A 57,671-nucleotide genomic window follows, 5' to 3' on the forward strand; every position below is an offset into this window, starting at 1 on the left:
AGCAAAACGAGGCGGCCTACGGGCCGACCTGTTTGCTCAACGCTTGCGCGTAGTGGTTACGTGATCGTTCCCATGCTCTGCGTGGGAATGCATCCCGTGACGCTCCGCGTCACCCTTGCGCAAGACTCGAGTCTGGTGTCGACAGCGGAACGCAGAGCGTCCCCGCCGGCATTCCCACGCGGAGCATGGGAACGATCAACAACGGCAACGGCAACGGCAACGCGATCAGGCTCACTCGCACCTAAAGCGGACCGGCTACTGATCGTTCCCACGCTCTGCGTGGGAATGCATCCCGTGACGCTCCGCGTCACCCTTGCGCAAGACTCGAGTCTGGTGTCGACAGCGGAACGCAGAGCGTCCCCGCCGGCATTCCCACGCGGAGCATGGGAACGATCAAACATCACAGCCGACTGACAGGGCCTCATCGCGAGCAAGCTAGCTCCCACATTTAACGGTGTACACCCGTGACTCCTCACCACTCTTCAGGTCGAGCGTTAGCTCGCCTTCAGCTTTTGATCTTGATCTTGATCTTGATCTTGATCTGCCCCATCGGAAGGCCGAACGCAGGTTCTGCGCAGTGGGCAACCCGGCATGGATGCCGGGTTAGCCGCCCCCGGCCATGGATGGCCCATGGCGGCGGGCCCACGGAGCAGGACCGGAGTGAGGGTATGCCGAGCCACAGCGAGGCACCGGACGTCAGGGGCGCAAGCGCTTGGTTACTTGGCGCTTCTCCAAGTGACCCGCCGTCAGGGCGGAACCAATAGCCGCCGTTACCCAAGTAACGGATATGTACCCAACCCCAACCCCAACCCCAAAACATTCTTAAACGAACCACATTACAGCCCAATCCACCGAACTTTTTTTTCAGCTATGTTTAGTCCCTGCACACAATCGCCAGTGCTGCCTAACGACCCAATCGATGCCTCGCGCCAAACAACAGGAGTTGAAAATGTCTGAACCGAAACTGCATCCCAATGCCGCCCAATCCCTGAAACAGTGGCACGACATGATCCGCAAGGGCGACTTGAGCGACCTGCCCGGTTTGCTTGACCCGCAAGCGATATTTCGCTCACCAATGGCGCACAAGCCTTATTCGGGAGCCGCCGTGGTATCGATGATTCTCAACACCGTCGTCAACGTATTCGAAGACTTTGCCTACCACCGGGAATTGTCGACAGCAGACGGCTTGAACGTGGTCCTGGAATTCAGCGCCAAAGTCGGAGAGAAAGAGTTGAAAGGCATCGACATGATCCGATTCAACGAACAGGGGAAAATCGTCGAGTTCGAGGTCATGGTCCGCCCGTTCAGTGCCCTGCAAGCCTTGGGCGAGCAAATGGGACAACGCTTGGGCGCTTACCTGGCGGCCAGCAAAACCTGATGTCCTGCCAGCGTCCTGGGCTGCTAATACCAGTGCCGGACAACAACATCAGGCACCGTCGGCTGTGTATCACAGTGTGTCTGGCTATCCCCTTGATACATGAGTTTTCACCTGGCCTGCGATTCGACACAGGCCAGATACGTCACCGGGTTCAAATGCATGCAAGGTTTCAAGGGGCTCAGCCGGAACCCCTGGCCAATGGCATGCGACGGAGACATCACGATGAAGATGGCATTGCACAACAAAAACACCAAAACCCAAGGCCGTCTGATCGGCTCGTCGGTCCTCGCGCTCGCCCTGTTCGGCGTTCTCGGTGCGGCCCACGCACAAACGTCCGCCGCCGCACAGCCAACTGCGATCAAGGCCGGCACCGTCCAAGCAGAACCTTCCCCATTCGGCCCGTTGAAGCACGTCAACGCAGGTTTGCTCACCGTGGCGTATGCCGAAACAGGCCCGGCCAATGGGCCTGTGGTGATTCTTCTGCACGGCTGGCCGTACGATATCCATAGCTATGACGAGGTTGCGCCGCTGCTGGCCGCCAAAGGCTATCGCGTGCTGATGCCGTATGCGCGGGGTTATGGCGACACGCATTTTCTCTCGGAGAAAACCGTTCGCAATGGCCAGCCTGCCGCGCTGGCCAGTGACGTCATTGACTTCATGGACGCGCTGAAGATCAAACAAGCCGTGCTCGGTGGCTACGACTGGGGCGCGCGTTCGGCCGACATCGTTTCGGCACTGTGGCCAGAACGAGTGAAAGCGCTGGTCTCGGTCAGCGGCTATCTGATCGGCAACCAGGCCGCCGGCAAGAACCCGCTCCCGCCCAAGGCTGAATTGCAGTGGTGGTATCAGTTCTACTTCGCCACCGACCGTGGCCGCGCCGGTTACGAGAAAAACACCCACGACTTTGCCAAGTTGATCTGGCAACTGGCTTCGCCGAAATGGGCGTTCGATGACGCCACGTTTGACCGCAGCGCCAAGGCGCTGGAAAACCCCGACCACGTCGACATCACGGTATTCAACTACCGCTGGCGCCTGGGCATGGTCCAGGGTGAGCCTCAGTACGAAGCGCTCGAACAGAAACTGGCCACGGCGCCGTCCATCAGCGTGCCGACCATCACCCTGGAAGGCGATGCCAACGGTGCTCCACACCCCGCTCCTGAGGATTACGCCAAGCGCTTCACCGGCAAATACGAGTTCCGGCTGATCAACGGCGGCATCGGCCACAACCTGCCCCAAGAAGATCCGCAGGCGTTCGCCAAGGCGATCATTGATGCGGACCACCTCTGAAGCGCGCACAAAAAAAAGCCCCGCAACCAACTGGGCTGCGGGGCAAAAAATTGGTTGGTTGCGGCCAACCAAAGGAGCTCGATAAAAAAGTGCAGCCGGCCTGTGTCAGATGCAATCCTGTGCGGCGCGTTCAAAACTCGAAGGCAGGAAGTTGGAAGCCAGCAAATGCCGCTCGTAGATGAACACCTTGCCACCGCTGCCGGCCTTGTAAGCTTCCAGCACGTTGTCCGCCGAGACTTTGCTCGGCACCACGATGCGGTAGCTGCGTTGAGTCTGTGAGACCGTCGGGGTCAACGCGCTGCCCTGCAATTTCGGCACGACGCAGTCGGCGTACTGGGCAGGCGTCTTGCGAGTCTGCAAGGTCAGGGTCGGATCGTTCGGTGCAGAGGCGCAACCGGCGAGCAACAAAGAGGCAACCGCCGTGGCAGGGACGAATAAAGCGCGCATCGGTCTCATCCTGAAATTAAAAGTTCGGTTCTTTCAGCTAATGGAGGCGATTTTCCGACGATTGCCGGCAAAGCAGAACTTGCGTTTAGTAATGGTCACTATTACTTCTAACGATAGTTGTGCGCCGCGCGCGAGAATGCACACTCCATCACCACTGGAAATGACCTTAGTGAGGATCTCACCTTGAGAACTTTTGACCTGATCCGCGACGCCGTTCTGCCCGACTTCCGTGAGCGGGTGGCCGACTACCTGACCCAATATGAAAGTGTGCTGTTGGGCGAAACAGCGGCCGAACCGGAGCTCGTGCGCGATACCGCCAATCAATTGCGTGGTTATTTGCGCGGATTGAACACCACGCGGGTGTTGGGCATGGCGGATTGGGAGGAGTTGGATCGACGGGTGACTAATACGTGGCTGCATAAGCTGTCGGAAAACAGCCAGGATTAGCTCTCAGAGGTATTGTCTGCGTCCTGAGTGGTTTCAGCAGCCAGCTTCAGTCGGTCAGCTTTACTGATGTATTTCGATTTGCTGGCGGGTGCCAATTTGGCGCTGGCTTTTTTCGCGTGAGCCTTTAATAGCTGCGTTATCTTTTTACGACGGTTCATGTCTTTTGCTCGGCGTGTAAGTGCTCGAATGATATCAGCTTACGAAATCGGACCAAATCCCTGTGGCGCGCACTCGGCGGCAAAAAGAAACGGGCGATGATTGCTTCATCGCCCGTTTCGCTGTCAGTTAGATGGAACCGTCAGACACCCTGCCCCCCTTGGGTCAAGAGTGCTTATTCGGTAACCCCGACGAGGTGCTCGGGACCGGGCTCTGCACTGCCGATCGGCGCGTTGAGCAGCAGGAAGTACGCCAGCGCGGAACACAGCGCCACTACCGCGCTGATCATGAACGCCGTGTTGAACGAGCCTGAGTACTGGATGCTGAAACCGGTGACGATCGGCGCGACCGAACCTGCAATATAACCGCCGAAGTTCTGGATTGAACCAAACGAGGCGACCCGGCGACTGTCGACGATGGTGTTGACGATCATCCAGGCCGTGGCGCTGGCCATGTTGATGCTGAACAAGGCCAGGCATAGCAGGATGATGCAACCGGTCAGGCCTGTGACGTACGACAGCGGCAAGGTGAACAGCGCCGCCAGTACCAGGCCTGTGATCACACCGAACTTGCGGCTGGCCAGGATGCTCATGCCACGGCGCACCAACATATCGCAGAAGCGCCCGGCGACAATGGTGCCCACCGCGCCGAAGCCATAAGCCAGCGACACCAGCCACGCCGTCTTGTACAGGTTCATGCCATGCTCGCGCTCGAAGTAACCGGGCAACCAGGTCAGGTGCAGCCACAGCATGTAGATCACGCCCATGAAGCCCAGCACCGCGCCCCACGTGCTGCGGTGCTTGAACAGGTCCAGCCAGCCGGCAAAGTAAGACACCTTCGGTGCCTGTGGATCGGCCGCTTGAACGAGCGGTTTTTTCTCGGATGGCAACGGCTTGCCTTCAGCCGCGAGTTCGGCCAGGTACTGCGCCTTGCTCTTGTAGAAGGTCAACCAGCACAAGGCCAGGACGATACCGAGTGCGCCGGTAATGATGAACATGCCGCGCCAGCCGAAGTTGACCATGAACAGCGTCAGCAACGGTGGCGCCAGGCATGGGCCCAGGCAGGTCGACGACCAGACGATCCCGGTTGGCGTACCGCGTTCGCTGGCATCGAACCATTCGGACAGGGCTTTGGCCGCCGAAGGGAACATCGGTGCCTCGCCAATGCCCAACAGCACCCGCAGGCCCATGAAACCGGCGAAGCTGTTGACCATGCCGAAGGTTGACTGAGCCACCGACCAGGCCAACAACGAGGCGCCCAGAGCGATTTTGCTGCCCAGCCGGTCAATGATCAGCCCCATCGGCAACTGCGCAAACGCGTAGGCGATGGAAAAGGCCGACAACAGGATGCCCATCTGCGAGGGGCTGATCATCATGTCCTTCTGGATCGAGGTATTGGCGATCGACAACGCACTACGGTCCAGGTAGTTGACCATGCCGATCAACAGCAGGAAGACAACGGTGATGCTTTGATACTTCTTCAGTGGCTTCATCTGATGGCCTTTATTATTGTTATTACAGCGGTTCAATGCCGGACGATCCTTCAATGGGTGACGCCTTCATCCCTGCGGTAGACAAAAAAAATCAGGGCTGACGCGCAGTCACCGCCGCCTCGAGCAGGCCACGCCGACTCAGGCTCTCAATCAACGAACGAATACCGAAATCCCACTGCGGCGCCAGATCACTGGTGGTCACGCGGTTGCTCAGCGTGCCCAGTTGCGCGCTGCTGATGGTGACCACGTCGCCCGGCTTATGGGTGAAACCGTTGCCCGGCTGGTCGCGATCCTGCTTGGGGGCGAACAGAGTACCCAGAAACAGCACCAGGCCATCGGGATACTGGTGATTTTCGTTAAGCGTCTGCTGGACCAGGTCGAGGGGGTCACGGCTGATCTGGCGCATGGAACTGTGACCTTCAAGAATGAAACCGTCCTGGCCTTCGACACGCAAGTCCACCTCGGCGTTACGCACGTCATCCAGGCCGAAGGTTTCGTCGAACAGACGCAGCAATGGGCCCAGCGAAGTGGAGGCGTTGTTGTCCTTGGCTTTACCCAGCAGCAAGGCGCTGCGCCCTTCGAAGTCACGCAGGTTGACATCATTGCCCAGCATGGCGCCCTGCACCGTGCCGTGGCTCGACACCGCCAGCACCACTTCCGGTTCCGGGTTGTTCCAGCTCGACTTGGGGTGAATGCCGATGTCGGCGCCATGGCCGACGGCCGACAACGGCTGGGCCTTGGTGAAGATTTCGGCATCCGGGCCGATGCCCACTTCCAGATACTGCGACCACAGGCCCTGCTCCACCAGCACCTTGCGCAAGGCTTCGGCCTGGATCGAGCCCGGGACAATGTGCGACAGGTCGGCGCCGATGCTGCGGGTCAGTGTGTCGCGGATCGCATCGGCCTTGGCCGGATCACCTTTTGCCTGTTCTTCGACCACGCGCTCCAGCAGGCTGGCGGCGAAGGTCACGCCAGCCGCCTTGACCGCCTGCAGGTCAATCGGCGCCAGCAGCCACGGCAGGCTTTCGTCACGCTTGGCAGGGTCGCTGTTTTCCAGCAAGCCGGGCAACTCGATCAAGGCTTCGGCCAAGGTTAGCGACCGCAGATAGGTCACCGGGTCAGCGACTTCAAGCAACGCCGAGACCGTCGCCACGTGAGCGCTGATATCGTGCACGGCGCCGGCCTTGACCAGCACCACTGCCGGCCCCTGGCCGGGCAACCAGACGCGTCCCACCCAGCTGCCGGTATTGAACACGGCGGCATTGCTGCTCAAATGCTGTGCTGCGGGTGCTCTCGATTCGTTTGTCATGTCTGGACTCTTATTGTCGTTGTCAGTCAGTGAGAAAGTGCGGGCAGTTGTAGCTGTCCGGCCGTCTGGTTGAGGTCGTCGATCACCTTTTGCGACAGACTCACACCTTCGCTTAGTGCCTGTTCACGCAGCTTCAGGCCAGCCTGGCCCGGCAAGCGCACCGGGCGCTCGGGGTCTACCGAACGGCTTCCCAGGATCAGGTTGCTCAGGAACGAACTTTCGTCGGTGAAGGCTTCCAGCCCGCCAAAGAAACGCGGATCAATCACCACGGCCGTGGCCGAGGCGCCCCACTGGTCCGGGGCGTCCTTGCGCCCATGACCGGCCAACCCCGAGGTCAATGCCTCGACCAGAATGGCCAGGGCAAAGCCCTTGTGCCCGAAGGCCTGGCCACCCAGTGGCAAGATGCTGCCCGGTGGAGTGGTGAAGAAATCGGCCGGGGCGTCGCTCACGCGGCCGTCGTTGCTCATCAGCACCGGGTGCGGCAGTTGGGTGCCAGCGTCACGGCACTGGCCGACCAGGGCCAGGGTCACGGTGGACATGCTGACATCCAGCAGGATCGGTTCGCCCCGGGTCGGGATGCCGGCGGCAATCGGGTTCGGCGTGTAGATCGGGTCGATCCCGCCATGGGCGCACACCACCCCGACTGACGGGTCCGAGGAATACACCATGGCGACCAGGCCACGGTCGGTGAAGGGCTTCAGATACGCGGCCAGGCAACCAATGTGCGAGGCACGACGCACCACGGCGATACCGATGCCCTGCTCCGTGGCGCCCTTGGCCGCACTCTCCAGCGCTCGGTTCACGCAATAAGGACCGAGCACATAGTGGCCGTCGAACAGGGATGAAATGCCACTGTCCGAGACTTGCTCAAGCGACCCGGCGCGGGCCTTGGCCTGCCCGGTCAACATGCCACCGATGTAGCGGCTCACCAGGTTCAGGCCATGGGTGCGATGGCCCAGCAGTTCACCTTCGAGCAGCACCCGGGTCACCACTTGGGCGACCTCGGCATCGGCCCCGGCTTTTTCAAAGAGTTGCTCGACGAATGCGCTCAGCATTTTCGCGTCGTATCGTTTGGCTTCAGTCATGCAGGCTTCTCCGTCATCAATTCAAGGCCGCGGCGCTATGCTGGCCATCGACCAAACGCCGTAGGCCCAGCGGGTTGGCGTTCTTCAAGGCATCGGGCAGAAACGCATCGGGCACGTTCTGGTAGCACACCGGGCGCAGGAAACGATCGATGGCCAGTGTGCCGACGGAAGTGCCACGGGCATCGGACGTGGCCGGGTACGGGCCGCCATGGACCATCGCATCGCACACCTCCACGCCGGTCGGGTAGCCATTGAGCAGCACTCGGCCGACCTTCACCTCCAACGCGCCGAACAGGTGCCCGAACGCGGTCAGATCATCGTTATCGGCCAGCAGCGTGGCCGTAAGCTGGCCATGCAAGGCATCGACCGCGCGTAACAGCTCGGATTCATCCGCCACCTGGACCACCACCGTGCATGGGCCGAAGACCTCCTCCTGCAGCAGTTCGTCCTGTTCAAGCAGCAGGCTGATGTCGGCCTCGAACAGCTGCGGCTGCGCCTGGTTGCCCTTTTGTGCTTGGCCGCTCAAGTGTTTGATGCGCGAGTGAGCCAGCAAGGCCTGCACGCCTTCGCCGTAGCTGTTCAGGGTGCCGGGGTTGAGCATGGTCTGCGACGATTGCTCGGCCATGTGCCCGGTCAGTTGCTCGATAAAGGTGCTGAACGCCGGTGAGCGAATACCAATGAGCAGCCCAGGGTTGGTGCAGAACTGGCCACAGCCCTGTACCACCGAGGCGGTCAATTCCTTGGCCATCTGCGCGCTGCGGTTGGCCAGGGCCTGTGGCAGGACCACCACGGGGTTGATGCTCGACATTTCGGCAAACACCGGGATCGGTTGCGGTCTGGCGGCCGCCATGTCGCACAGGGCACGACCGCCCTTGAGCGAGCCGGTAAAGCCCACCGCCTGAATGCCCGGGTGCTTGACCAACGCCTCGCCGACGCCGGCACCGAAGATCAAGTTGAACACGCCGGCCGGCATGCCGGTACGTTCGGCGGCGCGGATCAGTGCCTGAGCCACCCGCTCAGCCGTGGCCATATGGCCGCTATGGGCCTTGAACACCACCGGGCATCCGGCGGCCAGGGCGGCGGCGGTATCACCACCCGCCGTGGAGAACGCCAGCGGGAAGTTGCTGGCACCGAACACCGCTACCGGGCCGACACCGATGCGGTACTGACGCAAGTCCGGGCGTGGCAAAGGTGTGCGCGCCGGCAGCGCCTGATCGATGCGCGCACCATAGAAATCGCCACGGCGCAGCACTTGGGCAAACAGGCGCATCTGGCCACTGGTGCGACCGCGCTCACCCTGGATACGGGCGCTCGGCAGCGCTGTTTCCTGGCAGGTCAAGGCGATGAAGTCCTCGCCCAGAGCGTCGAGCTCTTCAGCGATGGCTTCAAGGAATTCGGCACGACGAACCGCTGGCAGATTTCGAAATGGCGCGAACGCTGCGCTCGCCGCCGTCACCGCCGCATCGACTTCCGCCAGGGTTGCTTGGTGGAAAGCACTCGGCAGGCGTTCGCCGGTGTGCGCGTCGATGCTGTAGACCAGGGTGTCGCCCAGGGCGCTGCGCTGGCCGGCAATAAAGTTGTATCCGGGAAATTGCATGGTTTTCGCCTTGTGAAAGTTGCAGGGCTGTCAGTCAGGTCACGGCACCGATCTGCCAGGGCACGAACTCGTTCTGCCCATAACCGTGTTGTTCGCTCTTGCTGCGCTCGCCGGAAGCGATACGCAGCATCTGTTCGAAGATGTAGGCGCCGCGCTCTTCAATACTGGTGGAACCCTCGGCGATACCGCCGCAGTTCACGTCCATGTCTTCTTCCTGGTGCTCGAACACCCGGTTGTTGGTTGCCAGCTTGATCGAAGGGGCCGGCGCGCAGCCGTAGGCCGATCCACGGCCCGTGGTGAAGGCAATCAGGTTGGCGCCGCCGGCGACCTGGCCGGTGGCCGAGACCGGGTCGTAGCCCGGGGTGTCCATGAACACCAGGCCCTTGGCGCGAACCGATTCGGCGTACTGGTACACATCCACCAGATTGCTGGAGCCGGCTTTGGCCACCGCCCCCAGGGATTTCTCGAGAATGGTGGTCAGCCCCCCGGCCTTGTTGCCGGCCGACGGATTGTTGTTCAGTTCAGCGTTCATGCGCCGGCAGTAGTCCTCCCACCAGTGGATGCGCGCGATGAGTTTTTCGCCCACCTCGCGGCTCACGGCGCGACGCGTCAGCAAATGTTCGGCGCCATAAATTTCCGGTGTTTCCGAGAGAATCGCGGTGCCACCGGCGGCCACCAAACGGTCAACGGCATTGCCCAAGGCAGGGTTTGCAGTGATGCCCGAATAACCGTCCGAGCCACCGCATTGCAGGCCGACGATCAGGTGCCGCGCGCTGACTGGCTCGCGCTGTACTTGATTGGCCTGGGGCAGCAAGGCCTTGACCTGCTCGATGCCACTGGCGATGGTTTTGGAAGTGCCGCCGATGCCTTGAATAGTGAACGCGCGCAACTGGTCGCTGGCCTTGAGGCCCTGGGTTTCGAGCAGGCTTTCGATCTGGTTGGTTTCACAGCCCAGGCCGATGATCAGCACGGCGGCAAAGTTCGGGTGCACGGCATAGCCGCCGAGGGTGCGGCGCAACAAGCCCAAGGCCTCGCCGTTGGGGTCCACTGCGCAACCGCCGCTGTGCGTCAGCGCAACGACGCCATCAATGTTCGGGAAGTCGGCCAACGCGTGGGGATGAATATCGCGGCGAAAGTAATCGGCGACGGCACGGGCCACGGTCGCCGAGCAGTTCACTGACGTGAGAATGCCGACGTAGTTGCGGGTGGCGACGCGGCCATCGGCACGCACGATTCCTTGGAACACGGCTTCGGTGCGCGGCGTTTCGTGTGCATCGACGCCGAAGGCATAGTCACGAGCAAAGTCGCCCATCTCGACATTGTGCACATGCACGTGGTCGCCAGCTTCGATGGGTTGGGACGCGAATCCGATGATTTGTCCGTAGCGACGCAGCGGCTGGCCCTGCTCCACACGCTGGGTGGCAACTTTGTGCCCGGACGGAATCGGCTGGCGCACGGTGATCGCTTCGACGTCCAGGTCCAGGCCTTCAGGCAGGGCCTGCCGTGCAATCACTACGTTGTCCAGGGGGTTGAGGCGAATCACGGCAGGGTCGCCGGTCCGGGTTCTGGCAATCAGTTGCATGGGACCTCTCAGGGCAGTACGGCTGTCTTCTTGTTATGGCGTCGCCCGTTCTGTGACAGGCGAATCTGCGATAACTGTAGGGAGCCGGCCTGAACATTCCCAATGAGATGATCCGATCAACTGATAACCTGAAGTTATCGAATCGACCTATTCAACTTGGTTAATCAATCGCTCGCAGCGTCCTCCTCCCGTCGTATCCGGGCGAAATCGAGCAGGATTTCGACGAACTCCCGGGCCGATCCCGTCGGCGGTTCGTCCTTTCGGGTGATGATGCCGTACTCAAGCGGTGCCAGGCGCAGCGGCGTCTGCAGCTCTTTGAACTGGCCGCTGTCCAGCTGCGTCGCCACCATGGACCTGGGCAGCATGGCGATCATGGGGCCCGAGTGCAGCAATTGCTGGAACATCGGCATGGAAATGGTATCGACGGTGTCCGACGGGGATGCAATGCCTGAGGCCTTGAACGCCAGTTCGAGGCGATCGCGGATCGGCGTACCGACCGGGTACAGCACCCACGGCCACTGGCCCAGCGCTTCAAGCGGCGTGCATTCCAGTTCGTTGAGCGGATGACTGCTGTTGACCACCAGGCAGAAAGGCTCAGGCTCCAGTGGCTGGAAGTCGAAGACCTGGCTGTAACGTTCTTCGGTGAAGCGGCCAATGATCAGGTCGAGCTTGTTTTGCTCCAGCATGGCCAGCAGGTGGTCGCTGGATTGCTCGACCACTTCGATCGACAACATGGGGCTGCGCGCCTTGATCGCGGCGATGGCCTGGGGCAACACCACCGAGGTGGCCGCAAAAATCCCGCCGACCTTGAGAAAGCCGTGGCCGCCTTTGCGCAGGCGGTTGACCTGGTCGACGAACTTGTGTGAGTCGGCCAGCGCCCCCTGGGCATAGCGTACGACGTGCTCGCCAAGCTCGGTGGGCGGCATGCTGCGAGGCAGACGTTCAAACAGGGCAAAGCCGAACTGCTCCTCCAGATCCCGCAGCATCTTGCTCAAAGCGGGTTGGCTGAGGTTCATGCGGATGGCGGTGGCGTGCATGTTGCGGGTGCGTGCCAGGGTGTCGATCAGCACCAGGTGTTTGAAGCGCACCCAGTTGCAGAAACTGGAATGGGTGATGTCCGACGGCATCCTATTGCTCCCTGAAGTATTCGAGCAGTGTATTGAGCGCCACCGATTTTGGCCGGGAGCGCAAGGTCAGCAGACCAATGTTGACCATGGAAATGGACAGTTCGACCGGCAGGACAGTGACCATGCCATAGCGCGCATAATGCTCGGCCACATCGTTGGGCACCACCGCGATCATGTCCGACGCTTCGAGCATCGCCGTGGTCGCAAGGATCGAAGCGGTTTCGACAATGTCCAGCGACTGCACCATCGCCCCGGCTTGCAGCGCACTTTCGACCCGGCGGCGCATGGGGCTGCCCATCGGGTGCAGGATCCAGGTCTGGGTGATCAGGTCAGCCAACTGCAAGGGCGCAGTCCCCGCCAACGGATGGCCCGCGCGGGCGATCACGCGCATCTGCTCACCGCTGTCGAACAGCTCGATGTCCAGGTCATGACTGTCGCTCTGATCCGGCAAGCGGCCCAGCACCACATCGAGATCGCCGCGTAGCAACGCCGGCAGCAACGTATCGCTGGTTCCGACCTCAATGCAAATTCGCACCTTGGGATGATCGCGCTTGTACGCCAGCACCGCTTTGGTCAGCAGCCTGGGCACCGGCCCCATCACGCTGCCGACACGCACCAACCCCATGGACCCGCGCGCCAGCTCCGCGATCTGCGCCTGGGCATGCTCGAATTCATGCAGCGCGCCCTGGGCGTAGCGGATCATCACCTCGCCATACAGCGTCGGTTGCATACCTCGCGGCAAGCGTTCGAACAGGCGCACACCCAGGCGCTCTTCGAGTTGCTGCAACAGCAGGCTGGCGGCCGGTTGCGTGGTGTGCATCGCCGTGGCCGCGCGGCGCAGGTTACCGAACTCGCCCAGGGCATTGAGCAACGTAATCTGCCGGCTGGAGATTTTCAGGACGCCGAGATCACGGGGTGCGTGCGGGGTGACAGGTGGATTTTCAGGCATATCAAATCCGGTATACATACTTAGGAAACCGTGATTATGCATGTATCGCTCGGCGACCTACAGTCGAGCCTTCCAAGGCCACTCAGAACAAGAATCCACCATGAGCATTCGAATTACGCACCTGAGCGTTCGCGATATCCGTTTCCCCACATCCCTGTCCCTGGACGGCTCCGATGCGATGAACAGCGCGCCGGATTACTCCGCGTCCTACGTCGTGCTGCACACCGACGCCCTTGCCGGACTTGAAGGCCACGGCCTGACGTTCACTATCGGCCGTGGCAACGAAATCTGTGTGGCCGCCGTGCAATCCCTGGCACCGATGGTAGTGGGCTTGACCCTTGAAGAGATCGTCGCCGACATGGGCGCCTTCTGGCACAACATCACCGTGGGTGACAGCCAATTGCGCTGGCTGGGCCCGGAAAAAGGCGTAATCCACCTGGCCACCGCGGCCATCGTCAACGCCGTCTGGGACCTGTGGGCCAAACACGAAGGCAAACCCGTGTGGAAGCTGTTGGCCGACATGACGCCGGAACAGCTGGTGCGCTGCCTGGACTTCAGCTACGTCACCGATGTGCTCACCCCCGAGGAAGCCATCGCCCTGCTGCGTCGTCAGCAATCGGGCAAAGCCGAGCGCGAGGCGCAGATGCTTCGCGAAGGTTACCCCGGTTACACCACCGCCCCGGGCTGGCTCGGCTACAGCGAAGAAAAAATGCGCCAACTGGCCCGCGAAGCGGTCGAGGATGGCTGGACCCACATCAAGCAGAAAATCGGCGCCAACCTCGAAGACGACATCCGCCGCGCCACCATCCTGCGTGAAGAAATCGGCTGGGAACGCAGCCTGATGATGGACGCCAACCAGGTCTGGGGCGTCGATGAGTCAATCGCCAATATGCGTCGCCTGGCGGCATTCGAACCGTTGTGGATCGAAGAGCCGACAAGCCCTGACGATATTCTCGGCCATGCAACCATCCGCCAGCGCATTGCACCGATCGGCGTCGCCACGGGCGAGCATTGCCACAACCGGGTGATGTTCAAGCAGATGTTCCAGGCCGGCGCACTGGACTTCTGCCAGTTGGACCCGGCCCGCCTGGGAGGTCTCAATGAGGTGTTGATCGTCCTACTGATGGCCGCCAGGTTCGACGTGCCGGTCTGCCCCCATGGCGGTGGCGTCGGGTTGTGCGAGTACGTGCAGAACATCGCCCTCTTCGACTACATCGCCGTCTCGGCCTCCCTGCACAACCGTGTTCTGGAATACGTCGACCACCTGCATGAGCACTTCATCGACCCGGTGGTGATCCGTCACGGCCGCTACATGCCTCCGAAACGCCCGGGCTACAGCATCGAAATGCACGCCGAAACCCTGGAGCGCTACCAGTATCCCGATGGCGCGGTCTGGCTCGATATTGCTCAGCGACCAGAAACGACTGCACGGACGTTATCCCTCTGATGGAGAGAAAACCCAGAGGGCAATGGACGCCTATTCACGGTCCTCGCCCTTCCCTTCCAGCCCCTTGGCCCGAAGGGTCTGGAGATAACCGCTGACCGCCGTGTCTATCGTGGGAAAGAACGCCGTTTCGCCGAGGCGAGCGAACAATCCGAATCGCTTCATTTTGTCCTTCACCGGATCCTTCATCTCAGCCACGCATAACTTGATGCCGCTCGCGTGTAGCGTTTCATCAAGCTCGGCCAGCATGTCGGCGGACGTCACGTCCACGCTGGTGACCGGCTCCGCCGCCACGACCAGCCAGCGTACCGGCGTCGGCGATGTGGCCACGGCCTCCAGGACCCGATCATGAAAGAGTTCGGCGTTGGCAAAGAACAGCGGCGAATCCCAGCGAAACAGCACCAGGCCGGAGATACGCTGCGCATCGGGATAACGCGTGATGTCGTGATAGCCTTCGACACCTTCGGCGCGCCCCAATACCGTCGAATACGGACGCCAGCCATCCCACAGGAATTCGATGACAGCAATGACGATCGCCAGGCCAATGCCTTCGATCGCGCCGAATACGGCCACGCCTGCGGTGCAAGCAATCGAGAGCCAGAACTCCCAACGCTGAATGCGATAAATGCGCCGCAGGTCGGTGATCTCGAACAGGCCGATGGCCGATGCGATCACCACCGCCGCCAGCGCACTGGTCGGCAAGTTCTTCAACAAATCGGGTTCCACAACCAACAGCAAGGCCACTGCCAGCGCACCGACGACACCGGCCAGTTGGGTCTTGGCGCCCGCCGCTTCGGCGACGGGAGTGCGTGACGAGCTGCTGCTGATCGGGAAGCCCTGGAAAAAACCGCCGGCGAGGTTAGCAACGCCGAGGCCGACCATCTCCTGGTTCGGGTCGACATAGGTTTGGGTTTTCGCCGCATAGACCCGCGAAAGCACGCTGGTATCGGCAAACGACACCAGCGCAACGGCGAAACCACCGATCAGCACCGGGACGATATCGGCTCGGCTGATCCAGGGAATGACCAGCGAAGGCAGGCCTTGGGGAAGTGTGCCGAGGACCGCTACGCCGCGTGCGGCGAGGTCGAGCATGCCAACAACGAGGGTGGCGGCGGCCACGGCGATCAGAATGCCCGGCACGCGCTTGTAGTTCTTGAGGGCCAGGATCACCACCAGGGTGGCTGCGCCGATCATGAATGTGATCCAGTTGGTTTTCCCCTCCATCACCGCGCTGGCAATCGCCCATATGTTCCGCAACGGCCCATCGGATTCGATCTTGAAGCCGAACAACTTCGGCAACTGGCTGATCAGTACCGTCAGTGCGATGCCATTCATGTAGCCATAGCGAATGGGTTTGGACAGCAACTCGGTGATAAAACCCAGTCGCGCTAACCCCGCCAGGATGCACACCGTCCCGGAGACGATTGCCATCATGCCTGCCAGGGCGATTGCACGATGCGGGTCGCCCCCGGACAGGGGCAGGATCACGGCGAGAATGACCGCGGCCAAAGACGAGTCAGGTCCCAGCACCAGAATGCGGCTGGGGCCGAACAAGGCATAGGCAAGCAAAGGAACGATGGTCGCGTACAGGCCATAAATGCCGGATACACCCGACGCCACCGCGTAGGCGATACCGACGGGCACCAGCATCGTGGTCAGTACCAGTCCGGCCACGATATCGTGCCCCAACCATTCCATCTTGTAGCTGCGCAGTGTTCGTAAACCGGGCAGCCAGCGACTCCAGCCAGAGGGCTTGGTTGTGCGGCTACGCGCAATGCGGCCGGGTTCCGGAACAGGAGACGACGTCTGCGAATCACTCATACGACTTGCCTTTTGCCATGGCCAGACAGTTCGATGCGTCGGTAACAGCGATTTGAGAGAGCTTAGTCGTTAGTTCCACAATACAAATAAAAGTAAAGGCGCCTGGTTTCGTTTGTTCTGCTGTTTCGGCATATCGTCCAGTTCGAATCAGCCTAAGCAACACCGAAAAAACATGAATATCCACGGTATGAGTGATCGAACACATCGGCAATCACTGACTATGCTTTGACCTAAGTGCAAGGCTCTGACCCGAGATACGTCGCGCTGTTTTGCCCGCCATCACATGGAATAGCAGGCTCATGAAACCGATCCGCGTTCTTGCCAACGCTGTGGCTCTTGCCTCAATCATCCTCACCGCCGGCTATACAACCCGTGCTGCCGAAGTGCCGTTGGGCAGCACTACGATGAAAGGTCACATCGTCACGCAGGTACTGGCCGTCGATCCGGCGAACTATCAGATCACCATCGAAGGCGCCGATAAAAATCCGGTGCCCCTCCAACTGACCGACAAAGCCAAGGCACTGCACAACTTGAAAGTCGGCGACAAGGTCGACATACATGTCATTCGCACAGTCGCCTACACGCTCGACACCAATGTCGACAGCACGCCAGGTATCAGCAACGAATCAAAGACCGTGCGCGCCAGCAAAGACAACCCCAATCCGGGAGGCGAGGCGATTCGTCGGGTCAAGGTCACTTCGAAGATCACTCACATTGATTTGAAAAAACATGAAGTGACTTTGCTGCCGCCGGAAGGAGAAGCAAAAGTCATGAAGGTCGAGGACCCCAAGCTACAGGCCCGAATGAAGAAGCTCCAGGTGGGTCAGACAATCAACGCTATTTACACCGAAGTCATGCATGTCAAAACCTCACGCTAGCAAGGTAGGCGGACAACACAGGCGTCAAAAAATACGGTCTGCATAACCACATGAGGGTGGAGCGATGCGTATTTCATTGTTTTACGTAGTGTCAGCGGTGCTGCTTCTCGGTGGCCCCTGGAGCCTGGCGCAGCCATTGGACGCGACCGCAAACGCTGCCGATACAGCGTCGGCGACGGCAGCGGCCAAAGAGGCCGTGTTTAACCAGGAGCAACTGGATCAGATGCTGGCGCCCATCGCGCTGTACCCGGATCCACTGCTGGCGCAGGTACTGATGGCTGTCACGTACCCGGGGGAAATCGCTGAAGCGGTGACGTGGTCAAAAGCGCATCCGGACGCCAAGGGCGATGAGGCGGTCAAACAGGTGGCGAATCAGCCCTGGGACCCGAGCGTTCAGGCGCTGGTCGCCTTCCCGCAGGTCCTGGCAACGCTGGGACAGGATCCCGTCTGGGTCCAGCGCCTGGGTGACGCCTTCCTGGCGCAACCGGACGATGTCATGGGAGGCGTGCAACGCTTGCGTCATCAGGCGCAGGCCGCAGGTAACCTCCAGAGCAACCAATATCAGAATGTGACGGTTCAGAACCTGGCCCCGCCGGCCCCCTCCTCCACAGCGCCAGCTCCGGCTCCGGCTCCGGCCAGCAGCACCTCCACCATCATCATTCAGCCTTCCGATCCACAGGTGGTGTACGTTCCCAGCTATAACCCGACTACAACCTACGGCACCTGGGCCTATCCGGCATCGCCGCCCACATACTATCCACCGCCGCCCGCTTACTACCCCGGTTCGGCATTGGTGGCCGGGCTGGCGTTTGGTACAGGTGTAGCGATCGTTGCTTCGTTGTGGGGCAATTGTAACTGGGGCAATAACGACGTCGATATCAACGTCAACCGCTACAACAACATCAACCGCAACAACCAGATCACCCAGAATCAGAACAAGTGGCAGCACAACACCGCTCATCGCGATGGCGTTCCCTATCGGGACAGCCGCAGCCGTGAACAATACGGCCGACAACTCAACGGCGCCAATCAGCGTGAGGCCTTTCGAGGGGACAATGCCCAACGAGCCCAGGCTCGAGAAAAAGCCCGCGGCTCAATGGACAAGTACGGTATCGAACGACCTGCCACCAGCAATCGCCAGGCCCGTGATCAAGCGCGCAAAGCTCAGTCCACCCCCTCAGCCGGCAATCGCATGCAAGCCGGTGCCGACAGACCCAAGGCGTCTGACCGCAGCCAAGGCACTGCACGAAACACTCGGGAAAACCAGCAACCCAGGCACCAGACCGCCCAGACAAATCAACGCAGGCAGGACTACTCGCAGACGCGCCAAGGCACGCAAAATCGAACGGCTGCCAGTGCGGGCAGTGCCCGCAACAACGCATTCGCCGGCGCCCGCTCACCGTCCCAGACCAGCACACAAGCCGCCCGCGGCCGAACCAGCGAGGCATCCGCGCGGCGCCCCACCGCCCAGCGATCGGCTGGCCATCAGATCAGCAGGCCATCCAGTCCGCCCATGCGACAACGATCGGGAGGCCGGCGTTGAAAAACCATGCTCGATTGACCGCATTCATGGGCTTGCTCCCGCTTATCCTGACGATCACCGTTAGCGTGGCGTGGTCGTGCATGGCGGCGGCACAGCAAGCATTTCCAACGCCGGAAAAGGCTGCTGAAGCGTTCGTCGAAGCGCTGGGTACGGAACACGCCGATCAGGCCCGCCTGACAGAGCTGCTGGGTCATCAATGGCGCAGCCTCATCCCGCAAGGTGGTGTGCAGCGCAGTGACGTGGATGCTTTTTTGAAGCTGTATCACGAGCAGCACAAGATCGAAAAACCCAGCGATCGCAAGGCCATTCTGTCTGTCGGCAACGATCAATGGACGCTGCCGATCCCCCTGATAAAAGCCGGGAACGGTTGGCGCTTCGATATCAAGGCCGGTGACGCCGAAATCCGTGCACGTCGCATCGGCAGGAACGAACTCGCCGCGGTGCAATCGGTGATGACCTATCACGACGCCCAGATGGACTATGCGTTAGTGGATCATAACGGTGACGGCGCACTCGAATATGCGCAGAACATCTTCAGCACACCCGGCACGCACGACGGACTCTATTGGGCGGACGACGACAGTGGTCAAATCAGTCCATTGGGCCCCCTGTTCGGCGAAACCATCGCCGGGGAGGATTGGCATGGTTACCACTTCCGTATCCTCAAGGGACAAGGTCCCTCGGCACCGGGTGGCGCCTACAGCTACCTCATCGGCAACAAAATGAGCCGTGGCTTTGCGCTGATCGCCTGGCCGGCAAAATACGCTGACACTGGTGTGATGAGCTTCATGATCAGTCACGATGGCCAAGTCTTTGAGAAAGACCTGGGACCTGAGGGTAATAAAGTGGCGCAGTCGATGAAGCGTTTTGATCCAGATGACAGCTGGCAGGACATTACCGAAGACCAGAAGCATTGATGGATTCAGATCCCGCAAGCTGGCGGGTCAGTCAACATCAACCTGGAGTTCACGCAAAAGAAACCCAAGTGAATCCGGGGCTGTGGGATGACTTTTTTCCGAGCGCTGTTGATCCCATGGCATCGCGTCATCGGTGCAGAAATCCCCGACACACGCCATGCTCGACTGGACATCAAGAAGCCCAAGCGGAATCCAGAAGTACGGCGTCTCACGAAGAACATTGGGCACGGTCGAGCCACATTGCGAGCAAAAGTCATTTCTGTAACCGCTGGGTTTACGCCAACTGGCGATCACTGTTTGCCCTTCTTCCCACCGAAAGTCGCGAGCGTTGACCAGCGTCGCGAGATTATGGCCGACCCCGGTTTGCTTGCGGCACAGGCTGCAATGACAGCGATAGAAAAATCGAGGTTCAACCGTCAGGGAAAAGCGTACAGCCGCGCAAAGACATTGTCCTGATGCCATGAATATCTCCTTTGAAAAGCAAGTTATCGGTGCCTTTCCCGTAGAACTTTGGTATTGAAACAGCGGTAGCCGACATATTTACCATGGACGCAGGCTTAGCAGGAGGCATGCAATGGAACTGAAGTTCAGTCACGTCGATGTACTGGTCAAGGATCTCAAAGAAGCCTGCGCCTACTACGCGCAGATATTGAACGCGAGGATCTCAAAAACACTCGTCTGGGAACGCGGTGGCCTGCACGTGCGCTATGCAATTGCATTGATCGGTCAAGAGCGTTTCATGCTGGTACAACCGTTGGCGGGAAACCTCAAAGAGCTGATGGACTCATCGGGCGAGGGAATGATCTACCGCCACTGCTACTCGACACCGGACATCGAGAAAGCCTATGACGAATTGATCATCGCCGGCGTTCAGCCCGAGGACGAAAACGGCGCGCCATTGACCCGCGAGAATCTGCAGTCTCCTTCCGGAACACGCATCATCTGGCTGCCCAAGCGATTCGGGCATTTCTCTATCGAGATTTTGGAAGACAAGGCGCTAGAGGCGTTTATCGAGGCGGCGTTTGCTTGAGGAAGGGCCTGCACGACAGGCAAAAAAAGGCCAACAGCGGCGCAGTCAGTTTTTGAATCAAGGTTGCTTGCGAAAGAACAAGGTGATCTGGCCTACCTCCACTCCGAACTTGGACATGAACGAGCGATTGATCATGGTGTTCTTGTCCATAAGGTACATCCAGTCGTCCAACTGAACCTGATACTCCTTGCCATCCACCGGCAGGCTCAGCACATAGTTCCAGCGCAGTGTATTGCCTGCCACCTCACCCAGCGCCTCGCCCACCACGTCGCCAGCGGTTCCGCGCCATTGACTGGAGCCAACCGGGGTTAACGTCCACACGCGTTTTTGCTTGGTACCGTCGCTGTACGTAAATGATTCGTCGAGTATCAGCTTGCTACCTTCGGAGTGGCCATTGATCTCCACGTGGAAGCGCTTGGCGACCAAGCCAGAACGCTTTTGAAACATACCCCAGGCTTCAACCCGGCCCTCGAAGAACTCGCGCAACTCAAGCGCGGGCTTCTCCTGGTTGTAGGTGTGCACATCCACCTGGCTGCAACTTGCAAGGCCAATGCAAAGCAGCAGTATGCCTATCTTCAACATGTGCATTTCCTCAACGGTCTCAGGGTTTAGCCGCACCCAGCAATTGGGCGCGCAGCTGCGGGTTGCGTGTTCGGGGGTCAAGCCATATCGCAAAAAAAGCTTTGGCGAACGCAACATCTCTCACCACATGCTGAAGGTGCTCACCGACGTAAAAACGTACGCCCTCTCCAGGCATATAAACTCCGGTAATGCGGTCACCGGCACGCACATCGACAAACGCCTTAGACATCTCCGACGCCCAGCGAGCCATCAGCTCTGGATTCGGAGTGTTGGGCGACAGGCGACGGATCTCCTTGAGGCTGGCCTCAACCAGATCCTCTCGACTGATAGCGCGAAGGTAGGTCAGCTCCAGCGCAAAAGGCACATCCGCATCCAGCGTTTCACCGGCAATAAGACGTGAGCTCCAGAACTGCGCGCTGTAGATGGAAAACCCGAATACACGCATCTCCCCGTACCCCAACCGATGAGCGTTGGGGATAGCCTCGCGCCAATCAGCAAGCAGTTCTGCGCTCTGCAGCATCAGAGCAAAACAGATAGCGCGGCGGATGAAGCGGCCCGTCTGCATAGCCATGCGAAACCCTCGATATGACTCAATAGGCGCCCCTAAAAGTTATACCAAATAATTATTTTGTACAGCTATCGTCTCAAACTCGATTACCCGCACAAAAAACCGACACCACCGTCCCGGTCAAATGACGCAATTTACACGCAATTGAACGCCATCTGCGCCGAAAACACGAATCGAGTGCGCGATACACTTTGACGAAAATACTCCGCCGATGAGAGGTGCCAGGGTGGCTTCGGCGCGCGTTAATCAACCGCTAGCGTCGACTGGTGATATGGAGGTCAGAAATAGGTGCGGAAGTGGCGATTGTCAGATGGCGTTTTTAGGCCTATTTCGCAAAAAACATATACAAACTTATCCGCCACGTACAAAAAATCAGCGGCCATTCACGCTTTTCTTAGATTTGGTTTGAGGATTTCCCACGCTTCGGTAGTAAAGCGGTAGCTCTTGTCCGCTTGAAAAACGATCACACCTTCCTCAGCCAGACGCTTCAGTACTTCACGCACACTGACGAGCTTAAGCTCTACAGAGGACGACTCTAAATAGGCACGCACCCCACACACACCGATTGAGCGCCCCTCCAGCGTAGCCAAGACCAGTGCGTTGATAACTTTAAGACGGAACAGACTGGTGCGCAGTCCATGCAAACGCAGCAGCTCACGGATATGCACATTCGCACTGCGATCAGACTCGGGGGGCAGTGAATGAGTCGTTGCGAGGAACGGACGACGTTTAACAGCAGAGGACAGGTCGTGGTTAAACAACATGCAAATACTCCTGTTCAGCAATGATCAGGTCGGGGGGCAACAACGCTCAATAGTCGCTCCCCCCTTCCCGTCCTTCTCAAAAATCGACCGTGGCTGATAACTGCAAGGTGCGCGGATAACCCGCCGAGAACGCGCCGTAGGAGGCGACGCCCGACCAGTACTCACGATCGAACACGTTCTGTACGGTGGCGCGGAAGGTCGTCGGCCGCCCTTCGATTTTGGTGGCGTAACGCGCGCCGGCATCAAAGCGAGTCCAGGAAGCCAGCTCCTGGGTATTGGCTTGATTGACGTATTGGCTGTCGGTGTAAATGGCACCGCTGGTGAGGGTAAAACCCTCAAGCCAAGGCGTGTCATATTCGGCCCACAGGTTGGCTTGCACGTCTGGAACGCCTACCGGTTTGTTGCCGCGATTGGCGGCAGTCGCCGAATCGGTCAACTCACCATCGAGCAGCGTCACGCCCCCCATCAAGCGCGTGCCCGGTGCCACTTCGCCGAACATGCTCAACTCGACACCGCGGTTACGCTGTTCGGCTTGCACCGAAAACACGTTGCCGGCACCGATTTCGCCACTCGGTTTTTCTATCTGAAACAACGCCAGCGTGGTCATGAACGTGCCGTGTTCATACTTGACGCCGATTTCATGCTGCTTCGATTCGTAAGGTGCGAACGTCTCGCCGGCGTTGGCCGCCGAGCCCGGTGCGATATCGCCTTTGCTCAAGCCTTCGACGTAGTTGTAGTAGAGCGAAACGTCTTCCCAGGGCTTGACCACCACGCCAACCAGCGGGGTCGTGGCGCTCTCGTTGTATTTCGAGCTGACCGAGCCTGCCGCGTTGTAATTACGTGACTCGATGTCTTGTCGACGCACACCCAGGGTCAACTGAAAGCGGTCATCAAGCATGGACAGCGTGTCGGTCAACGCGACACCGGACAAATCCGATTCGGAAACGCGCAGTACCTGGGGCGAGTTGATAAATTGCTTGGGCACTTCCACCGGATGGTAGATGTTCGAACGCACTTCAGTGCCGTTGTTGATCCCTCGGGACAGCTCATCCTGGTATTGGGTTGCCATCAGCGTCGTCGTGTGGGTGACGGGACCGGTTGCGAACACTCCGCGGATCCCGACGTCGGCGGTCGAGCGGTCGACGTTGAATTTGTAATACCCGGGAATGTTGCTGGTATCGCCGGCCTCATTGATGATTCTCGGCACCTGGTCGGACATCCGCTTGACGTCTGACTTGCCGCCCCCCGCATGGGCAAACACGGTGACCGCATCACTCAGGTCATATTCGCCGCCCAGCAATGCCGACTGCTCTTTGGTATCTGACCAACCCCAGTCCTGCGACACATTGGTCCGGCCATTGGGGGCGGAGGGAATATCAATTCCAGGCGCGACAGTGAATGGCCTCGACGGTGCATCGAAGCTTTCTTTCTGGCTGATGAAATCAAGGTTCAAGCGCAAGCGCTCGCCTCGATAATCCAGCGCGATGGCACCGATCCCCAGGTCTCGGTGCTGATCATCAACGGCAGTGTCACCGCCTTGCAGGTTGCCGTTGAAGCGCACGCCGAACTGATTGTCTTCACCAAAGCGCCGGCTGACATCCAGGTGACCGCCGACTTGGGAGTCCGAGGCGTAGCTGGTGGTAACACGGGTCAGGTCTTCGTCCAGTGGACGTTTGGGAACGATATTGATCACGCCACCGACGCCACTGTTTGGCGAAATGCCGTACATCAGGGCGCCCGGCCCCTTCAGCACTTCGACACGCTCGGCATACTCGGTGAATACCCGGTAGTTGGGCGCCACGCCATACACGCCATCGAACGCCAGTTCGCCGAGGTTACCTTCACCCACCGGAAAACCACGGATGAAAAACGAATCGACGATACCGCCCGTCTGACCGGTGGAGCGCACCGAAGGGTCACGTTCCAATGCATCGGCCACGGTCACCGTTTGCAGGTCGGCCAATGTCTTGGCGGTGTAACTGGTCACGCTGAACGGGGTGTCCATCACATCTTTGTTGCCCAGCATGCCCAGTCGGGCACCGCGCGCCACCTGGCCACCGGCGAAAGCTTCCGGCAACGCGGTTGGACCGCTGTAACTGGCGTTGATGTCAGTGGTGCCGAGCGTCAGCGTATTGGTGCTGTGTTCGGCCGGCGTCGCGGCCGGAGTGTTCGTGGTTGTGTCAGCGGCAACGTCCTGTTGCTCAGGGGCTGCGGCCCAGGCGTTGGCGCTTCCTGCGACCAAGACAAAATTCAGCATGGCGGTACGAATGGCGAGTGTTAACACGCGCTCACCGCAAGGACGACTGACAACAGGCATGACGTGAGGATCCTTTTCAAACAGGGAAAATGGTAATCACTCCTATTGCCAGTCGGGATGCGAAAAAGTATCACTCTCAGTAGAGTTTTTTTGCCCCTGTGCCTCCAACGCTAGGCATACAGGCGCTCCAGCGGTATCGCGATCACCGGCAACGCCGGGTCAAACGCGTGCCGGGTGGTCTTGTAGGGAAAGATCTCGCCCCGAGCGATCGTGGTGAAAATCCGCGCCACTTCAAACGCCTGGCCGGACTGCCAGTGCCGCACACACACCCGCGGATCGGTGTAGTCGAGCTGGATGCAAGGCACCCTCTTCAACCCCAATTGCAACGCCGCGTTGAACCGGTGATTGCCGTCCATCACGATGCCCAGCGAGCGCTCGATGATGATCGGTTCCAGCCAATGTCCGGCCCGCACGATCGACTCGCGCAGCAACGTCACGTTGGCAGGGTCGACCTGCTCGGACTGCAGCACGTCACACAGCGGCCGCAATGCAATCTGATAACCGTGTTCCATGGTTGATCTCCTGATTCGCCGGGGTTTCAGCAAGCGTCTGCGTTGGCAATCGGCGCGTATTGGCGGGCGACATCGAGCAGACGTTGGGCGTGTTCGATCAGAGGCAGATCCACCATCTCGCCATCCACTTGCACCGCATGACTGCCGGTGGCCACGGCGCTCATCACCCGATCGGCCCACGCCAATTGCCGCGAATCCGGCAGGAAGGCGCGCTGCACCGTGACCAGTTGCGAGGGATGGATGCACAGCTTGGCGCCGAACCCCAAGGAACGTGCGTAATGGGAGTCCTTGGCGACCACCGCCAAATCGCTGATCGCCGGCGTGACGCCGTCGATTGGAGACGGTAAATCCGCTGTGCGCGAAGCCAGCACGATGCGGTTTCGAGCGAACAGAAACGCTTCGGGACTCTGGCTGCAATTGATATCGAGGGAGAAATCCAGTGAGCCGAACGCCAGTCGTGCAATCCCTGGAATCGCGGCGATCGCTTCCACCTGTTGCAAACCTTTGGCCGTCTCGATGATCGCAATGATCTTGAGTTCCGGTTGCCACTTGAGCAAACGTTCGACGACTTGGGTAAGGGCCTCGGGGCATTCCGCCTTGGGCAGGAAAATCCCGTCGCAACGCTCGGGATAGCGCATGTCGTTCAGCCAGGTCAGGTCCTGGCGGAAAAGCGTACTGCTGACGCTGTTCAGGCGGATGTAACGCTCGCAGGAAACCCTCGGCGTACTCTCCTGCCATGCCCAGATGGCTGCACGGGCTGCGGCCTTGCTGTCCGGATGAACGGCATCTTCGAGGTCGAGAATGATCGCGTCCGGACCCGCTTCGACAGCTTTTGAAAAACGTTCGGGGCGGTTGCCGGGCACGAACAGGTAGCTGATCGCGAGTGAGTTTTTGCTGCTATGTCGAACGGATGTCATGGCGTTACTCCTTGGCATGAAACGTTGTGAATCCGGAAAAAAATCAGGCCCTGTCAGCGGCGGATTTCCGCGCCTGCCTGTGGCTGCCAGCACCTTCCCGTAACGCCTTGTTCATCAGGGTATTACGGGATTTTTTTTAATAGGACGAACGCGTACTTGAGCGTGTAAACACGCGCCCATTCATTCGCCCTGCGCAGGTTGTTATTCAAAAATATTTGAAGACATTACTTGATAATCATTCGCGTTAGCAATATTGTTCACGTCGCCGGAGGAACTATCCCCGCTTCAAAGCACGTCATCACTAGCAATGGGAAGTACACGCCAGTAATGGCACATGAATGTCAGTTACTGATCATTCACACAGGCTGGCCATCAACTAGTGGCCAATCAGAACATCCGTACAAACCTTATGGAATGGGTTTCTCATGCAATTGTTTTGTGAATCATTTATTGCGATCCGCGCTACAAATTCGTCTTCGGGTTTCGCGTGGCATCCGCCTCCGCCCCATCTAAAAACTCGGATCTGACGAGCGAAAATACTGCTTCCGTCGATAACTTATGGTTGTCGAATATCAATGGCTAAGTTCTATTTCAAGCCAGAGGGCTAACGATGCCTGCAATTAATGCGCAAACCGTTGAACAGCGAATTGAAGTTCATCATCCAGAGACGCTAAAACCGCTTATCGACCTTGTTATTGCCAGACTTATCAACCATTTTCCGAGCACACTTTCAGATCTGGTCAAACAACATGGCTCACCGTTAAACCTGGTCTGGCCACATGCTTTCGAGTTGAATACGAAGGCGCTGCAAACGGTGTTGAACCAGCACAATGTGTGTCACGCCATCTTCTATGGCGCCAAGGCCAACAAGTCTCAGAGCCTGCTCAGTGCTGCGGCAAATTCGGGCATTGGCGTCGATGTTTCGAGCATTCATGAGCTGGAGGCAGCACTGCGAGCCGGCACGCCAGCGGCACAAATCTGCGCCACAGGCCCCGCCAAAACTGTCGTGTTTCATCAAGCGCTGATCAGCGCAGGTTCACTGATTTGTGTGGACTCGCTGGAGGAATTCGATCACCTGAAAACAGTGATCGAATCTCTGGAAGCCCCCGCCAAAGCACGGATTTTACTGCGTTACAGGCCTGCAAGCTGTCCAAAGAGCCGATTTGGAATGGGCTTTGAGGACCTGCTTGAATGCCTTCAGCGGCTGACCCGAGAACCTGGGAGTTTTCACTTCGAGGGGTTCCATTTTCACTTGGGCGGTTACGGATTCGAATCCCGTGCGCAAGCCTTCCGTGAAGTCACCGGGTTTGTCGAGGCAGCCCGTGAAATGGGACTGAATCCGCAGATGATCGACATCGGCGGCGGCCTGCCGATTCGTTATGTCGAGCCTCAGGCCTATAGTCGGTTTTTACAGAACGACAATAAGCCCGACCATTATTACAACCATGTAGTGCCCGACTCTTATTACCCCTATGGCAGTGAATTGACCGCGCCCCAATGGTTGACATTATTCCTCCAGGCCGACCACTCGCCCGGGCTGTCCATTGCTAACTATTTGAACATGCGAAAAATAACGCTGGCACTGGAGCCCGGCCGAAGTCTGGTGGACCAGGCGGCTATTTCTTTGTTTCGCATCACACGAACAAAAAAACTGGCCGACAACAAAATCGTCATTTTTGTTGAAGGCAGTAGTTTCAGCGCCTGTGAAACCTGGTTTTCATCGGAGTACCTGGTTGATCCGATACTCATCAGCACAAACGAACTACCGAACACCCCGACACAAGCGTATATCGCTGGACATAGCTGTCTGGACGATGACGTCATTACCCATCGCCTGATCAACTTTGGCACCGCCCCGCAAGCAGGCGATTTATTGATTTACGTTAATACCGCCGGTTATCAGATGGACTTGCTGGAAAACGAGTTTCATCGCCATCCCCTGCCCCGGCGCTTGATGGCGACCTGTTGTACGGAAGGTAACTATGCATTTTCACCTGACTACTAAAGGGAATAATTGAAATGATATTGAATAAAGTTTCTGATCTTATTGGCAATACGCCAATGTTGGGTATTGATGTTCCGGATACCGACGCCAGGCTGTTACTCAAGATTGAAAAGAACAACCCCGGCGGCAGCATCAAAGACCGCATGGCACGCAACATGGTGCTGGCCGCGCTCAAGTCCGGGCGCCTGAAACCGGGCGGCGTCATCGTCGAGTCGTCGTCCGGCAACACCGGCATTGGCCTGGCCATGGCCGCCGTCGAATTCGGCCTGCAGTTTATCGCCGTGGTCGATCATCACGCGGCTCAGGACAAGATCGCCGTGATGAAGGCGCTGGGCGCCGACATTCGATTCGTTAAAGGCACCTATCGCGAAGACGAAGTGGCGGTGGTCGAGCGCCAACGGCTGGCGGCTGAACTCGCGACCGACATTCCCGGTGCCGTGTTCATGAATCAATCCGACAACGCCGCCAATGCCGGCGGCTACAGCGATTTCGTCCGCGAAACGATTGCTCAGGTGCAAGGCTCTATCGGTGCCTACGTCGGCTGCGTCGGCACCGGTGGTTCGATGACCGGTATCGCCCGTGGTCTGAAACTGCACAATCCCGACACCGTGACCGTTGCGGTGGAACCGGCCGGTTCCATTGTCTTCGGCCATCCCGGCTATCCCTACTATCAGTCCGGTACCGGCACCCCGGCCGGTGACACGGTCGGTCTGGTGCTCGACTACAGCTGCATCGATCTGGGCGTGCAGGTCACCGACTCCCAAGCCTTCGAAACCGCCCGCTACATCGCCCGAAACCTGGCGCTGTTGGTGGGAGGCTCGACCGGCGGTGCGATTTTCAAGGCATTGGAGCTGATTCACAAAGGCGTGCTGACCGGCAACGTGGTCGTGCCGATCGCCGATGGCGGCGAAAAATACCTGCACACGGTGTTCGACGATAAATGGCTGCAAGAACGTGATTTGCTCGACCCGAACGTCGCACCGCAACTGGATGCCTGGCTGGGCAAGACCCATTGGCTGGACTCCGTTTCCGCGCCGCTTCAATTAAGCGTCGCATGACCCACCCATCACTCAGGAACGCCTCTCGATGAATCTGTTGAAAGTCGCCATCTGTGGTGGCGGCAGGACCGGCCATCTCAACGCCATCCTGTTCAAGCAGCTGCCCAATGTTCAGGTTTCAATGCTCACCAGCAATCTGGAAATTATTGAACAGCACGCTCGTCACACGCCAATGCAGGCCTTGTTGCCGGATGGCTCGACACTGGACGCCCGGCTGGATCGGGTAACCACCGATGCCAGGACTGCCGTTGAGGACGCCGACATCGTCATCATCACCGTGCCCGCCCATGCCCGGCCGCAAACCTTGCAAGCGATTGCACCCCACCTGAGCTCAAGCAAACCGGTGTACGTCGGCGCGATTCCGGGTTTTTGCGGTTTCGACTGGCTGGCCGAGGCCACGCTGGCCGATCGCCCTAACCTGGTGATCTGGGGGATGAAGGACGTCCCGCATACCGCCTTCGAGCTGACCCCCGGGCGATCAATCAAAATGGGCGGCGGCAAAAGCCGGTTGTATGTGGCGACGCACGCTCGGGAATCGCAAGAATCCCGTCAGCGGCTCGAGGCAATGCTCACCGTGTTGTACGGCCCGTGCGTGACGATGCTCGACCATTACCTGGAAATAACCCTGACGCCGGGCAACCCGATCATGCACAGCTCGGTGATCTACGGGCTGATCGGCCCCTTTGGCCAATGGCATCGCAAAATTTTCCCGCAACGCATGTGCTGGTGGACCGAGTGCCCGGAACTGGGTGCCTACTTCCTCGAACGCATGGATCAGGAGAGCCAGGATCTGTGCGCCGTCATCAGCCAGCGCATGGGCATCGACCTGTCATCGGTCAAATCCTTGAAACAGGAAATTGTCGAGGCCTACGGCGAACAGATCCGCGACCAGAGCAGCATGCTTTCAATTCTGCGCACCAATCAGGCCTACAACGACATCCTTGCCCCCATGGTGCCAGCCGACGGCAACCGCGCCGGCTACGTGATCGAACGCGAGAGCCGCGCCTTCAACGAAGACGTTGCCTATGGCCTGGTGTTGCTGGTGGAAATGGCCAAACGCTTTGAACTGAAGGTGCCCTACATCGAGGAGGTCTTGCAGTGGAGCGTTGCCTACATGCAAGGCCTGCGCGATTCGGCGCTCGACTATTTCCCAAACCACTGGCCACGCACGGCATGAGCCGTGGGTTTCATCTCTTTCTTTAATTTTCGACGAGCAGACAGCAGATATGGATGACTTCAAGACACTGATCGCCTACTCCCGCAAAAACGCCATGCGACGCTTGATCCGTTGCCTCTTTGCGGAAAACATCCTCGACCGTTCGGCCCTGAACTTTTCCGTCGAGGGGAACCAGGCCACCTACCCGCTGAAGGATGCCCGCGCCCACCTGTTTTTCTCCGACATCGCCAAAGGCCCGGCCGATACCGTGGTCAATGACGGTGAAGTGGTGCTGTTGACCGACGAAGGCGTACGCCAGGTGATCACCAGCCATCAGGATATGTTGGATGTATTGCGTGACAGCCTCGACTTCGAGCCGACCGACGAAGGCGTGGCCGGGCTCAAGGCCGACATGGAAAACAGCCTGATCAACGATGCCCACGCCCGTCAGCATCGCCAGCATTGGAACGCGCGACTGGAGCAGGCGGCCAGGGATCAGGGCCTCAACAGCTTCACCGACTACCTGCGCCAGCATGCCACGACCAAAGACGCCGCCATCCTGCTGGACCAGTGGGGTTCGCTGGAAGGCCATCCGTATTACCCGACGTGGAAATCCCGTCCGGGCCTGACCGATGCCGAGGTCGAGCAACTGTCACCCGAGTTCAACGTTCAGGTACCGCTGCGCATCGCCTCCTTGCGTGTCGAGCATTCGAAAAGCGAAAGCATGCCGCACGTGACCGGATACCACGCGTGGTTCGCCAGTAACTTCCCGGCGCAATGGGAACAATGGAAAGCCTCGCTCAACAGCAAAGGGCTGGATGAAACCCAGTGGATTCCGCTGCCGATTCACGCCTGGCATTTGCAGGCCTATGTGCTCACGACGTTTGCTGCGGAAATCGAAGAAGGCATCCTGATCACCGACGGCCCGGATATTCAAACCCTGCCGACCATGTCCTACCGCACCATGATGCCGGTGCTGGACGAATGCGCACCGTTGATCAAATTGCCGATCGCCGTGTGGATGACCAGCGAACTGCGCAGCCTGCAAGCCAAATCGATTCACATGGGGCCGCGCATCAGCACGGTGATCACCCGGATTCTGCAGGCCGAAAATGGCTTCGGGCAACGCCTGGAAATCTTCCCGGAAGAAATCGGCGTGCGTTATAAAAATGCGATCACCCAGGACGATAATCCCGGGCGCCATCTCTCAGTGGTCTATCGCGCCAGTCAACAAGCGTTCGAGCGCAGCGACAGTTGCCTGCCGATTACCGTGGCATCACTGTTCACCAGGTTGCCTGGCAGTGGCCGGCCGTTATTTACCGATCTGATCGAACGTGATGGCGTGCGGGCCAATGCTGGCCAGGTTGAAGACTGGTTCCGCGAGTACGCCAAAGTGGTCACCCACCCAGTGGTGGCGATCTATTTGATGTATGGCATCGGGCTCGAAGCGCATCAGCAAAACACCATGGTGCTGTTCTCTCCCGATGGCAAAGCACGTAGTCTGCTGATCCGCGATTTCGGCGATGGCAGGACTTATGCTCCGCTGCTGGAAGCCCGTGGCTATAACCTGCAGCCACATGTGCAGCCGGGTATTTTGCCGACGGTATTCTCAGGCGATATCGAACCGGTGCGCATGTTCGTGCTGGACGCTGCGTTCCTGACGCACCTGCACGAAATGGCCCTGTGGCTGACCAAGGAATACGGTTTGAACAACACGCGGTTGTGGGAAGTACTGCGCGAGGAAACCGATCTAGCATTTGCGGCCGTACGCGACCGTGTCTCACCAGACCTGTGGGAAGTCGAACGTCAGGCGTTTGTGGAAGATCCATGGCCAACCCGGTCGTTGTTGCGCATGCACTTGATGCAGTACTCCAACTATCGTTTGCAACACACCCTGACCAACCCGCTCGCTAGCGTTTAACCACCGAGGCTGACTCATGTCCCATGCAGGTGCCATCCAGGGTTCTAAAGTGAGAATCCTGATTTATCTTCTATTTGCGATCCAGCTTGTGTCCATGGGCGCGATGGAAATGAGTGGGCCCTTCTGGCCCGTCCACCTGCGTGGGCTGACTTCCTCGGAGTCGGTTTTCAGCTTCGCCAGCATCGCCGTATACGTCGGGCCGATGCTGGGCATTATTCTGACCAGTGCATTCTGGGGCCGTATCGGTGATCGCTACGGCCACAAGTTGATGATGATCCGCGCCCTCGCCGGTTTGTCGTTGACCCAGCTTGGGCTGGCCCTCTTCAGCGACATCTGGGTCATTCTGATCCTGCGTTTTCTGCAAGGCGCTTTCGCCGGATACATCGCGCCGGCCCAAGCTTATGGGGTTAGCATTGAAGCCCCTTCGCGGCGCGCACGCCTGTTCGCCATCCTGCAGATTTCCACCAACGTCGGCTCGTTGCTCGGCGCTGTCGTCGGCGGGCTGATCCTCGATTACGCGACGTTTTTCTGGATCAACATCATTGCCGCGGCACTGTGCGCTGTCTGCACCGTCATCGCGGCCGTTACCTTGCCCGATGTACCGCCGGTGAAGAAAACACCGGTCGCGGACAAAGCGACAACGGCCAGTCGTTCGGGCAGCCTCTGGCAAGGCTCACCGTTACTGTCGTTGCTGGGCGTGATGGGCATTTTGCTGCTGGCGCGCATGTTGCCGCAGACCTCCTTCTCGCTCTACGTCAGCTCGGTATTCGAGGTCAGTAACTCGGTGGTCGGCCTGTGCTATGGCTTATTGGCGCTGGGTTTCATTCTTTCGGCAACGGCCTGGTCGCGTTACTTCGAACACCGCACTCAGCAGGAAACCTTGCACCGCATGACCTACGTCGTCATCGGCTGCATCGCCCTGACCGCAATAGCAGGCGTCACGCACAACCCTGTGGTGTTTGTCATCGCCTACTTCATCTGGGGTGTACTGCTGGGGGCGACCACGCCAGTGCTCATGGCGCTGATCTCGAAAACCGCCGATAGCTCGCAACAGGGTCACGTGCTGGGGATTGCCCAGGGCACCGCACAATTCGCTTCGATTGCGGGGATCTCGGCCGGTGGTTTGCTCAGCCAGGTCTATGGCTTGCAATACACCTACCTGTTTGTCTGCCTGGCCTACGTGTTGGCACTGATCCCGATTGTCGCGCTGCGTTACTGGCCTGCGCAGATGCTCCCGAGTCATGCCCCGCCCCAGGATTGATCAAGGAGTCTTGCTTTGAACATTGAACAACTGCGCGCCGATACACCGGGTGTCGCGAACCTGATTCACTTCAACAACGCCGGCGCGGCACTGATGCCCGGGCCGGTGATCGAGGCCATGACCCGCCACATTCAGCTTGAGGCGAACCTCGGCGGTTATGAAGCGGCCGGGCAACAGTCGGCCGAACTGGAGAATGTCTATGGCGCCATCGGCCGCCTGATCAACGCCCGGCCTGATGAAATCGCGGTGATCGAAAACGCGACCCGCGCCTGGGACATGGCGTTCTATTCATTGCCCTTGCAACCCGGTGATGTGGTGCTCACCTCAACCACCGAGTACGCCGGCAACTACATCCCCTACCTGCAATTGAAAAGGCAACGCGGCATTGAAATCCGCATCATCCCCAATGATGAGCAAGGCCAGGTGTCGCTGTCGGGCCTGAAAGAAATGCTCGACGATGACCGCGTGGCTTTGATCTCCCTGCCCGTGATCGCCACCAATGGCGGGCCGGTCCAACCCATCGAGCAGATCGGCGCGCTCGCTCGTGCCGCCGGCGTGCTGTTTTTGCTGGATGCCTGCCAAGGTGTCGGGCAAATGCCCATCGATGTGCAGAGAATCGGCTGTCACATGCTCGCTGCAACCAGTCGCAAATATTTGCGTGGGCCGAGGGGGATGGGATTTTTGTATGTTGAAAGCGCTCTGTGCCAGAACCTGGAGCCGGCCTTTCTTGACCTGCATGCGGCGTCCTTGCTGACATCCGACACGTTCAACATTCGCGCCGACGCACGACGCTTCGAGAACTGGGAGTGCAACGTCGCCGCCAAGCTGGGCCTCGGTGCGGCGGTGGAATACGCGCTGGCTCAAGGCATAGAGCCTATGTGGGAACGGATACAACAACTGGCCAGTCACTTGCGTGATCGACTGGCGAACATTCCGGGCATGACACCGCAGGATCTGGGCGCTATCAAATCGGGCATCGTGACCTTCACCCACCAGAACAACAGTGCCGCGCAGGTCCAGCAATGGCTGGCCGTCCAGGAAAAACGCATCAATGTCTCCACCTCGACGTTGCGCTCGACCCTGCTCGACATGCAGCACAGGGATTTGGCGGAGGTCAGCCGCGCCTCACTCCATGCCTACAACACCGAGGCCGAAATCGACACGATGATCGAAGCACTGATCCGCCTGCCACGCGTCTGAATGGGATACCAATCGCTGCTTGCGTCACAGCCGCTTTGTAATCTAGCATTGGGAATACTTCTCAATTGCATGAAAGTCCGCAGCCATGAGCGAAACCCTTTCCGCGAACAACGACGATCACCTGCGTACGATCGAAGCCCTGTACAGCGGCCATCACGGCTGGCTGTATGCGACGCTGAGAAAAAAACTGGGTAACGCCATGGATGCGGCGGATCTGGCACAGGACACCTTCACTCGAATTCTCGCCTCCCGGGTCACGGTCATCGAACAACCTCGCGCGTACCTGAGCTGCGTGGCCAAGGGCATCCTGATCAACTGGTACCAGCGCAAGGCACTGGAACGTGCCTATCTGGATGCCCTCGCTCATGTGCCCGCTCCCGAAGTGCCTTCGCCGGAATTGCGTTTCATGGTGCTGGAGACCCTGCACGAAATCGATGCGATGCTCGATGCCCTGCCGCCCCTGGTCAAACGTGCGTTCCTGCTGTCGCAAATCAGCGGCCTGAAATACGACGACATCGCCGAGCAACTGGGCGTGTCACTGATCACTGTCAAACGCTACATGAAGCAAGCCTTCGTGCAATGCCTGTTGCTGGTGGAGTAAATGCTCAGTCGCCGCCAAGCACCTCATCCCGATCACCAAGCCCTTGAAGAAGCCGCAGACTGGCTGATGCGCCTCAGTGAGCGCGAACTCAGTGACGCTGAACGTGCCGAATGGGAATGCTGGAAAGTCAGCACGCCCGAGCGTGGTCGTGCCTGGGGGCGCGCGCAGTTATTGCAGAGCAAATTCGGCGGCCTGCCACCGTCACTGGCGATGTCGGCACTGGACCGCCCAAGCAGCCCGCAACGTCGCGCAGCGCTGGGCAAACTGGCGATGATTCTGGCGATCATGCCGGCCGGTTGGGGCAGCTTGAAGCTGGCGCAATCCCTGCAATGGTCGGCGGACTATCACACGACTGTCGGCCAGAGACGCGAGTTGACCCTGGCTGACGGCTCGCACATCACCCTGAACACCGATACCGCCATCGACGTACTGTTCGATGCCCACCAACGGCTCATCCGTCTGCGTGAAGGCGAAATACTGGTGCAGACCGCACCGGATATTTCCCCGCTGGCGCGGCCTTTCCTGGTTAGCACCCGCCAAAGCCGAATGAAGGCACTGGGCACACGGTTCACCGTTCGAGAACTGGAGTCACGCACTCATCTTGCGGTGCTGGAAGGCGCGGTGCAGGTCGATCTGGCCGAGAATCGCCAGGGATCACCATTGATCATCAATGCCGGCCAGCGCACCGACTTTTCGTCCGACACCTTTGGCCAGGTCACCGCCACCGATCGTTACATCGGCGCCTGGGCCCAAGGCATGTTGATGGCCGACAAGATGCGCCTGGCGGACTTCGTCGCCGAACTGACCCGCTACCGCCGCGGCTTTGTGCGCCTTGACCCGGCAATTGCCGATCTGCGCATTTCCGGTGCCTATCCGATCAGCGACACCCAGCGCACGTTGAACATGTTGACGCAGACCTATCCGATCCTCGTCAGCGGCCACTTGAATGGCTTCTGGGTCATGCTTTCCCCGGCCTGAGCCAAAAAAAGTGCGCACTGGTGATACTTTTTTTGATCTCGACTGGCTATGGGGAAGAAGAACTTTTTCGTCCTGTTTATAGGTTCATCCATTCATGTTCGCTGCACGCCTCCTGCGCCCGGATCGTCAGTTCAGCCCAGTTTTTCGCAGTGCGTTGCTAAGCCTTGTCCTGATCGGTGCCATTTGCCCGTTTGCCTTGGCCGTCGTGCCTGAGCAACTGGACGCTGTCGCGGTCCGTGCCTATGACATTCCTTCCGGCCCCCTTGGGGCGACCCTGTCGAGTGTTGCCGTGGACGCCGGCATCGCGCTGTCGTTCCAGCCATCGTTGACCGAAGGCCTGATCAGTCCCGCACTGGTCGGCACCTACTCCACCCAGGAGGCGGTCTCTCGCTTGTTGGAGGGCAGTGGCCTGGACATGGTTGCGCGCCGCGACGGCAGCTACACGCTGGTGCCGCGCCGGGTGACGCTGGATGAGACGGCCGTCATCGGCACCAACAAACGCACCGAGACCCTGCCAACCGTGTATTCCGGCGGACAGGTCGCCAACGGCGGGCGCCTGGGCATCCTGGGCAACACCGATGTGATGGACGCGCCTTTCAGTGTCAGCACCTACACCTCGACGCTGATCAAGGATCAGCAGGCCGTCACCGTCGGCGATGTGCTGGAGCGCGATTCATCGGTGCGCTCCACGGGTCAGACAGGGGGCATTGTCGACTCGTTTTTCATCCGCGGCTTTCCGGTTGGTGAAGGCAACCTCGGCGAACTGGCATTTGACGGCGTGTACGGCGTGGCACCCAACTACCGGGTATTCACCGAATACGCCGAGCGCATCGAGCTGGTCAAAGGCCCCGGCGCCCTGCTCTACGGCATGTCGCCCAACAACGCGGTTGGCGGCGTCATCAACGTCGTGCCCAAGCGCTCCCTCGATGAGGACCTGACCCGCTTCACCGCCAGTTACGCCATGGATTCGCAGGTCGGTGGCCACCTCGATGTCAGCCGACGCTTTGGTGAGGAACGCCGGTTCGGCGTGCGCATCAACGGCAGTACTCAGCAGGGCGAAACAGCGATCGACGATCAATCCCGTCACGTCAATATCGGCGCCATATCCCTCGACTATCAGGGTGAACGCCTGCGAACCACCCTCGACTGGCTCAACCAGAAAGAACACTTCGATGCCGCCTCGAGGCCGTTTCTGATCGCCCCGGGCGTGGACATTCCCTCCGCCGCCAATGGCCGTACCAATGTGAGCCAGGCATGGGGCTGGTCCGAAACCCGTGACAAATCGGCCCTGCTCAGCGGCGAATACGACCTCAGCGACGCGTTGACGGTGTTCGCCCACGCCGGCGGTGGAAAATCGGACGTCGCGCGCATGTCCGACCAGACCCCGACCATCATCAATGCGGCCGGCGACACCTCTTCCGTTCCCGGCTATTACAAATTCGAAGTCGAGCGGTACACCGTCGACGCCGGTGCGCGCCTGCGCTTCGACACCGGGCCGATCAGTCACCGGGCCGCCCTGCAGGTCAGCCGTTATCGGGATGTACTGTCCCGGGGGATCATTTCCGGCCCCCCCATCCTGTCGAATATCTATCACCCGGTGGATCGCCCGGAACCCGCCATCCCCAAGCCGGACACGCCCAAGGTGTCCGAGAGTGAACTGACCGGCGTGGCCCTCGCCGACACGCTGTCAGTGCTGGATGAGCGCGTTCAGGTAACGCTCGGCCTGCGCAAGCAGAACATCCACTCCGACAACTACACCGCGGTCGGCACGGTCACCACCTCTTACGACGACGGCAAAACCACGCCGCTGTTCGGTGTGGTGGTCAAACCCTGGGACCACGTTTCGTTCTATTACAACTATGTCGAAGGCCTCAGCAAAGGTGACATTGCCCCCTCGGCCGCGTCGAACGCCGGCGAGATCTTTGCCCCTTATGTCTCCCGACAACAGGAAGTCGGGGTCAAGGTCGACTACGGCACGTTCACCTCGACACTTGCCCTGTTTCAAATCAAGAAACCCAGTGGCGAGCTGGTATCCGGTGTGTTTTCGGTGCAGGGCGAACAGCGCAACCGCGGGCTGGAGCTCAATGTGTTCGGCGAAGTCGTTCCAGGCACACGCCTGCTCGGTGGCGTAACCCTGCTCGATGCGCAACTGACCGAAACCGGGGTTGCCGCCAACCGTGGCAACAAACCGGTCGGCGTGCCGCAGGTGCAGGCCAACCTCTGGGCCGAATGGGATACCTCGTGGGTCGAAGGCCTGACGCTCACCGGTGGTGCAATTCATACCGGGAGCCAATACGTGAACCAGGCCAACACCCAGCAACTGGATGACTGGACGCGCTTCGATGTCGGCGCACGCTACACCACCCGCATCGATGAACGACCGACCACGTTTCGCGCCACCGTGCAAAACGTGCTCGACCACGAATACTGGTCGGGCGTGGCCTCTTACGGCGCGTTCTCCCAGGGCTCACCGCGCACCTTATTACTGTCGGCGACTGTCGATTTCTGAAACGTTCAGCCCGGCGACGGTGTGAGCCGTTGACCGTTCTGGCTTTTGCAAAGGCTTTGACCATGGTGACTTTTGATCGACGCAGCCACGCTTTCGCTGCGCTACTACTGGCAGGACTGCTGAGCCTGGCAGTGTTTTGCCTCGCACCGCGCAGCGTGCTCGCCGCTGAAGCGGATCCGGCGCTCACCGAGGTGACCGATCTGCTGGGACGCAAGGTCAAGGTGCACTTGCCGGTCAGGCGCGTCATTCTCGGTGAAGGCCGGCAGTTGTATCTGGTCGCCGCGCTGGATACACAAAACCCCATCGAGCGTATCGTCGGTTGGCGCAAGGATCTGATCCAGTCGGACCCGGACACGTACGGTGCCTACCTGCGCAAATTCCCCGACATCGCAAAAATCCCCACCTTCGGCGGGTTTGAAGACGGCACCTTCGATATCGAGCAGGCCATCTCCCAACGCCCGGACGTGATCATCCTCAATATTGAAGCGCAGCACGCGACCGAAGATGCGCGCTACATCGAGAAGCTCGACGCCTTGGGCATCCCGGTGGTTTACGTCGACTTTCGCAATAACCCGATCCAGAACACCGAACCGACCATGCGCCTGTTCGGCCAACTGTTCGGCAAGGAGCAACGCGCCGAAGCCTTCATCGATTTTCGCAACCAGCAGATTCATCGCGTCACCGACGTCATCGAGAAACAACATCCACCCCGCCCCAGCGTGTTCATCGAGCGCATCGGAGGCTACACCGATGATTGCTGCCTGAGTTTTGGCAACGAGAACTTCGGCCTGTTCGTCGATATGGCCGGCGGCAACAACATCGCCCGCCGCATCATTCCCACCACGTTCGGCCAGTTGAACCCCGAGCAGGTCATCGTCTCCAACCCGGCGCATGTCGTTGTCACCACCGCCAACTGGGAAGCCTTTGCCCCCGGCGGCCATTGGGTGGGTGTCGGTCCGGGCGCGGACATGGCTCAAGCCAGGAAAAAACTCGCCTGGTACACCCAGCGTCCGGCCTACGCCGAAATCAAGGCTCAGGACGATCAAGCCTTTCACGCCATCTGGCATCAGTTCTACAACAGCCCCTACCAGTTCGTGGCCATCCAGCAATTGGCGAAATGGTTCCATCCAACGCTGTTTGCCGATCTGGATCCGGACGCGTCATTTCGCGAACTGCATGAGCGCTTTCTGCCGGTGCCTTATGAGTCCGGTTACTTTGTCAGCTTGCGCCAGCCTGAGGTAAAACCATGAGTTCATTGACCGACACCGTGGTCGTCCAGCGCGAAACCTATCGTCGCCTGGTGCTGCGTAAACGCCTGATTCTCGCCGGGCTGGTGATCTTGCTGTTGTGCAGCGTACTGCTCGACCTGGCGCTGGGACCCGCGAGTTACAGCTTGCGCGAAGTCCTCGGCGCACTGTTCTCGCCGGACAGCGCATCACCACAGGTGCGTGTGGTGATGTGGGACATCCGCCTCCCGGTGGCCCTGATGGCCGTCGCCGTCGGCGCGGCGTTGTCGCTGGCGGGCGCCCAGATGCAGACGATCCTCAACAACCCGTTGGCCAGTCCGTTTACGTTGGGCATTTCCGCCGCCGCCAGTTTTGGTGCGGCGCTGGGGCTGGCGTTCGGTGTCGCGCTGTTCCCGCTGGCAGCGCAGTTCATGGTGCCGTTGAACGCGTTCATCATGGCCATGTTGTCGGCGCTGCTGATCCACTTTTTGAGCATGCGTCGCGGCGTCACCGCAGAAACCATCGTGCTGCTCGGCATTGCGCTGGTGTTCACGTTCAATGCGCTGTTGGCGCTGGTGCAGTTCTTCGCCACCGAGCAAGCCGTGGCCGCCGTGGTGTTCTGGACGATGGGCAGCCTGACCAAGGCCACCTGGCCGAAGCTCGGGGTGATCTGCCTGGTCATTCTCATCACCCTGCCGATCTTCGCCAAGCGCGCCTGGGCCCTGACGGCCCTGCGACTGGGCGATGACAAGGCCGCCAGTTTCGGCATCAACGTGCGCAGCCTGCGATTTCAGACGCTGATCATGGTCAGCCTGCTGGCCTCGTTTCCGGTGGCCTTTGTCGGCACCATCGGATTCATCGGGCTGGTTGGCCCGCACATCGCCCGCATGCTGATTGGTGAAGACCAACGGTTCTTTTTGCCGGCCTCGTTGCTGACCGGCTCATTGATTCTGTCGGCAAGCTCTGTGGTCAGCAAAACCCTGATACCGGGCGCGATATTTCCTATCGGGGTCGTCACCTCGTTGATCGGCGTGCCGTTCTTCATATCCTTGATTCTCGGCGGGAAGAAAAATTCATGGTAACGCTTCAGCTGGAGAATCTCGGTGCCCGCTACGGCCAGCGCGAGATCATTCGCGGTGTCACGACCGCGGCTTTTTTCGGTGGTCAGGTGGTCGCGGTGGTCGGGCCCAATGCCGCAGGCAAGTCGACATTGTTCAAACGCATGGCCGGGCTGATCGATGGCCCCGGGCAGGTCATCCTGCAAGACTCAAAAAAAGGCGCACAGGGCATCAGCTATATGCCTCAGGGTTTGAATGCCAGTGCCCGGCTGACGGTCTACGAATCAGTGCTGCTGGCGCGTAAACAACTGACACCGGGCTGGGTCGTACACGACGACGAATTGAAACTGGTCGACGAGATTCTCGCGGCGCTGGGCATCACGGGACTATCGTTTCGCAACCTCGGCGAATTGAGCGGAGGTCAGCAACAATTGGTCTCGATCGCACAAACGCTGGTGCGCGAGCCGGAAATCCTGCTGATGGACGAACCCACCAGCGCGCTCGATATGTATCGGCAGGTGCAGGTGCTGGACTTCATGCGCAAACTCGCCCGCAAACGCGAGGTCATTGTGTTCATCGCCATCCACGACCTGAACCAGGCACTGCGCTTTGCCGATCAGGTGCTGGTTATCGCGGACGGCACCACTCAAGGCAGCGGCCCAAGCCACGAGGTAATCACCAAACAAATGCTGCGCAACGTATACAAGGTTGAGGTACGCATCGAGCAGTGCAGCCGCGGGCTGCATCACATACTCATCGACGATATCGTTTGATGCGTTAGCCAGTTAAGGTCAGGTCTTGAGGGCTGAAAACGGCCAGAGGCAGTCAGATGCAGGTGGCATGAACGCGGAACAAGCACACCACCTGAATACCGCTAGATCAGTTAACCATTCGCCGCTCCCGGCCAGCCGGCCTGATGCAAGGCTTTGAGCAGCGTCTCACAATCCAGTCCCGGCACGGCATGGCCGTTGCCTTCGGCGGTGTCAGCGGCTAACAAGGCATTGATTATGGCTTCTTCCACCGCTTCGGTGGCGGCCAGAAACAACTCGCTGATGTGGTCGTTGTTGACCATGCTTAGGTTGTCGCTGGTCGGCGCGCGCTTACTTTCGTAAGCGGCCGGCGGCACATGATTACCGGTGGAAAAGGCGATGAAGATGTCACCGCTGTGGTCTTCATTACCACCACCGGTGCGGGCGAGACCGAGGCTGGCGCGTTGCGCCAGGCGCGTACATTGGTGCGGCAGCAACGGCGCATCGGTGGCCAGGCAAACGACTATCGAACCCATGCCCGGGTGCGGCAGCGAAGCCTTGAGGAACGGCGAGTCGGCCTGTTCCATGTAGCGTCCGACCGGGTAGCCGTCGACGCGCAATTCGTTACGGATGCCGTGGTTCGCCTGGACGATGGCGCCAACAGTCCAGCCGCCCTGAGTGCGGCTCAGACGCCGCGAAGCGGTGCCGATACCGCCCTTAAATTCGTGGCAGATCATGCCGCTGCCACCACCAACCGCGCCTTCGATAACGGGTCCACTCACCGCATTACTCAGAGCTTCGGCCACATGCTCGGATTTCACATGGAAACCATTGATGTCGTTGAGCAGGCCGTCATAGGTCTCCAGTACCACCGGCATGTTCCAGTAGAGACGGCCGTCATCCGGCTGTTGTTCACGATCCAGCACAACCAGTGCATCGCGCACCACGCCCAGGCTGTGGGTGTTGGTGAAAGCGATGGGACTGGTCAAAAGACCCGCTTCGCGAATCCACTCCAGACCGGTGGCGTCGCCGTTGCCGTTCAACACATGGACGCCCGCAAAGCACGGTTGCTGGCTGGTGGAACCAACACGTGGTTCGATGACCGTTACACCGGTCAGGACGTCGCGGCCGTTGGCGGTGCGTCCTCGCACATTACTGTGACCGACCCGTACGCCCGGCACATCGGTGATGGCATTTAGGGGACCGGATTGCAGTTGGCCGAACTGAATGTTCAGGTCGCGGGCGCGTGGCTTCATCGTGTCTTTCATGATCTCTCTCTTGTTTTGATTTGTTTCATGACTGGGGCCTGGCCAACCATCAGCAGAACCGAGTCTGCCAATCAATTGCCGGTCTTGACCGTGTTCCACGCGCGGGTTCGAATGCGCTCCATCTTCAGCGGGAGTGGTTCTAGCGGAAACAACGTGTCCAACACTTGCTTGGACGGATACACCCCTGGGTTGTCGCGGATTTTTTTCTCGACAAGCGCAGTGGCATCCTTGTTGGCATTCGGATAGCTCAGGTAGTTGGATGACTCAGCGATGACTTCGGGGCGCAACATATAGTTGATGAAGGCCAATCCTTGCTCCGGGTTCGGCGCATCGTTGAGTTGCACCAGACTCTCCACCCACACCGGGGCACCTTCGCGTGGAATGCTGTAGACAAGGTTGCGATGGTTGCCAGCCAGCTCGGAGGCTTTTTGCGCATCGGCGACACCACCCGCCCAGCCCAGCACGACGCAGATGTTGCCATTGGCTAGATCAGAGATGAATTTGGAAGAGTCGAAGTAAACGATATGGGGACGAAGTTTCAGCAGCAGTTCCTGGGCTTTTTTGTAATCGTCCGGGTTCTGGCTGTTGTATGGCAATCCAAGGTAGTGCAATGCGATGGGAATAACCTCGCTAGGAGCGTCCAGCATGGCCACACCGCATTGACTAAGTTTGGCTAGATTTTCTTCCTTGAAAATGAGGTCCCAGGAATTGACTGGCGCATCTGCGCCGAGTATCGATTTAACCTTATCCGCGTCATAGCCTATGCCTGTGGTACCCCACAGATAAGGGGCCGCATAGCTATTTCCGGGATCGTTGCTCTGCAACTTGGCGAGGATGTCGGGATCGAGATGGGACCAGTTGGGGAGCTTTGAGCGATCCAGTTTTTTCAGCACACCTGCTTTGATCAGGTTCGGTAGCAGGTCGGCACTGGCAACCACTACGTCATAGCCACTGCGGCCAGCCATCAGTTTGCTTTGCATGACGTCGCTGTTGTCGAACACATCGTACACAGCGCTGATGCCCGCTTCTTTCTGGAAGTCTTTTACCGTGTTCGGGGCAATGTAGTCATACCAGTTGTAGATATGAACACTGTGCTTTTCAGCTTCATCGGCCTCGGCGCAGACCAGGCCGAAACTGAACAGCGAGACCAGCGCGAATTGCATGTAACGAATTGGTTTCATGGGGATGCTCCAGAGCGTTAGAACCGAGTCCAGGGACACGAGCACTGCTCTTGCTAGTGTGTGAATTATTGTTGTGGCAGGGGCGAGATCGGCGTTAAAGCGGAACAATCGCTGAGGTGTGGTTAAACCCCTCGCTCCTGATTCAGGGGATGAGTAGTTCACGTCGGCCATCACCGTGCTCAATCTGCTCGCCGGTCAGGAGCAGGCGGCGGTCACTGAGGTAGTCATAGTCGTGGCGGGCGGTGCGCAACAGGTCGAGATCCAGCTCCACCACCTGCCGGCACTCTGCGCGCCCCGCTTCAAATAGCGTGCGCCCGAAGGGATCGATTGCTGCACTCCCACCGGCAAAGACGAGGCCTTCATCGCCGTCGCCGACTCGATTTACCATCACCGCGAATGCCTGGTTCTCCTGAGCGCGAGCCATAATCGCGGTGCGGTGGACAGGGCCGTAGGGATCCATGTTGCCGTTAGTGACAAGGATCAGCTCGGCGCCGAGTTGGCCGAGCGCCCGAGCACTTTCCGGCAACTCAATGTCGTAGCAAATCAGAATGCCGACACGGATGCCCTTCCAGAGCGCAGTGGCATAGCGGTCTCCCGGTTGGAACAGTCCGCGTTCCGACGGCCAAAGGTGAGTCTTGCGATAACTCAAGGCGATCCCTTGTGGGGTTACCAGCAAGGATGTGTTGTAGAAGGTGCCGGAGTCGTTCTCAGCCAGACCAACCACCACTGAGACGTTCCGTTCGCGTACGGCGCGCTGCACGGCCTGCACACTTGGCCCGTTAACGGGCTCGGCGATTTCGGCGAGCTGTTGCGCGCTGGCAAATCCCATCAACTGCGTCTCTGGAAAAATCAGCAGATCGGTATCCACTGCGCAAGTAGCGATGGCCTGTAAGGTACGCTCCAGGTTATAAGCAGTATCGCCATCGCGACCGGTAAGTTGTACAAGCTCAATCTTCATCGGTGATCCTTTCACGTGTATGTGGGCTCGCAATCGCCAAACTGAACAGCACCCGCCAGGGCTGAAATGGAGTATGGAGAGCCATAAAACGGAAAGTAATTACTTCGATGGGGTAACCCCATATGGGTAGAAACGTGAGCATTACATTGCAGGACATGGCCTGGCACCAGGCGATTGGCAGGCTCATAGAGGCACTTGACCGTCCTAATTTCTGGTTGACCCTGGTGCGTCTGTTAGATAGATACATTCCAGTGGACAGTTGGGTTGTGCTGATTTTCAGCAATGGCCGGCCGCAGGTGCTCGCAGAATGCCCAGGCAAGGATGGCGGGCCAGATCCACTCTTTCAGGATTACCTCAAAGGCCTGTATCTGCTCGACCCCTTTTACCTGGCCAACCGGGAAGCACCGCAGAACGGTTTGTTTTGGCTAGCCGACGCGGCGCCGGAGTGCTTTGAACAAACCGACTACTACCAACGCTACTTCCGCCTCAATGTCGTTGCCGACGAAGTACATATCAACGTCCAGCTCGACGCGGAACGCACCCTCAGCCTGTCGCTGGGAAATGAGTGTCTCTTCAGTGCGGAGCAGACCGCCCTGCTCACACTCATCCAGCCTTGGGTCGCCGCCCTGATGCGTCAGCGCATGGCATTCGAGCGGGAAGCGCTGGAGCAGAACACGTCGCCGACACCAAGCTGGCAGAGCTGGCTGGACTCCACTGACCAGCAGTTGGAAACGCCGCTCTCCGCCCGCGAACTGGAAGTCGGCCGGCTTATGCTCAGCGGCTGCTCGAACAAGGAGATCGCGCGCAAGCTGGCGATTTCCGCGGAGACTGTAAAGGTCCACCGCAAGCACATGTACAGCAAGCTCGGCATTAAATCTCAGTCCGAGCTGTTCTCACTGTTTTTGAACGCGCAGAGCTGAAGCCGTTGTTTCATAAAGGCTTCAGTTCCCAAGACAATCGGCATCGCCGCCACGCTTCCACATCAAGCGTTGACCATGCAGCCTAAAGATTTGGTTTGAGTCAGCCCGTATTGTCATCATGAAAAGGCGTCCCCCGGTGGGTAAAAATCAATGAAGCTGCCGTTGCCTCTGTAGCTCCCTCTTCAGCCAGGTACCCGCCGGTTGCACGCCTTCTGGACATCGCACCTCATAGGCGCGGCCACTCATGCTGCTTCTGGTGGTAGCAAGTTCGATGAAGTCTTCTGCGCTGTTCACCTTATTCTTGCCTTCGAGATAATTCAGCTTCTGCTCCAGATGCGCCCGAGCCCGGGGACCTGAGAATTCGTCCCCGTTGCGCACAAACAGACATTCACTATGCTCGACATAGTCCAGCAAGCTCTTTATCTCCAGAGTGGCTTGAGGTGTGGTTTGAGCCTGCACACTGGTCAAGATTGCGACAAGGCTGATACCCGCCGCCATCATCCATCGGCTGATGAGCCGTGCCGCTTCTCCTATCCACATACGCATGATTCATCCTCGCGCTGAAAGTGCAACGGTGGGGCCGTTAGTGGCCCCGCGCACGCGTTGCACCGTGGTAGCTTTGAAAGGCGCGCCGAAGTGCTCACCACTGACACGGCACCCGCTTCATAACGGCGTGCGACTTATCGGGAAGACACGCACATTGATGGCGTGCTCACCGACATTGCACAGGCTGCCTGCGAATGATGACGTCCCTGGTCTCATCGATCATCGAGTTCCTCACGGTGAATCCGCATATTGCCTATCTGGCGGTGTTTCTTCTGGCACTTTGCGAGTCAATCCCGATTATCGGCGCTGTCGTTCCCGGTACCGCGGTGATTCTCGCACTCAGTGCCTTGGTGCCCAGTGGCGTATTACTGCTCTGGCCGCTGCTGATCGCCGCCACGACAGGTGCCATCGTGAGCGATGGTCTTTCGTTTTGGCTCGGGCGTCGATACCACCGAGAAATTCTTGGTTTCTGGCCTTTGAACCGACACCCTGAACTGATTCAAAGCAGCGAAGCATTCTTTGAGCGTCACGGCGCCATGAGTGTGTTTTTCGCGCGCTTTGTACCGGGTGTCCGCGCCTTCATCCCGCTATTCGCCGGAATGATGGGGATGGCGGCCAGTCGATTCTATGCTGTCAATGTCACCTCGGCGTTCGCTTGGGCTTTGTCGCATATCCTCTCAGGCGTTCTCGCAGGTGCAACGTTCCGCCTTCTTGGAGCGGCTGCCAAACCCCTTGCGATCTTGTTGGTCGTTCTACTCGTGACGGGCTGGGCACTCCTGCATATCGTGCGCTGGACGTTGCGTCACGGTGTCCCTTTCTTCATCGACGCACTGCGGCGACTGCGGTCGTGCGCAGGCACCCACGACACACGGTTGAGCCGCGGCGTCACCCGATTGCTTGATCCTTCACGACCCGAAGCACGGACTCTCGCATTGTCGGCAGTGCTTCTCGTCGGTGCAGCCTGGCTCTTTTTCGGCATCCTTGAAGATGTGGTCACCGGTGACCCGTTACTGCTCGCAGACAGCGCGATATTCCACGCTCTTCAGGATCTTCGTACAGCGCCAGGTGATGCAGTAATGATCGCCATTACAGAACTCGGCGACACCCTGGTCGTGGTGGCGGTCACAACGGCTGTCTTACTGTGGCTCCTGTGGAAACGCGCCTGGCGTACAGCAACTTATTGGCTGGTAGCGATTACCGGCGCTTCGGTGCTCAACACAATCATCAAAGTCGCGTTGCATCGAGCTCGCCCCGGTGAACTTCTCTACTCTGGGTGGAGTGCATTTTCCTTCCCTAGCGGCCATAGCACGGTCAACTTCGTGTTGTACGGTTTCCTTGCTTTTCTCATCGCGCGAGAGATCCGCCCGGCATGGCGCCTGGTGGTCATTCTCGGCGCAGCAACCCTGGTATTTCTGATTGCCTTCTCGCGTCTCTACCTCGGTGCGCATTGGCTTTCCGACGTGCTCGGGGGGATGGCATTCGGGTCGGCGTGGCTGGCATTGCTCAGCCTGTCCTACCTGAAGCGCCAAGCCGGACGCATTGACTCCATGGGCTTGTTCGCCGTCGGCGGTTTGGCACTGATTCTGGCCGGCGGACTCAATGTCTATCGTAGCCATGCGACAGACAGCGATCGCTATGCCATCAAGTCAGTAGAGCCGTCCATGACCGCCACGGATTGGTGGGCGTCGGGTTGGGAACAACTGCCGGCACGGCGTATTGATCTGACTGGTGAAACGAATGAGCCGCTGACGTTCCAGTGGGCCGGTGGCCTGACGGAGTTGAGGGATGTCCTGCAGCGTAACGGGTGGCGCGACTCAGCGGCCTGGACACCGTTGAATGCCCTGAATTGGCTCTCCATCCAGACCGACTCGGCAGCGCTCCCAGTCATTCCACTTTTCGCCAGTGGTCGCCTCCCCAGTCTGACGCTCATTCGACCGAATAGTGACGGCGCGCTGACCAGCTCGCGCCTCGTGCTTCGAGTATGGGTCGTCGATTTCGAGCTCACGAACGGGCGCTCTTCAGCGCTGTGGATGGGGTCAGTTGTAGAGGAGCGTTTCTATCATCCCCTCTCCCTCGTGACGTTAACGTCGACACAGCCCGGTATGAATGCACCAAGGGGCACTCTGGCTGGCGTTTTTGACAACAGGCAACTCCTGCCTCGGCCCGAAGGAACAGCAAATGGAGATTGGGATGGCAATGTCCTGTTAGCTCGACACGGCAAGCCACAGGAAAAAATCTCCGACTGATCGCGGCGAATGCCTGGCATGGGTTTCAAACGTTGACCTCCGCGGTTTCAGGCAGCGTTTTGCGGCGTCGGCGCTCGAACCAGAGATAGACCACTGGCGTGGTGTAGAGCGTCAGTATCTGCGATACCGCCAGGCCACCGACAATCGCGATGCCCAACGGCTGACGCAACTCGGAGCCGGCACCGTGCCCGAACGCCAGCGGCACGGCCCCCAGCAAAGCAGCCAGTGAGGTCATCAGAATCGGTCGCAAGCGCAACAGACAACCTTCACGCACCGCATCCCGGGGTGACAGGCCCTGCTGCTGGGCCTGCAACGTGAAGTCGACGATCATGATCGCGTTCTTCTTGACGATACCAATCAGCAAAATGATGCCGATCATCCCCAGCACCGACAGATCCTGACCACAGAGCATCAATGCCAGCAGTGCGCCGAAACCAGCAGACGGCAAGGTCGATATGATGGTCAGCGGGTGAATCGCATTCTCGTACAGCACGCCCAGTACGATGTAGACCGTGAGGATCGCCGCCAGAATCAGCCAGGGTTGTGACTTCAATGAGTCCTGAAAAGCCTGAGCGGTGCCCTGGAAACTGCCCAGCACGGTGTCGGGCATGGCCACGGCCAGGGACGCTTGATTGATCGCGGTGACCGCTTCACTCAGGGCATGGCCGGGCGCGAGGTCGAACGACAGGGTAATGGCCGGGAACACGCCCTGGTGGTTGATGATGATCGGCACTTGTTCGGTCTTGACGCTGGCCAGCAGGTTCAGCGGCACCAGGGCGCCGGAACTTGCGCGGACAAATAAATGCTCAAGGGTGGCGGTGGACGTTTGCCAGCTCGGATCGAGTTCAAGGATCACGTGGTTCTGATCGAGCTGGGTAAACATCGTCGCAATCTGTCGCTGACCGAAGGCGTCATACAGCACGTCGTCGATGGCCTGCACCGTTACGCCCAGCCGTGCAGCCGTGGAACGGTCGATCACCAGGGTCGATTGGGCGATGGCCTGTTGCTGGTCCGACGTTACGTGCTGCAACTGCGGCAAACTCTTGAGTTTCTCCAGCAGCACACCGCTCCAGTGATCCAGTTCGACACTGTCCGGGTCTTGCAGGGTGTACTGGTATTGGGTCTTGCTGGCCCGACCACCAATCTGGATGTCCTGGTTGGCCTGCATGAACACTTTGATTCCGGATAACCGGTCGAGCGCCGGTTGCAGGCGACGGATAACGTCGGCGGCGCTGGCGGTGCGCTCGCTGAACGGCTTCAGGTTGATCATCACCTTGCCCTGACTCACGGTCGGGTTCGGGCCAATCCAGAAATACACCCGGGCCACCGCCGGGTCCTGGCCGATGATGTCGGCAGCGCGGTTGACCTGTGCACGCATCGCGATGGGTGAAATATCAGCCGCTGCTTCGGCGACACCCTGGATCAAGCCGTTGTCCTGTTGCGGGAAGAAGCCCTTGGGGATGCCGACATACAGCGCTGCCGTCGCCACCATGGTTGCGATGGCCACCGCCATGGTGATGCGCTGATGGTCCAGCACCCAATCCAGGCTACGGCGATAACCATTGTGCAAGCCTTCGAACACCCGCTCGCAAGCCTGGGCAAAGCGCCCCTCTTCATGATCGGCATGGGGTTTGAGCAGCCACGCGCAGAGCATCGGTGTGACGGTCAGGGAAACGATGCCGGACATGATAATCGCGACGCTGACGGTCACCGCAAATTCACGCATCAAGCGCCCGACAATGCCAGACATCAACAGAATCGGGAGGAACACCGCAATCAGCGACACCGTCATCGAGACAATGGTGAACGCCACCTCGCGCAAACCGTCGACCGCCGATTGCAGGCGCGACTTGCCCATCTCCAGATGCCGGACAATGTTTTCCATGACCACGATGGCATCGTCCACCACAAACCCTACGGCAATCGCCAGGCCCATGATCGACAGGTTGTCGAGGCTATAGCCCAACAAGTACATCACCCCGAACGTGGCCACCAGGGACAACGGGATGGTCAGGCTGGGAATCAGCGTTGCCGTGGCTTTGCGCAGAAACACAAAGATCACCACGACCACCAGCGCAATCGACAGCAGCAAGGTGAACTGCATGTCGTTGACCGAGGCCTCGATGGTTTGGGTACGGTCACCGACCACCTGTACCTGTACGTCTCGCGGCAACGAGGCGGTCAGCTCGGGCAGCTTGGCCTTGAGGGTGGCGATGGTCGACAGCAGGTTGAAGCCCGGCTGTTTGTGGATGTCGACGATAACCGTTGGCTCGGCACCCAATTGCGCGGCTTGTTGCGTGTCCTCGGCGCCGGCAATCACCCTACCCAGGTCACCGAGCTTGATCGGCATGCCGTTCTTATAGGCGATGACCTGATCACGATAATGCTGTGGGTCGAGCAATTGATCGGTCGCACCGAGGGTGATCGAACGGCTTTGACCATCGAGGGTGCCCTTGGGCTGATCAAGGGTGCTGACGCCGATCACACTGCGCACATCCTCCAGGGTCAGGCCACGAGCGGCCAGCGCATCGGGATCGATCTGCACCCGCACCGCCGGTTTCTGCTCTCCGTGAAAATCCACCAGGCCGACGCCGGGCATCTGCGACAAGCGCTGGGCAATGTAGTTATCGGCGTAGCGGTCCAGCTCTGGCAATGTGCGCACGGGTGAAGTCACGGCCAGTGACATCACTGTACCTTCAGCCGGATTGACCTTGTTGAAGGTCGGTGCGCTGGACATGGTCTTGGGCAGATTCGGTGTGGCCGTGTTGATTGCCGTTTGCACATCCTGCGCGGCACCATCGATGTCTCGCGACAGATCGAACTGCAATACCACCTGGGTTTTACCCGCCGCACTCGACGAGGTCATCGACGTCACTTGCGGCACGGCCGCAAAGGCGCGCTCCAAGGGCGTCGCCACCGAAGACGCCATGGTTTCGGCGCTTGCCCCAGAGAGTTTGGCGGTGACCTGAATGGTCGGGAAATCCACCGTCGGCAGCGGCGCCACAGGCAGATGAAAGTAAGCAAAGGCACCGAGCAGCAAAACCCCGATGGCCAACAGACTCAGCCCGACACGCCGTTGAATCAGTCCGGCCAGCGCATTCATTGGGCCGCCTCCGCCAAATCGGCAGCGGTTTCGGTCTTGACCGGCGTGACCTTCAGCCCCGGCGCGATGCGCGACTGGCCCTGCACCACCACGGTTTCACCAGCCGCCAGGCCCTGGCGAATCCACTGCTTGCCATCGACGACGGTGGCGGCATCGACCAGACGCGGTTGCACCCGTTGATCGGCATCCACCACATAGACGAAGTTACCCTGACGCCCCAATTGCACCGCGTCGGCCGGGACCACGGCCACGTCCTTATGCGTCTGCACCAGCAACCGCGCGCTCACCAACTCGCCCGGCCAGAGTTTCGCGGCGCCATTGTCGAATTGCGCCTTGAGCTGGATCTGGCCACTGGCGGCGGTGACCTGGCTGTCGATAAAACTCAAATGGCCGCGGGCGATTTCCTGTTGTCCATCGCGGGTCATCGCCACCACCTGCAATGCGCCTTTGGCGTTCTCTTCGAGAATTTCCGCCAGTTCATCCTGGGACACGGCGAAGGCCACGGAAATCGGGTTCATCTGGGTGATCGTCACCAGTCCGGTGGCTTCGGCGCCGTGGGCAATCGCACCGACGTCCAGCAGGCGCTGGCCGGTACGACCGGTCAACGGTGCCTTGACCTGGGTGAATTCCAGTTGCAGGCGAGCCACGTCCAGTCCCGCTTGATCGGCCTGCAAGGTGGCCTGCTGCGCGCCCAGTTGGGCGCGGTAGGTGTCGACGTCCTGGGTCGGCCCGGCCTTGGCGGCGGCCAGTTTACTGGCCCGGTCAAGGTTGACCTTCAGGTTAGCCAGTTGCGCCTGATCCTTGGCCACCAAGGCCTGTGCCTGGGCCACCTGTGCCTGATACACACGCGGGTCGATGACCGCCAGCAAGCTGCCAGCGGTGACGATCTGCCCTTCGTTGAACAGGACTTTTTGCAACTCTCCATCCACCCTCACCCGCACATTCACGCTGTTGAGCGGCTGCACATTGCCGATGGCGCTGATCCAGACGGGAAGGTCCTGACGGCTGACCTGGGTCATCTGCACCGGCACGGCGCCTGCATCGACCTTCACCGGTGCGGCATGGGCTTGCCGGGTCCATTGAAAGCCGCCGATGACAGCGGCCAGCGAGAGCACCACTGCCCCTGCGAACATAACGCGACGACGTGGGTTCAAGGCATTCATGGGTGAGCCACCTGAGCAGAAGAATTGGAAGCGAGGGTGTCCGGCGAGAAATCCCCGCCCAAGGCGCGGAACAGGCCGACGGCGGCCTGCAAATGCTGGAGGCGTACCTGCAACAGCGTGTCTTCGGCCTGGTATTGGGTGCGTTCGACGATCAGCAGTGTCTGGAAATCGGTCGAGCCGAGTCGGTAGCGAACCTGCGCCAGACGTGCGGCTTCGCGGGCAGAGTCCACGGCGGACTGATTCAGGGCGTAGCTCTTATCGAGTTCGCGGGCCGCACTGAGCTGGGTTTCAACATCCTGCAGCGCTTCGATGATCGACTCGCGATAACTCGATGCCAGCTCCTGGACATGGGCCTGGTCGAAATGCAGTTGACCCTTGAGCTGACCACCGGCAAACACCGGTTGGCTGAGCATGCCGATGGCGCTCCAGATCTGGCCGCCGGCGAGCGTATCAATGCCGCCCAGCAGATCCAGCGACAGGTTCGGTAAAAACGCGGCACGGGCCACGCCCACGTCGAAGTTGGCGGATTTCAGCCGCGCTTCGGCGGCCTGGATGTCCGGCCGCTGACGCAACAAACCAATCGGCAGGCCGGTCGAAGGCTGCGGCACTTGCAAGGTTTTCAGCCCGTTTCCTTGCAGATGAAAGCCCTCGGGCTGTGCCCCCACCAGCACAGCCAATTGGTACAACGCCAGATCCCGTTGTTGCCGCAGGGGCGGCATCGCCGCTTCAAAGGTCTGCATGGCATTGCGCTGCTGGGCGACTTCCAGATTCGACACGGCGCCCTGGCTGGCCTGGACTTCCACCAGATCCAACACCTGTCGCGCATCGTCGGCAATGGATTGGGCCAGACGCAGCCGGTCCTCCAGGGACAGCACCTCGAAGTAGCGGTCGGCGATGCTCGCGCCCAGGCTCATGCGCAGGGTTTGCGCATCAAATACCGTGGCATTGGCCAACGCATCGGCGGAGTCAGCGGCAGCGCGTTGTTTGCCCCAGAAATCCACTTCATAGGTAGCTTCGGCAAATACGCTGCGTTTTTCCGTCGAGCCGTAATTGTTCTGTCGTTGGTAATTGCCCCCCAGATTCAGCGCCGGATATTGCGCCGCTCCGGCCACCTGCGCCGAGGCGCGGGCTTCATCGATGCGGCTGACCGCCGCCTTGAGGGTGTAGTTGGAGGCTTGGCCCTGGGCGATCAATGAGTCAAGCTCGGCGCTGTGAAACTCACGCCACCACTGGCCCCCCTGAGCCGCCGAGCTGTCTGTCGGGCCATTGAACTGTTGCGCCAGGGGCAACTCGGGTTGCTGGTATTGCGGCACCATCGAGCAGCCGTCAAGCATGAGCATGCCGAACAACGTCAACGCCATGGATGAAAGACACGCAACCCGCCTGCTGCGTGCCGCCAAAGTTGATACCGACATGGGCAAGCCATCCCCCGCTAAACCTGTGTGGAGCAATCCACGAATGGGCAGAAGATAGCGAGGGGTGCCTGCCAGAGCGTTCGTCGGCAGATAAACTTTTGTTTAGCCTTGCTCCGGCGTCTCCTGAAAGCTGTAGCCGGCACCGGGAATGGTCTTGATCAGCGAATAGTCGAAACCTTCATCGAGTTTGCGCCGCAAGCGATGGATATGTTTATCGATAACGTTGTCATTGGGGTCAAAAGCGTAGTCCCAGGCGCTGTCGAGCAGCATGTCGCGGGTCACCACCTGACCGCTGTGGCGCATGAGTTTCTCAAGCAAAAGCGCCTCGCGATGCTGCAAGGCAATGACCCGGCCCCGGCGTACGGCGGTGCGTGTGGCGCAGTCGAGTTGCAGCTCACCGACTTGCAACTGTCGCGCAGGCCTCGTCGTCTGTTCGCGCCCACGCAGCAAGGCATCGAGCCGCGCCAGCACTTCGGCGAACGCGTACGGCTTGGCCAGATAATCATCGCAACCGGCCTGCAGGCCTTCAACCTTGTCGGTGGTCGACGCCTGCGCACTGAGCATCAGGATCGGCACCCGCAACTGTTTAGCTCGCAGCGCCTTGACCAGGCCGACACCGTCGAGGCCGGGCAAACGACGGTCGACGATCAGCACGTCATGGATTTGCTCCAGGGCCATGCCCAGCCCACTATTGCCATCGCTGGCGATATCGACGATGTGACCGCTTTCGCTCAACCCGCGTAGCAAGTACGCAGCGGTCTGGGCGTCATCTTCAACCACAAGAATGCGCAAGGCACCGTCTCCAGAAATCTACCTAAACTTTTATTTACCTGACGGGAACGTGGCACAGCCGCAGGCTTTGTCACACTATGCCACCTCTGCCCGATTATGTGAGCGGTTCATCTGCCATGACCCATGTTCTAGTCGTCGAGGACGACCTGCCTACCAGCCGCGAAATTGAAGCGGCGCTGTGTGACCACGGCTTCACCGTGAGCTGCGTCCACAACGGTCGCGAAGGTCTGCTCAAAGCCCTGAGTGAACCGTTCGATCTGATCGTCCTGGATCGCATGTTACCCGGCGGCCTCGACGGGCTTGGCGTACTGACCGCATTACGGGCGGCAAGTGTGAGCACCCCGGTGCTGATCCTCAGCGCCTTGAGTGCGCTGGACGAAAGGGTTCGCGGCCTGCGCGCGGGCGGTGATGATTACCTGACCAAACCCTTCGAATTCATCGAGCTGACCGCACGCCTGGATGCGCTGAACCGTCGCCGCGCCGAACCGGTCTCCGAAGCTCGGGAAACACGCTTGCGGGTCGGCAATCTGGAGGTCGACCTGTTGAGCCGGGTGGTCCGGCGTGGTGACCGGGTCATTGATCTGGTGCCCCGTGAGTACGCGTTGCTGGAACACTTGATGCGCCATGCAGGACAAGTGGTCACCCGCACCATGCTGTTCGAAGCGGTCTGGAACTACGCCTACGACGAGCGCACCAACGTCATCGAAGTCCACATGGGCCGTTTGCGTCGCAAGATCGACGACGAAAACGAACCGTCGATGATCCACACCATTCGTGGAGCCGGCTATGTCCTCCGTTCGCCTGAGTGAGATCCCGCGCACCATCAGTTTTCGCACCGGCCTGCTGTTTCTAGGACTGTTCGGCTGTTCGTTTCTGGCGCTGTTCGGTTATGTCTATTGGCAAACAGCGTTCTACCTGAAAACCGAAGCGGATACCGCGCTGTATCGCCAGGTGGAAAGCCGCAGTGCACAGGACCCCGAGTCGCAACTCAGGGAAATCCGCAATCACGCCGAGCAGGATACCGAAGCGCGCGTTCCCCATAGCCTGTTCGACGCGCAAGGCCAGTTCATTGCCGGGGCCATCCAGCAATTGCCGCCCTTCTCCGCCTACGACAAACCTCAGGAGTTCGATTGGCGCAAACCCAGTGGTCATCAGCGCCCGATACGCTTCATTGTCCATCACCTGGCCGACGGCAAGACCTTGCTGGTGGCCCAGGACATCCACGACATACGCGAATTTGACGAACTGTTGATCAAGGCACTGGTTTCAGGCGGCCTGCTGTTGCTGGTGGTAGGCCTGTTTGGCGCGTTGGTGCTGGGTTACTCGGCCCACCGGCGCCTGGACAAGGTCAGTCGCTCGATCAAGGGGATCATCGAAGGCGATTTGACCGGCCGCTTGCCAATCCAGGGCAACAACGACGACATCGACCGCCTCGCCTCGGTGGTCAATGGCATGCTCGATGAACTGGAGCGCTTGATGAACGAGGTCAAAGGCGTGTGTGACGACATCGCTCACGACCTGCGCACCCCTCTGACTCGGTTGATCGCCGGGCTGGAGCGCACCCAGCGCCGCGGTCTCGATGAAGCGCAATACGCCGCGAGCATCGACGCAGCGCTGGTCGAAGCCAAGGCGCTGCTGTTGACCTTCAAGGCCTTGCTGCGTATCTCGGAAATCGAAAACAGCGCCCGCCGCAGTCACTTCGCACCGCTGGACCTCAACCTGATCAGTGCCGACGCCACCGAGCTCTATGAGCCGTTGGCAGAAGAACGTGGCATCAGTCTCACGCTCAATGAAAGCCAGATTCCCGCCGTCATCGCCGGAGACGCACAGTTGTTGTTTGATGCACTCTGCAATCTGCTGGATAACGCCATCAAGTTCTGTCCCGACCATAGCCAGGTCAACCTGACCGTGATCGCCGATCATGGCTCGGTCGGAATTCGTGTCACAGACAACGGACCGGGCATTGCCGAAGGTGAGCGCGAAGCCGTGTTTCGTCGGTTGTACCGTGCCGAAGCGAGCCGACACACGCCAGGTAATGGCCTGGGGTTAAGCATGGTCTCAGCCGTGGCGCGCTTGCACGACCTCAAGCTGACTGTCAGTGACGCGGCGCCTGGCTGTCGCATCGAACTGCTTGGCAAGACGGGGTTGGCGGGCACATCCGCGCCCCTTGGCCTTGTCTGATTAGCCGGGCTCCTGGCGGTTTGGCTG

49 protein-coding genes are annotated in these 57,671 nt (G+C 59.4%); 24 read left to right on the forward strand and 25 right to left on the reverse strand.

Translation table 11 applies throughout. From position 1 onward, the window contains the following. Nucleotides 1-949: 949 nt before the first annotated feature. Together QRN31_RS24400 and QRN31_RS24405 are read left to right on the forward strand one after the other, a co-directional pair. The gene (locus QRN31_RS24400; protein ID WP_285435056.1) at nucleotides 950-1,378 is read left to right on the forward strand and encodes a nuclear transport factor 2 family protein; all 429 of its coding nucleotides are present in this window, start codon (nucleotides 950-952) and stop codon (nucleotides 1,376-1,378) included. A gap of 222 nt (nucleotides 1,379-1,600) precedes the next feature. Next, on the forward strand, nucleotides 1,601-2,665 hold the full coding sequence (locus QRN31_RS24405; RefSeq protein ID WP_285435058.1) for an alpha/beta fold hydrolase: 1,065 nt from the start codon (nucleotides 1,601-1,603) through the stop codon (nucleotides 2,663-2,665). Nucleotides 2,666-2,770: 105 nt separating this feature from the next. Here QRN31_RS24405 and QRN31_RS24410 read toward each other — a convergent pair whose 3' ends face one another. Then, nucleotides 2,771-3,112: a YajG family lipoprotein gene (locus QRN31_RS24410; RefSeq protein WP_285435059.1), complete on the reverse strand. Its 342-nt coding sequence runs from the start codon at nucleotides 3,110-3,112 to the stop codon at nucleotides 2,771-2,773. A 183-nt stretch (nucleotides 3,113-3,295) separates the two neighbouring features. On the opposite strand from QRN31_RS24410, the gene QRN31_RS24415 reads away from it, so the two are divergent. Continuing rightward, on the forward strand, nucleotides 3,296-3,559 hold the full coding sequence (locus QRN31_RS24415; RefSeq protein ID WP_285435060.1) for a hypothetical protein: 264 nt from the start codon (nucleotides 3,296-3,298) through the stop codon (nucleotides 3,557-3,559). Here QRN31_RS24415 and QRN31_RS24420 read toward each other — a convergent pair. The 8 genes from QRN31_RS24420 to QRN31_RS24455 form a co-directional block, all read right to left on the reverse strand. Continuing rightward, entirely contained in the window at nucleotides 3,556-3,717 is a 162-nt protein-coding gene (locus tag QRN31_RS24420) for a DUF2986 domain-containing protein (RefSeq protein WP_285435061.1), read from the reverse strand. The genes QRN31_RS24415 and QRN31_RS24420 overlap by 4 nt on opposite strands. Before the next feature lie 173 nt (nucleotides 3,718-3,890). Then, the gene (locus QRN31_RS24425; RefSeq protein ID WP_285435062.1) at nucleotides 3,891-5,207 is read right to left on the reverse strand and encodes an MFS transporter; all 1,317 of its coding nucleotides are present in this window, start codon (nucleotides 5,205-5,207) and stop codon (nucleotides 3,891-3,893) included. Nucleotides 5,208-5,298: 91 nt separating this feature from the next. Further along, on the reverse strand, nucleotides 5,299-6,516 hold the full coding sequence (locus QRN31_RS24430; RefSeq protein ID WP_285435063.1) for a fumarylacetoacetate hydrolase family protein: 1,218 nt from the start codon (nucleotides 6,514-6,516) through the stop codon (nucleotides 5,299-5,301). A 26-nt stretch (nucleotides 6,517-6,542) separates the two neighbouring features. Continuing rightward, a complete protein-coding gene (locus tag QRN31_RS24435; protein ID WP_285435064.1) occupies nucleotides 6,543-7,601 on the reverse strand; it encodes an Ldh family oxidoreductase in 1,059 nt (352 codons plus the stop codon). A 16-nt stretch (nucleotides 7,602-7,617) separates the two neighbouring features. Then, the gene (locus tag QRN31_RS24440; RefSeq protein ID WP_285435065.1) at nucleotides 7,618-9,198 is read right to left on the reverse strand and encodes an aldehyde dehydrogenase (NADP(+)); all 1,581 of its coding nucleotides are present in this window, start codon (nucleotides 9,196-9,198) and stop codon (nucleotides 7,618-7,620) included. A 34-nt stretch (nucleotides 9,199-9,232) separates the two neighbouring features. Next, nucleotides 9,233-10,780, reverse strand: a complete 1,548-nt coding sequence (locus QRN31_RS24445) for a UxaA family hydrolase (RefSeq protein WP_285435066.1) — start codon at nucleotides 10,778-10,780, stop codon at nucleotides 9,233-9,235. A gap of 164 nt (nucleotides 10,781-10,944) precedes the next feature. Continuing rightward, a complete protein-coding gene (locus QRN31_RS24450) occupies nucleotides 10,945-11,907 on the reverse strand; it encodes a LysR family transcriptional regulator (protein WP_285435067.1) in 963 nt (320 codons plus the stop codon). A 1-nt stretch (nucleotide 11,908) separates the two neighbouring features. After that, nucleotides 11,909-12,856 (reverse strand): LysR family transcriptional regulator, encoded by a 948-nt coding sequence (locus tag QRN31_RS24455; RefSeq protein ID WP_285435068.1) that lies wholly within the window; start codon nucleotides 12,854-12,856, stop codon nucleotides 11,909-11,911. 100 nt (nucleotides 12,857-12,956) lie between these two features. Here QRN31_RS24455 and QRN31_RS24460 point away from each other — a divergent pair, with 100 nt between their 5' ends. Next, the gene (locus QRN31_RS24460) at nucleotides 12,957-14,303 is read left to right on the forward strand and encodes an L-fuconate dehydratase (RefSeq protein WP_285435069.1); all 1,347 of its coding nucleotides are present in this window, start codon (nucleotides 12,957-12,959) and stop codon (nucleotides 14,301-14,303) included. Nucleotides 14,304-14,333: 30 nt separating this feature from the next. On the opposite strand, the gene QRN31_RS24465 is transcribed toward QRN31_RS24460, so the two are convergent. Next, entirely contained in the window at nucleotides 14,334-16,121 is a 1,788-nt protein-coding gene (locus QRN31_RS24465) for a SulP family inorganic anion transporter (RefSeq protein ID WP_285435070.1), read from the reverse strand. A gap of 299 nt (nucleotides 16,122-16,420) precedes the next feature. On the opposite strand from QRN31_RS24465, the gene QRN31_RS24470 reads away from it, so the two are divergent. The 3 genes from QRN31_RS24470 (at nucleotide 16,421) to QRN31_RS24480 (ending at nucleotide 19,459) form a co-directional block, all read left to right on the forward strand. Further along, nucleotides 16,421-16,999, forward strand: coding sequence for a hypothetical protein (locus QRN31_RS24470; protein ID WP_285435071.1), 579 nt, complete (start codon nucleotides 16,421-16,423; stop codon nucleotides 16,997-16,999). A gap of 64 nt (nucleotides 17,000-17,063) precedes the next feature. Then, nucleotides 17,064-18,542, forward strand: coding sequence for a DUF3300 domain-containing protein (locus tag QRN31_RS24475; protein ID WP_285435072.1), 1,479 nt, complete (start codon nucleotides 17,064-17,066; stop codon nucleotides 18,540-18,542). A gap of 26 nt (nucleotides 18,543-18,568) precedes the next feature. Further along, nucleotides 18,569-19,459: a DUF2950 domain-containing protein gene (locus QRN31_RS24480; RefSeq protein WP_285435162.1), complete on the forward strand. Its 891-nt coding sequence runs from the start codon at nucleotides 18,569-18,571 to the stop codon at nucleotides 19,457-19,459. Between the two features lie 27 nt (nucleotides 19,460-19,486). Here QRN31_RS24480 and QRN31_RS24485 read toward each other — a convergent pair whose 3' ends face one another. After that, entirely contained in the window at nucleotides 19,487-19,921 is a 435-nt protein-coding gene (locus QRN31_RS24485) for a GFA family protein (RefSeq protein WP_285435073.1), read from the reverse strand. Nucleotides 19,922-20,033: 112 nt separating this feature from the next. Between QRN31_RS24485 and QRN31_RS24490 the strand changes: the two genes are divergently transcribed. Then, nucleotides 20,034-20,489, forward strand: coding sequence for a VOC family protein (locus tag QRN31_RS24490; RefSeq protein WP_285435074.1), 456 nt, complete (start codon nucleotides 20,034-20,036; stop codon nucleotides 20,487-20,489). 57 nt (nucleotides 20,490-20,546) lie between these two features. On the opposite strand, the gene QRN31_RS24495 is transcribed toward QRN31_RS24490, so the two are convergent. From QRN31_RS24495 to QRN31_RS24520, 6 genes are all read right to left on the reverse strand, one after another. Beyond that, the gene (locus QRN31_RS24495) at nucleotides 20,547-21,071 is read right to left on the reverse strand and encodes a DUF3833 domain-containing protein (protein ID WP_285435075.1); all 525 of its coding nucleotides are present in this window, start codon (nucleotides 21,069-21,071) and stop codon (nucleotides 20,547-20,549) included. 19 nt (nucleotides 21,072-21,090) lie between these two features. Beyond that, a complete protein-coding gene (locus QRN31_RS24500; protein ID WP_502942521.1) occupies nucleotides 21,091-21,642 on the reverse strand; it encodes a chalcone isomerase family protein in 552 nt (183 codons plus the stop codon). Nucleotides 21,643-22,022: 380 nt separating this feature from the next. Beyond that, nucleotides 22,023-22,403, reverse strand: coding sequence for a fe2+ zn2+ uptake regulation protein (locus tag QRN31_RS24505; RefSeq protein ID WP_285435076.1), 381 nt, complete (start codon nucleotides 22,401-22,403; stop codon nucleotides 22,023-22,025). Nucleotides 22,404-22,479: 76 nt separating this feature from the next. Beyond that, on the reverse strand, nucleotides 22,480-24,720 hold the full coding sequence (locus QRN31_RS24510; protein WP_285435077.1) for a TonB-dependent receptor: 2,241 nt from the start codon (nucleotides 24,718-24,720) through the stop codon (nucleotides 22,480-22,482). Nucleotides 24,721-24,830: 110 nt separating this feature from the next. After that, nucleotides 24,831-25,232: a ParB N-terminal domain-containing protein gene (locus QRN31_RS24515; protein ID WP_285435078.1), complete on the reverse strand. Its 402-nt coding sequence runs from the start codon at nucleotides 25,230-25,232 to the stop codon at nucleotides 24,831-24,833. A gap of 26 nt (nucleotides 25,233-25,258) precedes the next feature. Next, complete coding sequence (locus tag QRN31_RS24520; RefSeq protein ID WP_285435079.1) at nucleotides 25,259-26,149, reverse strand: HpcH/HpaI aldolase/citrate lyase family protein; 891 nt, start codon at nucleotides 26,147-26,149, stop codon at nucleotides 25,259-25,261. Between the two features lie 610 nt (nucleotides 26,150-26,759). Between QRN31_RS24520 and QRN31_RS24525 the strand changes: the two genes are divergently transcribed. From QRN31_RS24525 to QRN31_RS24580, 12 genes are all read left to right on the forward strand, one after another. Next, a complete protein-coding gene (locus QRN31_RS24525) occupies nucleotides 26,760-28,154 on the forward strand; it encodes a Y4yA family PLP-dependent enzyme (RefSeq protein WP_285435080.1) in 1,395 nt (464 codons plus the stop codon). 14 nt (nucleotides 28,155-28,168) lie between these two features. Beyond that, entirely contained in the window at nucleotides 28,169-29,212 is a 1,044-nt protein-coding gene (locus tag QRN31_RS24530) for a PLP-dependent cysteine synthase family protein (RefSeq protein ID WP_285435081.1), read from the forward strand. 28 nt (nucleotides 29,213-29,240) lie between these two features. After that, complete coding sequence (locus QRN31_RS24535; RefSeq protein WP_285435082.1) at nucleotides 29,241-30,389, forward strand: NAD/NADP-dependent octopine/nopaline dehydrogenase family protein; 1,149 nt, start codon at nucleotides 29,241-29,243, stop codon at nucleotides 30,387-30,389. 49 nt (nucleotides 30,390-30,438) lie between these two features. Beyond that, nucleotides 30,439-32,289, forward strand: coding sequence for an IucA/IucC family protein (locus QRN31_RS24540; protein WP_285435083.1), 1,851 nt, complete (start codon nucleotides 30,439-30,441; stop codon nucleotides 32,287-32,289). A gap of 16 nt (nucleotides 32,290-32,305) precedes the next feature. Continuing rightward, on the forward strand, nucleotides 32,306-33,550 hold the full coding sequence (locus tag QRN31_RS24545) for an MFS transporter (RefSeq protein ID WP_285435084.1): 1,245 nt from the start codon (nucleotides 32,306-32,308) through the stop codon (nucleotides 33,548-33,550). Between the two features lie 15 nt (nucleotides 33,551-33,565). Continuing rightward, on the forward strand, nucleotides 33,566-34,750 hold the full coding sequence (locus QRN31_RS24550) for an aminotransferase class V-fold PLP-dependent enzyme (RefSeq protein WP_285435085.1): 1,185 nt from the start codon (nucleotides 33,566-33,568) through the stop codon (nucleotides 34,748-34,750). An 85-nt stretch (nucleotides 34,751-34,835) separates the two neighbouring features. Continuing rightward, complete coding sequence (locus tag QRN31_RS24555) at nucleotides 34,836-35,351, forward strand: sigma-70 family RNA polymerase sigma factor (RefSeq protein ID WP_285435086.1); 516 nt, start codon at nucleotides 34,836-34,838, stop codon at nucleotides 35,349-35,351. After that, entirely contained in the window at nucleotides 35,352-36,329 is a 978-nt protein-coding gene (locus QRN31_RS24560; RefSeq protein WP_285435087.1) for a FecR domain-containing protein, read from the forward strand. A 94-nt stretch (nucleotides 36,330-36,423) separates the two neighbouring features. After that, the gene (locus tag QRN31_RS24565; RefSeq protein ID WP_285435088.1) at nucleotides 36,424-38,838 is read left to right on the forward strand and encodes a TonB-dependent receptor; all 2,415 of its coding nucleotides are present in this window, start codon (nucleotides 36,424-36,426) and stop codon (nucleotides 38,836-38,838) included. Between the two features lie 62 nt (nucleotides 38,839-38,900). After that, a complete protein-coding gene (locus tag QRN31_RS24570; RefSeq protein ID WP_285435089.1) occupies nucleotides 38,901-40,088 on the forward strand; it encodes an ABC transporter substrate-binding protein in 1,188 nt (395 codons plus the stop codon). Next, the gene (locus tag QRN31_RS24575) at nucleotides 40,085-41,146 is read left to right on the forward strand and encodes a FecCD family ABC transporter permease (protein WP_285435090.1); all 1,062 of its coding nucleotides are present in this window, start codon (nucleotides 40,085-40,087) and stop codon (nucleotides 41,144-41,146) included. The genes QRN31_RS24570 and QRN31_RS24575 overlap by 4 nt, the downstream gene beginning before the upstream one ends. Next, nucleotides 41,140-41,895 carry an ABC transporter ATP-binding protein gene (locus tag QRN31_RS24580; protein WP_285435091.1) on the forward strand — a complete coding sequence of 252 codons (756 nt, stop codon included), beginning with the start codon at nucleotides 41,140-41,142 and terminating at the stop codon, nucleotides 41,893-41,895. The genes QRN31_RS24575 and QRN31_RS24580 overlap by 7 nt, the downstream gene beginning before the upstream one ends. Nucleotides 41,896-42,005: 110 nt before the next feature. Here the strand turns inward: QRN31_RS24580 and QRN31_RS24585 are convergent, their stop codons facing one another. The 3 genes from QRN31_RS24585 to QRN31_RS24595 form a co-directional block, all read right to left on the reverse strand. After that, nucleotides 42,006-43,127 carry a DmpA family aminopeptidase gene (locus QRN31_RS24585; protein WP_285435166.1) on the reverse strand — a complete coding sequence of 374 codons (1,122 nt, stop codon included), beginning with the start codon at nucleotides 43,125-43,127 and terminating at the stop codon, nucleotides 42,006-42,008. Nucleotides 43,128-43,210: 83 nt separating this feature from the next. Further along, nucleotides 43,211-44,320 carry a polyamine ABC transporter substrate-binding protein gene (locus QRN31_RS24590; protein ID WP_285435092.1) on the reverse strand — a complete coding sequence of 370 codons (1,110 nt, stop codon included), beginning with the start codon at nucleotides 44,318-44,320 and terminating at the stop codon, nucleotides 43,211-43,213. Between the two features lie 142 nt (nucleotides 44,321-44,462). Then, nucleotides 44,463-45,278: a carbon-nitrogen hydrolase family protein gene (locus QRN31_RS24595; protein ID WP_285435093.1), complete on the reverse strand. Its 816-nt coding sequence runs from the start codon at nucleotides 45,276-45,278 to the stop codon at nucleotides 44,463-44,465. A gap of 134 nt (nucleotides 45,279-45,412) precedes the next feature. On the opposite strand from QRN31_RS24595, the gene QRN31_RS24600 reads away from it, so the two are divergent. Further along, nucleotides 45,413-46,198 (forward strand): helix-turn-helix transcriptional regulator, encoded by a 786-nt coding sequence (locus QRN31_RS24600; protein WP_285435094.1) that lies wholly within the window; start codon nucleotides 45,413-45,415, stop codon nucleotides 46,196-46,198. Nucleotides 46,199-46,345: 147 nt separating this feature from the next. On the opposite strand, the gene QRN31_RS24605 is transcribed toward QRN31_RS24600, so the two are convergent. Further along, nucleotides 46,346-46,744, reverse strand: coding sequence for a YfeK family protein (locus tag QRN31_RS24605; RefSeq protein ID WP_285435095.1), 399 nt, complete (start codon nucleotides 46,742-46,744; stop codon nucleotides 46,346-46,348). A 194-nt stretch (nucleotides 46,745-46,938) separates the two neighbouring features. Between QRN31_RS24605 and QRN31_RS24610 the strand changes: the two genes are divergently transcribed. Continuing rightward, complete coding sequence (locus QRN31_RS24610) at nucleotides 46,939-48,990, forward strand: bifunctional DedA family/phosphatase PAP2 family protein (protein WP_285435096.1); 2,052 nt, start codon at nucleotides 46,939-46,941, stop codon at nucleotides 48,988-48,990. A gap of 25 nt (nucleotides 48,991-49,015) precedes the next feature. Here the strand turns inward: QRN31_RS24610 and QRN31_RS24615 are convergent, their stop codons facing one another. The 4 genes from QRN31_RS24615 to QRN31_RS24630 form a co-directional block, all read right to left on the reverse strand. Beyond that, on the reverse strand, nucleotides 49,016-52,093 hold the full coding sequence (locus tag QRN31_RS24615) for an efflux RND transporter permease subunit (RefSeq protein ID WP_285435097.1): 3,078 nt from the start codon (nucleotides 52,091-52,093) through the stop codon (nucleotides 49,016-49,018). Beyond that, entirely contained in the window at nucleotides 52,090-53,256 is a 1,167-nt protein-coding gene (locus tag QRN31_RS24620; RefSeq protein ID WP_285435098.1) for an efflux RND transporter periplasmic adaptor subunit, read from the reverse strand. The genes QRN31_RS24615 and QRN31_RS24620 overlap by 4 nt, the downstream gene beginning before the upstream one ends. Beyond that, complete coding sequence (locus QRN31_RS24625; protein WP_285435099.1) at nucleotides 53,253-54,671, reverse strand: efflux transporter outer membrane subunit; 1,419 nt, start codon at nucleotides 54,669-54,671, stop codon at nucleotides 53,253-53,255. Before QRN31_RS24625 ends, QRN31_RS24620 begins: the two co-directional genes overlap by 4 nt. 102 nt (nucleotides 54,672-54,773) lie before the next feature. Beyond that, a complete protein-coding gene (locus QRN31_RS24630; RefSeq protein WP_285435100.1) occupies nucleotides 54,774-55,463 on the reverse strand; it encodes a response regulator transcription factor in 690 nt (229 codons plus the stop codon). Between the two features lie 116 nt (nucleotides 55,464-55,579). Between QRN31_RS24630 and QRN31_RS24635 the strand changes: the two genes are divergently transcribed. Together QRN31_RS24635 and QRN31_RS24640 are read left to right on the forward strand one after the other, a co-directional pair. Next, nucleotides 55,580-56,272: a response regulator transcription factor gene (locus QRN31_RS24635; RefSeq protein ID WP_208668519.1), complete on the forward strand. Its 693-nt coding sequence runs from the start codon at nucleotides 55,580-55,582 to the stop codon at nucleotides 56,270-56,272. Then, the gene (locus QRN31_RS24640) at nucleotides 56,250-57,644 is read left to right on the forward strand and encodes a sensor histidine kinase (RefSeq protein ID WP_285435101.1); all 1,395 of its coding nucleotides are present in this window, start codon (nucleotides 56,250-56,252) and stop codon (nucleotides 57,642-57,644) included. Before QRN31_RS24635 ends, QRN31_RS24640 begins: the two co-directional genes overlap by 23 nt. The last annotated feature ends 27 nt before the right edge of the window (nucleotides 57,645-57,671 follow it).

Origin of the sequence: Pseudomonas sp. fls2-241-R2A-110 (assembly GCF_030209165.1) — a bacterium.
Taxonomy (GTDB): Bacteria; Pseudomonadota; Gammaproteobacteria; order Pseudomonadales; family Pseudomonadaceae; genus Aquipseudomonas.

Bases quoted from the DNA above. Each gene is read 5' to 3' on its own strand.
- QRN31_RS24615 (WP_285435097.1), bottom strand. From the start codon at position 52,093: ATGAATGCGCTGGCCGGACTGATTCAACGGCGTGTCGGGCTGAGTCTG.
- QRN31_RS24475 (WP_285435072.1), top strand. From the start codon at position 17,064: ATGCGTATTTCATTGTTTTACGTAGTGTCAGCGGTGCTGCTTCTCGGT.
- QRN31_RS24500 (WP_502942521.1), bottom strand. From the start codon at position 21,642: ATGGCTATGCAGACGGGCCGCTTCATCCGCCGCGCTATCTGTTTTGCT.
- QRN31_RS24570 (WP_285435089.1), top strand. From the start codon at position 38,901: ATGGTGACTTTTGATCGACGCAGCCACGCTTTCGCTGCGCTACTACTG.
- QRN31_RS24545 (WP_285435084.1), top strand. From the start codon at position 32,306: ATGTCCCATGCAGGTGCCATCCAGGGTTCTAAAGTGAGAATCCTGATT.
- QRN31_RS24450 (WP_285435067.1), bottom strand. From the start codon at position 11,907: ATGCCGTCGGACATCACCCATTCCAGTTTCTGCAACTGGGTGCGCTTC.
- QRN31_RS24620 (WP_285435098.1), bottom strand. From the start codon at position 53,256: ATGAATGCCTTGAACCCACGTCGTCGCGTTATGTTCGCAGGGGCAGTG.
- QRN31_RS24575 (WP_285435090.1), top strand. From the start codon at position 40,085: ATGAGTTCATTGACCGACACCGTGGTCGTCCAGCGCGAAACCTATCGT.
- QRN31_RS24640 (WP_285435101.1), top strand. From the start codon at position 56,250: ATGTCCTCCGTTCGCCTGAGTGAGATCCCGCGCACCATCAGTTTTCGC.
- QRN31_RS24465 (WP_285435070.1), bottom strand. From the start codon at position 16,121: ATGAGTGATTCGCAGACGTCGTCTCCTGTTCCGGAACCCGGCCGCATT.
- QRN31_RS24400 (WP_285435056.1), top strand. From the start codon at position 950: ATGTCTGAACCGAAACTGCATCCCAATGCCGCCCAATCCCTGAAACAG.
- QRN31_RS24605 (WP_285435095.1), bottom strand. From the start codon at position 46,744: ATGCGTATGTGGATAGGAGAAGCGGCACGGCTCATCAGCCGATGGATG.
- QRN31_RS24530 (WP_285435081.1), top strand. From the start codon at position 28,169: ATGATATTGAATAAAGTTTCTGATCTTATTGGCAATACGCCAATGTTG.
- QRN31_RS24520 (WP_285435079.1), bottom strand. From the start codon at position 26,149: ATGACATCCGTTCGACATAGCAGCAAAAACTCACTCGCGATCAGCTAC.
- QRN31_RS24595 (WP_285435093.1), bottom strand. From the start codon at position 45,278: ATGAAGATTGAGCTTGTACAACTTACCGGTCGCGATGGCGATACTGCT.
- QRN31_RS24610 (WP_285435096.1), top strand. From the start codon at position 46,939: ATGATGACGTCCCTGGTCTCATCGATCATCGAGTTCCTCACGGTGAAT.
- QRN31_RS24480 (WP_285435162.1), top strand. From the start codon at position 18,569: ATGGGCTTGCTCCCGCTTATCCTGACGATCACCGTTAGCGTGGCGTGG.
- QRN31_RS24515 (WP_285435078.1), bottom strand. From the start codon at position 25,232: ATGGAACACGGTTATCAGATTGCATTGCGGCCGCTGTGTGACGTGCTG.
- QRN31_RS24455 (WP_285435068.1), bottom strand. From the start codon at position 12,856: ATGCCTGAAAATCCACCTGTCACCCCGCACGCACCCCGTGATCTCGGC.
- QRN31_RS24435 (WP_285435064.1), bottom strand. From the start codon at position 7,601: ATGACTGAAGCCAAACGATACGACGCGAAAATGCTGAGCGCATTCGTC.
- QRN31_RS24495 (WP_285435075.1), bottom strand. From the start codon at position 21,071: ATGTTGAAGATAGGCATACTGCTGCTTTGCATTGGCCTTGCAAGTTGC.
- QRN31_RS24445 (WP_285435066.1), bottom strand. From the start codon at position 10,780: ATGCAACTGATTGCCAGAACCCGGACCGGCGACCCTGCCGTGATTCGC.
- QRN31_RS24410 (WP_285435059.1), bottom strand. From the start codon at position 3,112: ATGCGCGCTTTATTCGTCCCTGCCACGGCGGTTGCCTCTTTGTTGCTC.
- QRN31_RS24470 (WP_285435071.1), top strand. From the start codon at position 16,421: ATGAAACCGATCCGCGTTCTTGCCAACGCTGTGGCTCTTGCCTCAATC.
- QRN31_RS24460 (WP_285435069.1), top strand. From the start codon at position 12,957: ATGAGCATTCGAATTACGCACCTGAGCGTTCGCGATATCCGTTTCCCC.
- QRN31_RS24565 (WP_285435088.1), top strand. From the start codon at position 36,424: ATGTTCGCTGCACGCCTCCTGCGCCCGGATCGTCAGTTCAGCCCAGTT.
- QRN31_RS24560 (WP_285435087.1), top strand. From the start codon at position 35,352: ATGCTCAGTCGCCGCCAAGCACCTCATCCCGATCACCAAGCCCTTGAA.
- QRN31_RS24420 (WP_285435061.1), bottom strand. From the start codon at position 3,717: ATGAACCGTCGTAAAAAGATAACGCAGCTATTAAAGGCTCACGCGAAA.
- QRN31_RS24510 (WP_285435077.1), bottom strand. From the start codon at position 24,720: ATGCCTGTTGTCAGTCGTCCTTGCGGTGAGCGCGTGTTAACACTCGCC.
- QRN31_RS24440 (WP_285435065.1), bottom strand. From the start codon at position 9,198: ATGCAATTTCCCGGATACAACTTTATTGCCGGCCAGCGCAGCGCCCTG.
- QRN31_RS24635 (WP_208668519.1), top strand. From the start codon at position 55,580: ATGACCCATGTTCTAGTCGTCGAGGACGACCTGCCTACCAGCCGCGAA.
- QRN31_RS24625 (WP_285435099.1), bottom strand. From the start codon at position 54,671: ATGTCGGTATCAACTTTGGCGGCACGCAGCAGGCGGGTTGCGTGTCTT.
- QRN31_RS24485 (WP_285435073.1), bottom strand. From the start codon at position 19,921: ATGGCATCAGGACAATGTCTTTGCGCGGCTGTACGCTTTTCCCTGACG.
- QRN31_RS24490 (WP_285435074.1), top strand. From the start codon at position 20,034: ATGGAACTGAAGTTCAGTCACGTCGATGTACTGGTCAAGGATCTCAAA.
- QRN31_RS24525 (WP_285435080.1), top strand. From the start codon at position 26,760: ATGCCTGCAATTAATGCGCAAACCGTTGAACAGCGAATTGAAGTTCAT.
- QRN31_RS24405 (WP_285435058.1), top strand. From the start codon at position 1,601: ATGAAGATGGCATTGCACAACAAAAACACCAAAACCCAAGGCCGTCTG.
- QRN31_RS24585 (WP_285435166.1), bottom strand. From the start codon at position 43,127: ATGAAGCCACGCGCCCGCGACCTGAACATTCAGTTCGGCCAACTGCAA.
- QRN31_RS24430 (WP_285435063.1), bottom strand. From the start codon at position 6,516: ATGACAAACGAATCGAGAGCACCCGCAGCACAGCATTTGAGCAGCAAT.
- QRN31_RS24535 (WP_285435082.1), top strand. From the start codon at position 29,241: ATGAATCTGTTGAAAGTCGCCATCTGTGGTGGCGGCAGGACCGGCCAT.
- QRN31_RS24590 (WP_285435092.1), bottom strand. From the start codon at position 44,320: ATGAAACCAATTCGTTACATGCAATTCGCGCTGGTCTCGCTGTTCAGT.
- QRN31_RS24580 (WP_285435091.1), top strand. From the start codon at position 41,140: ATGGTAACGCTTCAGCTGGAGAATCTCGGTGCCCGCTACGGCCAGCGC.
- QRN31_RS24505 (WP_285435076.1), bottom strand. From the start codon at position 22,403: ATGTTGTTTAACCACGACCTGTCCTCTGCTGTTAAACGTCGTCCGTTC.
- QRN31_RS24540 (WP_285435083.1), top strand. From the start codon at position 30,439: ATGGATGACTTCAAGACACTGATCGCCTACTCCCGCAAAAACGCCATG.
- QRN31_RS24425 (WP_285435062.1), bottom strand. From the start codon at position 5,207: ATGAAGCCACTGAAGAAGTATCAAAGCATCACCGTTGTCTTCCTGCTG.
- QRN31_RS24555 (WP_285435086.1), top strand. From the start codon at position 34,836: ATGAGCGAAACCCTTTCCGCGAACAACGACGATCACCTGCGTACGATC.